The sequence below is a fragment of the Pseudomonas sp. MWU347 genome (assembly GCF_017947305.1).
In the GTDB taxonomy this organism is placed as follows: domain Bacteria; phylum Pseudomonadota; class Gammaproteobacteria; order Pseudomonadales; family Pseudomonadaceae; genus Aquipseudomonas; species Aquipseudomonas putida_A.
On the sequence record NZ_JAFGZB010000011.1, the window covers coordinates 1 to 57,671 of the forward strand.

The following is a 57,671-nucleotide window of genomic DNA, read 5'->3' on the forward strand; positions in this document are numbered from 1 at the left end:
CGAGTCGATTACGGATTCGGTGAATCACCTTCATAGCGGCGTAATTCGGCATCCCCAATCAGCCCCTCTCTTTTTCGGGGAGAGGGAGCCTACGGAGTTGTATCGAGTTGTACATCGACCTGAAAGACCGAGTCGATTACGGATTCGGTACATCACCTTCAGGTCGGCGTATTTATCCGGCATCCCCCAATCAGTCCCCTCTCCCTCCGGGAGAGGGTTAGGGTGAGGGGCTCTTTGGCTGAGTCAGTACACGTCGCGGCGATAGCGGCCCTGTTCGATCAGACGTTCGACTTCGGAGGTACCGAGGATGTCGTTGAGTGCCTGATCGACGCCGGCGGCCATGCCCTGCAGGCTGCCGCAGATGTAGATCACCGCACCGTCAGCCAGCCATTTCTTCAGTTCGTCAGCGGATTCGCGCAGGCGATCCTGCACGTAAATCTTTTGCGCCTGATCCCGCGAAAACGCCAGGTCCAGCCGCGCCAGATCACCATTGATCAACCACTCTTCCAGCTCCGCCCGGCAGAGGAAATCGTGCTGACGATTGCGCTCGCCGAACAGCAGCCAGTGACGCTGCTGACCGTCGGCGATGCGCGCTTTGAGCAGACTGCGCAGCCCGGCCAGCCCCGTGCCGTTGCCCAGCAGAATCATCGGCACCGGTTCGTTTGGCAAGTGGAAGCCACTGTTGCGCCGCACGCGCAGGCTGATGCTGCCGCCCACGGGCGCATGTTCGGTCAGCCAGCCGGAGCCGATGCCGAGGCTGCCGTCGCTGTGTTGTTCCTGACGCACGATCAGTTCCAGCACGCCGTCGGCGGCAATCGAGGCGATCGAGTATTCGCGCATGGCCAGCGGCACCATCGCATCCACCAGTGCTTGTGCATGCAGGCCGACCAGATGCGCGCGATGCTCGGGCAACTGGCGGCTGGCGAGGGCGATTTCCAGTGGCTCTTCGAGGCCGTTGATCTTCACCGTGGTTTCGCCACGAATGCCGAGGCCGTCGAGGAAGTGTTCGATGGCCCACGGGCAGTTGCGCGGCAGCACTTCCACCAGATCGCCGGCCAGCCAGCTGCTGGTGCTCGGCGCCTTCAGGCCCAGCAGGTACACCGGCGCGCCGCTGCTGTCGGGGTTCATCAGTTCGCGGCTGACCAGCGTCCAGTTGTCGTAGCTCGGCGCTTGCCAGTTGTCGACCGGCGCTTGTCCGGTCAGCTGTCCGAGCTGGGTTTGCCAATGACGCAGGGCGTAGGGGTCGCCGCTGTCGACTTCGACCAGGGCGAACAGGGTCTTGCCGCCGTGCTCGCCCAGCCACTGATGCAGGCGTCGGGCGAAGCCGCAGAAATTCTGGTACTGGCGGTCGCCGAGGCCCAGCACCGCATAGTTCAGGCCGTCGAAGCTTGCTGCGTTGCTCAGCACTTTGCGCTCGAAACCGCGGGCGCTGTCCGGTGCTTCGCCGTCGCCGAAGGTGCTGACCACGAACAGCGCGTTATTCGACTCACGCAGATCCTGCGCGCTGACGTTCGCCAGCGGCTGCACCTTCACCGGCAACCCTGCGGCCTGCAATTGTCCGGCGGTCTGCCACGCCAGTTGCTCGGCAAAACCGCTCTGGCTGGCGAAACCCACCAGCCATGCCGGTGCATCAGCGGCGGGTGCCTGAAGACCTTTGCGCGCGTCCTGAATCTGTTTTTTCTTGCGCCGGCGATCCAGATACAACAGCCACCCGGTGATGAAAAACAGCGGCATGCACACGGCGGCGAGGGTGATGATGATCCGCCCGGCCAGACCGAAATAGCTGCCGACGTGCAGCGCGTAAATGCTGGTCAACAGCTGCGCCTTGAAGCTCTTGTCAGCGTAGCGGTCGACACGTTTGACCACGCCGGTGGCCGGGTCGAGGGTGATCTGGTTCAGCGCGCGATCATGCGGCGAGCTGTCGAGCAGGTAGAACACGGTCGCTGGTTGCCCGGCCACAGGCGGCATGCGGATGTTGTAGGCCGACAGGCCCGGGCCGGCAGCGCTGTAGATGCTGCTCCACATCGCCGCGTAGTCGGCAGTCGGTGCAGGACCTTCCGGCGCCGGGCCGCGACCGCCGCGCACGCGCTCGTTTTGCGGCGCATCGGAAAGCAGTCTGGTCAGGCCCTTGTTGTACCACTCGTACGACCAGGACAACCCGGTCAACGCCAGCAGCAGATACACCAGCAGGCACCAGGTGCCGGCCACCGAGTGCAGATCCCAGTTGAAGCTGCGGCCCTTTTTCTTCCAGTCGAGGGTCAGCCACACGCGCCAGCTGTTCCACTGGCGTGGCCAGCGCAGGTACAGCCCGGAGAGGCAGAAGAACAGCAGGATCAGGGTGCAGGCGCCGGTGATGTTGCGCCCGGTGTCGCCCATGGCGAGAAAGCGGTGCAGTTGCAGCATCAGGCCGAAGAAGTCCTGACCCACGGCGTCGCCCATGAACTCGCCGGTGTACGGGTCGAAGTAGCGCATCTCGCCACGGCGTTCGCCTTTGGGCGGGGTGAAGTAGACGCGCGCGGCGTTGCCGCTGTCGGTCTCGACCCAGAGCATCCCGACTTTCTTGCCGGAGTTCGCTTCGATGTGTTCCACCAGTTCGACTGGAGGCAGGACGCCAGCGACCTGTTTTTCCACCTGCAACACCGACGGGTTCAGCGCCCGCAGGATTTCGTCCTGGAACGAATAGGCGGCACCGGTAATGCCCATCAGGGCCAGCACCAGCCCGGCAGTGATGCCGAAAAACCAGTGCAACTGGAACAGGGTTTTCTTCAACACGTCGCTCGCCTTGTCCGTTCGAAAATTGTCATCACGGCGCGCATTATGCCGTGGGTTGTCGAGAGCTTCTTTGATTACGCACAAAGGCCCCGTTCAATCTAATGAACGGGGCCGGATCTGCTGATTGCATTAACTGTGGGAGGGGGCTTGCTCCCGAATGCGTCGTGTCAGTCGATATCTATTTCACTGACACATCGCCTTCGCGAGCAAGCCCGCTCCCACATTTAAAGCATCCATCAGAAGTGGAAGTTGGTGCTCAACAGCGCCGTACGGCCCGCCGCCTGGTTGGCGAAGTGGGTCGAGAAGGCTTTGTCGTAGTAGGTTTCATTGGTCAGGTTCTGCACGTTGAGTTGCAGGTCGACGTTCTTGCTCAGCTTGTAGGCGGCCATCGCGTCGTAACGTACATAGGAATCGACCATCGTGGTGTTGGCCACGCTGCCGTAGACGTCGTCGACGTAGAACGCGCCGCCACCGAGGGTCAGCTTCGGTGTGACCTGATAAGTGGTCCACAGGCTGGCGCTGTTTTTCGGCGTGTTGGGCAACTCGTTACCGTTGTTGATTTTGTTGGCCGGCAGGTCACCGCCGTCCACCTGTTCGCTGTCCATGTAGGCGTAGCCGGCGAACACTTGCCACTTGTCAGTGATCTTGCCGCTGGCCGACAGCTCGATACCTTGCACGCGGGTCTTGCCGGCGTTCTCGTAGGAGGTGGTGTCGACTTGTACGCGAGCGTTTTCTTTCTCGGTGCGGAAGATGTCAGCGGTCAGCGACAGGCGATCGTTCAACAGATCCCACTTGGTGCCGAATTCGTAGTTCTTGGTGGTTTCCGGCTCCATGTCGCTCTTGAGCAGGTTGCCGTTGCGATCCGGGGTGCCGCCCAGCGGGTTGCCTTCCTGGCCTTCACCGAGGGTGTTGCCCGGTGGCGTCGCGGAGGTCGCGTAGGAGGCGTAGATGCTGCCGTTCGGTGCCGGTTTGTAGACCACGCCGAACTGACCGGTGACGAATTCGCTGGTGTCATCACCCTTGGAGGTGGTTGTGCCGGCGTTGTTGTAGGTCTTGTAGTCGGTGTCGAAGTGGTCGTAACGCAGGCCCATGTTCACCAGCCACTGCTCGGACAACTCCAGGGTGTCGAACGCATACAGCGCGTAAGTGTTGGCCTTGGTGTCGGTGCCGGCGTAGTTGCGCGAGATCGCGCCGTTCCACGGATCGTTCGGGTTCGGGTTCGACAGCGAGGTGCAGTTGTAGCCGCTCGATGCGCCAATCATCGACGGGGTGCAATTGGTGGTCGCGGCGCTGGTGCGCGGCGTGGTGTCAGTGTTGACGTTGTACGAGGACTTCTGGCCTTCCTCGCGGGTGTATTCGACACCGGTGGAGAAGCTGTTCTTGAAACCGGCGACGTAGAAATTGCCGAACAGATCAGTCTGGTTGGTGGTGGTCTCGGTGTTGCTGACCCGCGTGTTGGCACGGCGCCAGACGCTGCCATTGTTGACGTTGCCCTTGCTGTCGTCCGGCTGAGTCAGGATGTAATCCTGCATGCTGGTGCCGTGGCGCAGGGTGTTCTTGATGGTCAGCGAGTCGCTCAGGTCATGCTCGATGGCGAAGGTCGCGGTGTCGGTGCGGCCCTTGCGGAAGTCGCGATCCAGACCGTAGAAGTTGCTGTGATCACCACCGGCGTACGGCTTGTCCGGGTTGGACTTGGTGCGTGCCGCCGAACCACCGGCCGGGATGGTGTAAGGAATGCCCGAGTCCGGGGTGTCGTTGCTTTCCAGATGGTAGTAGTCGAGGTTGACGCGGGTGTCGGTACCCAGGCCAAACGCCAGGGACGGCGCGATACCCCAGCGATCGTAGTCGACCTTGTCGCGACCGGCGACATTGCTCTCGTGGCTCATCAGGTTCAGGCGGCCGGCAGCGGTGTCCCTGAACTGGTAGTTGCCGTCCAGGGTGTAACGCTGGGTCTGGTCGGAACCCCAGGTGAAACCACCATCAAACGAATTGCCCAGGTGCGCTTTCTTGCTCACCAGGTTGATGCTGCCGCCGGCTGCGCCACGACCGCCGATGGCGGAGTTCGGGCCTTTGCTGACTTCAATGTTTTCCACGGCGAAGATTTCGCGACTCTGCGAACCGGTGTCGCGCACGCCGTCGAGGTAGGTGTCGCCCTGGGCGTCGAAACCACGAATGAACGGACGATCGCCCTGCGGGTTGCCGCCTTCACCGGCACCGAAGGTGATGCCCGGCACGGTGCGCAGCGCGTCCTGCATGTTCAGGGCGCCGGTGTCTTTCAGGACTTGTTGCGGGATGACGGTGACCGAGCGCGGGGTATCGACCAGCGGCGCGGTGTACTTGGGCGAGGAGGCTTTTTCGACCTGGTAGGACGTCGAGTCCTGCGCTTCGCCGGTGATGGCGGTAGCGTCCAGAGCGATGGCATTGCCGGAAGCTTTGCTGTCGGTCTTTTCCGCGGCGAAGACCATGTGCCCAGCAGAGCCGGCGGTGATGGCGACACCAATGGCCGAAGCAAGCAAACGTGGTGAACTGACCGGCAATTGAACCTGTTGACGTGACATTTTTATTCCCCTCCCCAAGGATTTGAGGTCGCGGAATATAGGGTAAACAGGTATTCGTATCAATTGCGAAACATTGTTATTCGCGACGAATTTACATTCTTTACAATTTAACCTTACGGTTTTTGCCGATTCATCCGTCGTGCGGGTTTTACACGGCCAATAAGAATCAATACCATTGGCACCCCTTTACCATCAGGTACGATCGCCATGCTGCTGCACATCCCCGGCCTGTTCGCCAAAGCAGAAGTGCAGCGCATCCGCGAGGCGCTGGAGCAGGCGGATTGGGCCGATGGCAAGATCACCGCCGGCTATCAGTCGGCCAAGGCCAAGCACAATCTGCAACTGCCGGAAGGCCATCCACTGGCCAAAGAAATCGGCGCAGCGATGCTCGAACGGTTGTGGAAAAATCCGCTGTTCATGTCGGCCGCGCTGCCGCACAAAGTATTCCCGCCGTTACTCAACTGCTACACGGCGGGCGGTAGTTTCGACTTTCACATCGACAACGCCGTGCGTCAGCCCAAAGGCAGCATCGAGCGGGTGCGCACCGATCTGTCGGCCACACTGTTTTTCAGCGAACCCGAGGATTACGACGGCGGCGAGCTGGAGATCCAGGACACTTTCGGCACGCAACGGGTGAAACTGCCCGCCGGCGATATGGTGCTGTACCCCGGCACCAGCCTGCACAAGGTCAATGCCGTCACCCGCGGCGCGCGTTATGCGTCGTTCTTCTGGACGCAAAGTCTGGTGCGTGAAGACAGCCAGCGCGCTCTGCTGTTCGAGATGGACGGGGCGATCCAGCAGCTCACTCAAGACATGCCCGATCACCCGTCGCTGATCCGCCTCACCGGCACCTATCACAATCTGTTGCGGCGCTGGGTCGAGGTATGAGTTTTCAACTGCGACGCGAAGAAGTACTCGACGGCGCCCAGCTCAACGCCATGCTTGAAGAAAGCCCGGCGCGTGCGGCGCAGGCGATTCTGCTCGCGGCCGGCCAGGGCATTGTTGAAGCGCAGGCGCTGCTCGGGCAGATCCTCCTCGATGGCCGTGGCATCGCTCAGGATCAGCCGCTGGCGCTACGCTGGTTTGGCATTGCCGCCGGGCAAGGGCATCTGATGGCGCGCAACATGCTGGGTCGTTGTCATGAGCATGGTTGGGGCTGTGTCGCCAATGCTGCGGTTGCCGCGCAGCATTACCGGACCGCGGCGGATAACGGACTGGACTGGGCGATGTATAACCTGGCCAATCTGCTCGCCACCGGGCGTGGATTGGCTGAGGATCAATTTCAGGCACTGGCCCTGTATCGAAGCGCCGCAGAAGCCGGCCACGCCAAATCGATGAACCTGCTGGGGCGTTATCTGGAAGAAGGGCTGGTCTGTCGGGCCGACCCGGTCGCCGCGCGCGACTGGTACCGACGCTCGGCCGAGGGCGGAGATTTTCGTGGGCAGTTCAGTTATGCCGCAGTGCTGGCTGATGCTGGATTGATCGAGGACGCACTGGGCTGGTTGCGCAAGGCACTGGCTACAGGGAACGTGAATTTTCTGCGGGTGAGCATGGGTTCATTATCGAGCGCCCGTCATCCGTCGATTCGCCAGATGGCCGATGCTTATCGGCAGCGGCTTGGGGAATTGCTCGTCGCTTGAGTCATTAAAAAGTCTTTCGGTTTGCCACTGGTTAGTTGGCTTTTCTGCTTCTTGTATTTAATTTTAATAGTTAATAACTTGGCGAATTAGTTGTATCTGCCTACTGTCGGGCTCGATGTTTTTCAAGTGATTGGAAGTTTCTTGTCGGCATCGAAAATAAATTAGCCGTTATTAATATCCACGGAAGACAAGGAGTCTTTGATGGAACTCAAGTTAAATGACAAGGTGGTCGAGGCCGCCGCGAAAGCGCCTCTGGCATTTGTAAATGCTTCGCTGGGTGTGGGTGAGGGGTATAACCGCGGTACCGGTTTGCAAATGACCAAAGAGCAAATTATCAGTCTAAGGAAGTATGAAGTTCTCGGCCTCTCGCTGCCCGTCCGGTTGCAAGATGTTATTGCCTATCTGAACTATGGTGCGGGTGATGAAGGCGGCGTGGGCCTGAAAGCGGGAGATTTCCTGCGCACCTTCAGCATGACCTATGATCACGCCAAACGCTGGTCGCCATTGCGCGAAAAGATCATGTTGACCGGTAACGATCTGAGAATCTTTGCTGGCAGTATTATCCGCACGGGTAACGCCATTGTTGAAGTGTATGAGGATCTCAAGGCCTCGAGGTATCTCGAAGAGCACAACATCAATACGCCTGAGGAATACCTGAATCTGCAACGGCAGATTCCGGGTCTGCCTGATCTTGACCTGTCTTCGGAAGATATCCTGGATATCAAGGCGTATCTCAATGACCTGTTGGCTAAAGTTGCGCATTGTCATCAGGAAGCCGAGCGCGTTCGGGCCCTGCTGGACAGTTTTGGCGCCGATATGCGTGAAAAGGTGCTGCCGGAAATTGCCTTGCGACTGCAGTTCGTCTCCAGGAACACTTATCAGAACGATACCAAGGCGCTGCAGGAAGTCATTGATCAGCGCGCAAAAGAAATTGATGAACTGAACAAACAGTACGATCAACTGGTGCAGGAAGCGATCAAGTCGGCGGCCACCCTGAATATTGGCGGATTGATTCTTGGCATTTACCAAGGCGTCAAGGCCGAGAAAATCCGCTCTGAACGTAATCGCCTGAAGCAACTGCAGCAGGTCGATAACCAGAGTATGGCAAGCAAGAACCAGACGCTGAGTTCGTTGAACAAGGTTCGAGATGATTTGCAGAATTTGAGTTACGTGGCGATTGAAGCCGAGGTCGCGACTCAGAACCTGATGCTGGTATGGAATGCCCTCAGTGATTACGTCGAGGCGTCGTTCAAGGAAGTTGACGGTATTTTCGAAGCGACTTCGCTACGCCGTTTCAAGATTCAATTACTGAGTATCATCGATCCCTGGGAGCAGATAAAAGTCAGCTCTGATCAGTTGCTGAAAGTGTTTGAAGAGGCTGACAGGGAATATGAAAGAAGTGGGCTGGTTGTTCGGAGTGGGTCAATGATGTCTTTGCTATCGGTTAGTTCGGCTGTACCCGCATTCAACATGCCCCGCCTGCGTGAGCATAATGCGGGTGTGCAGGGTCTTAATACCACGGCTCAGATGCTCTTCGAGCAATTCGATTACATGCCTGGAACTGTCGGGGCCATGAACAATCTGGCGCTCGCCATCAACAAGGCCACCTACGATCTGCGGAGTCAGGCACAGGCCACCAGCATTTACCTGGAACGCGCCGATAAAAAACTGCGCAGCTATCAAGCTGAGCTGGAGTATCCGGACGACGCGGACGAAGTTCGCGAGGATATGGAGGTCGAGCTGAAGAATATCTTCAACAAGGTGGCGGTGCAGAACGAAGATCTGAAAGCTGTGCACAAGAGCATCAGCGCTTATTACGATCGCAGCGCCTCGGCCGAGTGGATCGTGACGCTCAAGGCCGAGCGTGTCACCACGATCGAGCTCAAGGCCAGATCCGACAAAAAACTCGCAGACCTGACGACCGAAATGAAGTCTGTTTCCGAGGGTATTGATCTGATCGCCAAGGCTGGCATCGAGAAAATTGGCGAACAAGCGCAGTTGTCTCTGGAAAGCCTCAAGGCATTGGGACTGGCGCCACCTCAGGTGCAGGTTGCCCTGCTGGCTATCGAGACGCTGAAGAAACTGATTTCCGGCATTGGCGAGGCCGTTTCCTTTCTCAATATGCTGGCAGCGTACAACCGGCTGAATGAACAGGCAGGTGATCTGCGCACACAGATCAACAAATACAGCAAAGACCTCGCGCGCATTGAAGGCCGGATTGAGCTGGTCGAAACCCTGGATCAACTGGACGACGGCCGTGCGGCTTACGCTGGAGAGTTCAGCGTTCTGATCGATGACTTTACCCGCTTCGCCAATGATTTCAGACAGAACACTGCGCTTCCCGTTGAAACCCGGGCGCAAGCAGCGATTGATCGAGTCGCCGAAGTCGTCCGGCATCTACAGAGCATTCATCAATAACAAGGAGCTGGAAAGGTGGGCGACTAGCCTGCCTTTCCTGAAACGGCATGAATGCTTTGGCTTATGAATTTTCAGCGATGCAACGGCGTGTACTGGACCGTTACGGGCGATTTCTCGGCACCTTGCCGACGACATTCAATGCGATACCGCTGGTCTTCGAGCGCCGGAGAAAGGCAGGGCATCAATTGGCCGTCCTGGCCAAAGACTCGCGTCTGGAGAACGCTCGGTTCAATCAGCGCTATCTGCAGGATTTCTGGGCGCGTACCGAAGCGTCGAGGCGTCTTGGCGCAGGGTATCTAGGGGATCTGCAAGTGTTTACCCGCGAAGCCCTGGATATCACAGGCAACACCTCCAGACACGAGCCTGTCAGCCAGGTGGACTTTCGGCTGTTCAGCCTTTCGCGGTCGACCAGCTGGCAGTTGTTCCCAGCAGAGGATGTGCCTGACCTGATCCACGAACTGGCACTGCGTTTCTATGCGCTGCAGGCCGAGATACGGCAGCTGAAATACACGGTCGTGGAAGTGTATGACGAGTCATTTGGCTTGAAGTCAGTGTTTCTCAGCGCTATGGATCACCGCTCCTGCCTGTGTCATGCGACGCCAACCGTTGCCGAAGGGTTGTTTGGCGATTCATTGACGACGCCTGTCTGGGATCTGGCTTATGCATCGACCGATCCGGCCATCAGGGCGGCTGAATACCAGGCTGATATCGCGGCGTTATTCAATGGAGTCGTGTCGGTGAATACGCAGATGGGGCTATTCATCGAAGCGCTTTATCAGCGCCTCGACAACGTGTGCAATCAACTCTTGCAGGCGAAGGCTGCGGTGAAACTGAGTGAGCTGAATTTCAAACTCGCCGCGATGACCGAGAGCGCCAATGAGTGCATGGCAATGCTCGATCATCTTGAGGCGTGGCTGCGCCCATAAAAAAAGGCCCATGATTGCTCATGGGCCTTTTTCTCAATCGCTACGTATTACACGTAGAACGATTTCAGCGGCGGGAAGCCATTGAATTCCACGGCACTGTAACTGGTGGTGTACGCACCGGTCGACAGCCAGTACAGACGATCACCGATGGCCAGGTTCAGCGGCAGACCGTACTTGTAGTTCTCGTACATGATGTCGGCGCTGTCGCAGGTCGGGCCGGCGATGACCACTTCTTCCATCTCGCCTTTCTTCTCGGTCCAGATCGGGAACTTGATCGCCTCGTCCATGGTTTCGATCAGGCCGGAGAATTTACCCACATCGGTATACACCCAACGCTCAACGGCGGTGCGGGATTTACGTGCAACCAGCACGACTTCGCTGACGAGAATGCCGGCGTTGGCAATCAACGAACGGCCCGGCTCCAGAATGATTTCCGGCAGGTCATCGCCGAAGTCTTCCTTCAGGAAGCGGATGATTTCTTCGGCGTAGGTTTCCAGGCTGTTGGTGCGGGTGATGTAGTTGGCCGGGAAGCCGCCACCCATGTTGATCAGCTTCAAGTGAATGCCGTCTTCTTCTTTCAGGCGCTCGAAGATCACTTTGACCTTGGCGATCGCCGCGTCCCAGACACTGATGTCGCGCTGTTGCGAACCGACGTGGAACGAGATGCCGTACGGCACCAGGCCCAGGTCGCGGGCGAGGATCAGCAGGTCCATGGCCATGTCGGTCTGGCAGCCGAACTTGCGCGACAGTGGCCAGTCAGCGGTGGTCGAGCCTTCGGTGAGGATGCGCACATAGACTTTCGCACCCGGCGCAGCCTTGGCAATGTTGCGCAGGTCGGCTTCGGAGTCGGTGGCGAACAGGCGCACACCCTTCTCGTAGAAGTAGCGGATGTCCTTGGACTTTTTGATGGTGTTGCCGTAGCTGATCTGGTCCGGGCTGACGCCACGGCTCAGCACTTTGTCCAGCTCATAGATGGAGGCGATGTCGAAGCTCGAGCCTTTCTCTTTGAGCAGGTCGATGATCTCGACAGCCGGGTTGGCCTTGACCGCGTAGTAGACCTTGGCGAATTCGAAACCGGCGCGCAGGTCATCGTAGGCCTGGCTGATCATCGCGGTGTCGATCACCACGAACGGGGTTTCCTGTTTGTCGGCGAACGCCTTCATTTTCTGAAAGGTTTCGCGCGCGAAATAGTCTTCGACCTGGATCGACATGCTGGGAGCTCCTATGGGCAAACTCGTAAAAACAATGGGTGCAAATGAACGCCCTCCGTATCCCCACTTTGGTTCGCCTACTTCCCAAGGCATGTCGCCGAAAGCAAAAAGGCCACGGGCGTTTTTGCCCTTGGCCTTGCTGTCTCGTCGTCAGTACTTGAGCCGGATGGATCGTTTCCAGCATGGACGTTCGGCGCGAACTTTAGGGCGTGAGGGGCCTGAGATCAACTAAAAATGTCGCGTTTTTGCACGCTTCTGACGTACGTCGCGGATATCACTCTTTGTAGCCGACCCAGATGACGGACAGATGTTCCCCGGGAATTTTCATGTGTTAAAAATACCTGCACGTTCGCGGCTTTTGTCGGCTAATTAGCCGGGAAGTGTGATCGGCGCAACATCGGCGACGTTGGCGGCGAGAGGTGGATGTGAGGGGGATTTTGGCCGTTTGGGAGCGGGTGTTTGCAGAGGTTCTGTGAACGCAGCTGTTGAGATTCTTTTCCGCCCTGCGAATCATCAGGAAATTGCACGAATCCTGTGGGAGCGGGCTTGCTCGCGAAGACATTTTCACAGCCGACATCACCGCCGACGGCCACTACGCATTCGCGAGCAAGCTCGCTCCCACAGGTTTGGAGTTTTTACGCGATTACAGCCTCAGCCGGCGAGACGATATTGGTCTTCATCCCGCGCGAACGACCCGAGCTCAGATAGGCTGCGATCGACTCCTGCGTCACCTCACCGAGGAACACCCGCTCGGCATCCATCACCGGCAACCACGAACGGTTGAACTCGTACATGCGCGACAGCAGGATGCGCAGGTGTTCGTCGTACGCCGCGGTGGCGTTGAACTCACGCAGATACTGCGCGCAGGTGCCGGTCTGGCGGTGCAGGTCGCGACGACGCACATAGCCCAGCGCCTTGTTCTCGGCACAGGTGACCACCACATAGCGGCGATCATGCTCGTCCATCAATTCCAGCGCATCGGCCACCGGGGTTTCCGGGCTGACCGATGGCGCATTGTCGGCGGCGTCTTCGGCCTTCACCAGCAGCAGGCGTTTGAGGGTGCTGTCCTGGCCGACGAAATTGCTGACAAAGTCGTCCGCCGGGTGCGCGAGCAGGGTGTCCGGGTGATCGATCTGCAGCAGTTTACCGGCGCGGAAGATCGCGATCTTGTCACCGAGCTTGATCGCTTCGTCGATGTCGTGGCTGACCATGATCACGGTCTTGTTCAGCGCCCGTTGCATCTCGAAGAACTCGTTCTGGATCATCTCGCGGTTGATCGGGTCGACCGCACCGAACGGCTCGTCCATCAACAACAGCGGGGCATCGGCCGCTAGTGCGCGGATCACGCCGATCCGCTGTTGCTGGCCGCCGGACAGTTCACGCGGGTAGCGATGCAGATACTGCTTGGGTTCCAGCTTGATCATGCTCATCAGTTCGCGAGCGCGGTCGTGGCATTTCTGTTTGTCCCAGCCGAGCAGTTTCGGCACCACGACGATGTTCTCTTCGATGGTCATGTTGGGGAACAGGCCGATCTGCTGGATCACGTAGCCGATGTTGCGGCGCAGGGTCACTTCGTCGAGGTCGGTGGTGTCTTCGCCGTTGATCAGGATCTTGCCCGAGGTCGGCTTGATCAGGCGGTTGATCATTTTCAGCGTGGTGCTTTTGCCGCAACCCGATGGCCCGAGGAACACACAGATTTCGCCTTCATTGACGGTCAGGCTCACCGAGTCCACGGCTTTGACATCTTTGCCGTTGCTCTGGAAGGTCTTGCTGAGGTTTTGAAGTTCGATCATTTGAGGAGTCCTTTTGGAGTCAGCGTACGTTGCAGCCACTGCAGGAGAAGGTCGGCGAAGATCGCCAGAAGACTGACCAGCAGCGCGCCGACGATCAGCATCGACATGTCGCTGCGGCTGATGGAGGCGAGGATCAGCACGCCAAGGCCACCGGCGCCGATGGTCGCGGCGATGGTCATCACGCCGATGTTCATCACCACCGCGGTGCGCACCCCGGCGAGGATCACCGGCACCGCAATCGGCAATTCGACCATGCGCAGGCGCTGGCCGAAGGTCATGCCGATGCCGCGTGCAGCTTCACGAATGCCCGGTTCGACGCCGGTCAGGGCGAGGTAGGTGTTGCGCATGATCGGCAGCAGCGAATAGAGGAACACTGCGGTGATCGCCGGCATCGGCCCCAGGCCCTGGCCGAATTTGGAGTAGAACGGCAGCAGCAGGCCGAACAGGGCAATCGACGGCACGGTCAGCAGCACCGTGGCGCTGGCCTGCAAGGGACCGGCGAGGCTCGGGAAGCGCGTCATCAGAATGCCCAGCGGCACACCGATGAGAATCGCCAGCGTTACCGCGATGCCGACCAGGGTGATGTGCTGCCAGGTCAGGTGCATCACCTGCTGCCAGTCGAGGTGGGAAAAGGCGTTGAGAAATTCCATGACTTTTCCTCCTTAATTGAGTGGGTGCTGGCGCAGGAAATCCGCGGCCACTTTCGATGGGCTTTCGTGATCGACATCGACCCGCGCGTTGAGTTGGCGCATGGTTTCGTCGTCGAACAGTTGCGCCAGCGGCTTGAGTTGCTCGGCCAGTTGCGGGTGTGCATCGAGGTAGGCCTGACGCACCACCGGCGCGGCGGTGTAGTCGGGGAAGTAATGCTTGTCGTCTTCCAGCAGCTTCAAGCCGAAGGCGTTGAGGCGGCCGTCGGTGGTGTAGACCAGACCGGCAAACACCTGGCCATTGCGCAGCGCGGTGTAGACCAGCCCGGCGTCCATCTGGCGGATGTTCTTGCGGGTCAGGTTCATGTCGTAGAGCTTGACCATGCCGTCCAGACCGTCGGAGCGGTTGGCGAACTCGGTGTCCAGCGCCACCAGGTGATTGGTCTTGGCTTCATCGCGCAGCACCTTGTTCAGGTCGCTGATGGTGTTGATCTGCGGGTACTCCTCGACGACTTTTTTCGGCAGGGCGAGGGCGTAGGTGTTGCTGAATTTCGACGGGGTCAGCCAGACCAGGCCTTTTTTCGCGTCGAGTTCTTTGACCCGGGCGTAGGACTGTTCGCTGTCGAGTTTTTCGGTGACATGGTTGTAGGCCACCAGCGACACGCCGGTGTATTCCCAGAGCATGTCCAGTTGTCCGCTTTCGTGGGCGCTGCGGGCGAGGTTGCTGCCCAGGCCGCCGGTGATCTGCGCGTCGTAGCCTTTGCTGCGCAGGTATTGCGCGGTGATTTCCGCGAGCAGGGTCTGCTCGGTGAACACCCGGGCGCCGAGGCGAATCACCGGTTTTTCGGCGGCTTGGGCCAATCCTGCAAACAGCAGGAGGCAGCTCAAGATCAAGCTAAATCGTTTCATAAATATTCCTTCGCAAGAGCCTTAAGACGGGCGCAAACCGCGTTCCAGCCAGAGACGGCTGGCGAGGGTGACCACGCCATCGAGCAGCAGGGCCAGCAACGCGGTGCACGCGGCGCCGAGCAGCAGTTGCGGCTGATTGTTCAGGGCGATGCCAGGGAAGATCAGGCTGCCGAGGCTGTTGGCGCCGATCAGGAAGGCCAGCGGCGCGGTGCCGACGTTGATTGCCAGTGCCACGCGCACGCCACCGATGATGATCGGCACGGCGTTGGGCAATTCGACTTTCCACAACACCTGGCGCGGGGTCATGCCGATGCCGACGGCGGCTTCTTTCAGCGAACCCTGGACGTTTTTCAGGCCTTCGTAGGTGTTGCGCACAATCGGCAACAGGGATGCGAGGAACAGAGCGAAGATCGCCGGACCACTGCCGATGCCGAGAACCCCCAGGGCAATCGCCAGTACGGCCAGCGGTGGTACGGTGTTGCCGATATTGAAGATCTGCATGAAGCGTTCAGCGCGGCCGACCATGGTCGGGCGACTGAGGAAGATACCGGCGGGGATGCCCACGACCAGGGCGGCCAGCATTGAAGCGAGGACGAGAATCAGATGAGCTTGCAGGTAAAACAACAAATCGTCGCGGTAGTGTTCGATCGTGTTGATGCCGATCCAGTGGATCAGCAGGGCCAGGAGCGCGATAACCACCGCACCTCCCATCAGCCCTTTGCCATAGCGGATAGCCACAGGCGGACTCCTTTTTTATAGTCGGCGAACGCTCTCCCGTGTGGCATGCCAAGCCTTGGCTGCCGGGAATAAACGTTCGCGAGAAGCAGCTCCTTCAGCACCGGCAACAAGCGGTCTGAAAGCGAGCCATGAGCGCAGCCTCGTCAGGCTAACTTGCTGATTTTTCAGCCCCTGACGAAATGTCGTAACAGGGGATGGACGTCTCCGTGCTTTAAAAGGTTCCCATCTGGGGCAGCATTTGGCCACCCTTAATGTGCTCAACGGTTCGGTTATTGCATCGAGTTGGGCTATAATCGCGGCCCTTTTTTGAATCACCGCCAGGCGATTTCCCATGACCAACCAGGCCGCCGAAGTCGCGAAACGCCGCACTTTCGCCATTATTTCCCACCCCGATGCCGGTAAAACCACGATCACCGAAAAGCTCCTGTTGATGGGCAAGGCGATTGCAGTGGCCGGTACGGTGAAATCCCGTAAATCCGACCGCCATGCGACATCCGACTGGATGGAGATGGAGAAGCAGCGGGGTATTTCCATTACCACGTCGGTCATGCAGTTCCCGTATCGCGAACACATGATCAACCTGCTCGACACCCCGGGCCACGAAGACTTCTCCGAAGACACCTACCGCACCCTGACGGCGGTCGACTCGGCATTGATGGTCCTCGACGGCGGTAAAGGCGTTGAGCCACGGACCATCGCCCTGATGGACGTCTGCCGTCTGCGTGACACGCCGATCGTCAGCTTCATCAACAAACTCGACCGTGACATCCGCGACCCGATCGAACTGCTCGACGAAATCGAAGCCGTTCTGAAGATCAAGGCAGCGCCGATCACCTGGCCGATCGGTTGCTACCGCGACTTCAAGGGCGTGTACCACCTGGCCGACGACTACATCATTGTCTACACCGCCGGTCACGGTCACGAACGCACCGAAACCAAGATCATCGAGAAGCTCGACTCCGACGAGGCGCGCGCGCACTTGGGCGACGAGTACGATCGCTTCCTCGAACAGCTGGAACTGGTGCAGGGCGCCTGCCACGAGTTCAACCAGCAGGAGTTCCTCGACGGTCAACTGACCCCGGTGTTCTTCGGTACGGCATTGGGCAACTTCGGTGTCGACCACGTGCTCGACGCTGTAGTTGACTGGGCCCCGCGTCCGCTGGCCCGTGTCGCCAACGAACGTACCGTGGAGCCGGTGGAAGAGAAGTTCTCGGGCTTCATCTTCAAGATCCAGGCGAACATGGACCCGAAACACCGCGACCGCATCGCCTTCATGCGTATCTGCTCCGGCAAGTACGAGAAAGGCATGAAGATGCGCCACGTGCGTACCGGCAAGGACGTGCGCATCGGCGACGCCCTGACGTTCTTCTCCTCCGAGCGTGAACAGCTGGAAGAGGCGTACGCCGGCGACATCATCGGTCTGCATAACCACGGCACGATCCAGATCGGCGACACCTTCAGCGAAGGTGAAGTCCTCGGTTTCACCGGTATCCCGCACTTCGCCCCGGAGCTGTTCCGTCGTGTGCGTCTGCGTGATCCGCTGAAGTCCAAGCAGTTGCGTCAGGGTCTGCAGCAGTTGGCCGAAGAAGGCGCGACCCAGGTGTTCTTCCCGGAGCGCAGCAACGACATCATTCTTGGCGCCGTCGGTGTGCTGCAGTTTGATGTGGTCGCCAGTCGTTTGAAGGAGGAATACAAGGTTGAGTGCTCGTATGAGCCGATCACTGTTTACTCCGCGCGCTGGATCGAGTGCAGCGACAAGAAGAAGCTTGAGGAATTTTCCAACAAGGCGGTGGAGAACCTCGCACTGGATGGCGGTGGGCACCTGACCTACCTGGCGCCGACGCGGGTTAACCTGGCGTTGATGGAAGAACGGTGGCCGGATGTGAAATTCCGTGCGACGCGTGAGCATCATTAAGCGCTGAGCTGGGTTGTCTGGAGCCCCTGAGGTGTAGGCCTTGGGGGCTTTTTTTGGGCTTTGTCTTGGCGGCCTTTGGGCCGACCAGGTTCTTGGTTTTTTTGTGTACATATCCGTTTTTTAGGTGATGGCGGATTAGGGTTCCGCCCTTACGGCGGGTCACTTTTGACAAACGCCTCAAAAGTAACCAAAAACGCTTGCTCCTGCGTTCGGCCCGCTCGCTGGGGCTCGGGGTCCCTTCGTTGCGGGACTGATCCGGGCGCAGCGCCTACGGTTTGCTTCGCTGCACCTCCTCTCGCTGTGTTTGGCTTCGCCAAACGGTCGCTGCGCTCCCACCCCCGGATCAATCCCTTCACTCAGCCTTCCGACGTCGCCCGTGGATCAAGATCAAAAGCTTTCGGCGAGCTGACACTCGGCCATTTGAGTGGTGAAAAGCATGCGCCTGGCTTTAGCTTTTTCTGTGGGAGCTGGCTTGCCAGCGATGGCGGCCTGACAGCCGACCAATTTCTACCTGAATACACCGGTTTCAACCTGTGGGAGCGGGCTTGCTCGCGAAGGCTGCCTGACAGCCGACCAGTCTCCAGCTGACCGCACCCATTCCCACTGTAGGAGCCAGCCTGCTGGCGATGGCGGCCTGACAGCCGACCAGTTTCTCTATCCAATTGAGCGACTGAAGGAAGCTCCTTGCAGGGACTGTAGGACGAATCCGTATTTTGAGATCTCAAGGTTCTTGAACGCGACAACCGGCGCGCTGGACGTTAGTGTTCCAGGTCACGCCAGTCGCTTTGAGAGGTCAATGGAATGACGCGCAACCTCATCCATCTGCTGCGCCCCAATGGCTATTTCAGTCTGATGGCCTGGGTGCTTGCGGCGTTGCTGTTCATCAATCGTCTGAGCAGCATGGTCAAGTTGTTCATGGCGCTGTATCTGCGTCAGGAGCTGGGGCTGGCGATTGAAACCGTCGGCTGGTTGCTGTCGGCCTATGGTGCCGGGTTGTTGGTCGGTTCGATGCTGGGTGGTTTGCTCAGTGACCATGTGCGTACGGCGCGGCTGACGGCGGGGTTGTTCTTTGTTTCGGTGTGGGTGTTGATCCTGCTGGGGCTGGTCTCGCAAGTGCCGTTGCTTGCGGCATTGCTGTTGCTCAGCGGGACGATCGATGGGGCCATTCGCACCCTGCACCAACGCCTGATCATGGAGTACTGCGAAGTCTCTCAACGCTCGCGCGCGCAGGCCTTGAGCCGGGTGGCGCGTAACCTTGGCATGGCCGCCGCGGGTGTGGCGGGCGGGGTGTTGGCGCAGACGGATTTCCGTTGGGTGTTTTTTGTCAGTGCGGCGATGACGTTGCTGGCGTTGCTGTGGTTTGTGCGCACTACCTGGCACCGTGAGGTGCTCGAGCCCGATGAGGTGACCGAGGCTGGCACTGGCACACCGTTGCGCGACGCGGCGTTCCTCTGGCTGCTCGGTGCGGCCGTGTTGCTGGGGATGGCCTTCGACACGGTCTACAGCACGCTGGGCAACTATCTGCGTGACTACTACCACCTGAGCACCCAGGCCATCGGCTGGCAGTTCGGGCTTAACGCGATGCTGGTGGTGGCGCTGCAGATACCACTGACGCATTGGGGCGAGCGCTGGGGCTTGCGTCGGCAATTGCTGGCGGGTTGTGTGTTGCTGGCGGTCGGGTTGGGAATGCTGCCGTTTGGTTCGGGGCTGTTTTACGTGTGTTTGTCGACGGTGATCTGGACGTTGGGTGAAGCTTTTTTCATGCCGCCGATGAATGTGCTGGTCATGCGGCATGCGCAGGGCGGCAAAAGCGGCCAGTATTTCGGCCTGTTTTTCATGAGCTGGAGCGCCAGTGCATTGCTGTCGCCGGTGTTGAGTGGTCAGTTGTATGGTCGCTTCGGCGGCCACAGTGTATGGCTTGCAAGCGCGACACTGGCGTTGTTGACCTTGCCGCTGATCTGCTTGGCGACGCGCTCATCGACCCAGGACAAGGCGCTGGCCACCAGCAAACGCACGGCCTCGCTTAGCTGATTCGGTTATAGCGGTTATTCACAAGTGATCTGCCGTACCGGGGCATTTCCCGGGGTTGGTCAGCGTCCTATCTGGTGAACCGGACTGATCGGAACTAGATTTCATTCAGCGCCGGATCGGCACCCCAGGCTTCAACCACGAAAGGATGGAAATGGCTATGAGCATTTTTCAACGCATTGTGCTGTTGCTTAAGGTTTTGGTGATGTTGACGCTTGGCACTACGGCGGCGTGGGCAAGTTCTGCCACACCATCACAGGGGTTTAACGCAGCCCACGGACAAGCCGGTGTGGTCATGCTGGCCAAGTCGGAATCCGAACCGGGCGATCAGGATCAGGGCGGCAGCAAGGATGATGACGACTCGACCACTGATGAGCCGGACACCGACGATGACGAAGGCGACAGCCAGTCGTAAATCGCCGGCAAAAGAAAACCCCTTCTTCCCTGACTGATGCGCAATCGGGGGAGAAGGGGTTTGGTTAACGCTTTAGCGACAACTCAAGTTCCCTGTGGGACGAGGCTTGCTCTCGAAAGCGGTGAGTCAGTCACCATTATCAGTGACTGTCACACCGCATTCGCGAGCAAGCCCGCTCCCACAATTTCGTCCGCCGTTAATCAGGCGGCGCCGTCGAGGAATTGCTCGGCGTAGTGGCAGGCCACCTGGCGATTATCCAATTCACGCAACAACGGCTCTTCAGTGCTGCAACGCTCGGTCGCGTACGGGCAGCGCTTGTGGAACGCGCAACCCGGTGGCGGGTTCAGCGGGTTGGGCAATTCGCCGACGATCTTGATTTTCGGCTTGTTCGGGTCCGGGTGAATGGTCGGGGTCGCCGACAGCAACGCCTGGGTGTACGGGTGCAGCGGACGTTCGTAGATAGCGTCTTTCGGGCCCATTTCCACCGGGCGACCGAGGTACATCACCATTACGTCATCGGCCACATGTTGCACCACCGCCAGGTTGTGCGAGATGAACACGTACGCCGTGTTGAACTCTTGCTGCAGATCCATGAACAGGTTCAGCACCTGGGCCTGAATCGACACGTCCAGTGCCGAGGTAGGCTCATCCGCCACCAGCACTTTCGGTTGCAGCATCATCGCCCGGGCGAGAGCGATCCGCTGGCGCTGACCGCCGGAGAACATGTGCGGATAGCGCTGGTAGTGCTCGGGACGCAAGCCGACCTGCTTCATCATCGCCTGGACTTTTTCGCGGCGTTCAGCGGCGGACAGGTTGGTGTTGATCAGCAGCGGCTCGCCGAGTTGGTCACCGACTTTCTGCCGTGGGTTCAACGACGCGTACGGGCTCTGGAATACCATCTGCACGTCTTTGCGCAGTTGTTTGCGCTGGGCCTTGTCGGCGCCAGCCACTTCCTGGCCGGCGATTTTCAACGAACCGGACGACGGCTCTTCAATCAGGGTCAGGGCGCGGGCGAGGGTGGATTTGCCGCAGCCCGATTCGCCGACTACGGCGAGGGTCTTGCCGGCTTCCAGTTCGAACGACACGCCGTTGAGCGCGCGTACGGTGGCGTGCCCCTTGAACAGGCCACGGGAGACTTCGTAGTGACGGGTCAGGTCGCGGGCGGTAAGTACGACGGCCATTACGCCACCTCCTGGTTCAGCGGGAAGAAGCAGCGGGCGAGGCTGTGGCTTTTCGGATCAAGGCTCGGACGTTGCGCGCGGCAGCTGTCTTGCACGTACGGGCAGCGCGGCGACAGCAGGCAACCCTGCGGGCGGTCGTAACGGCCTGGGACGATGCCCGGCAGTGTCGCCAGACGCTCGGCGCCCTGGCTGTGTTCCGGAATCGCCTTGAGCAGCGCTTCGCTGTACGGGTGCGCCGGGATGTCGAACAGTTGCGGCACCTGACCGACTTCAACAGCCTGGCCGGCGTACATCACACAGACGCGCTGAGCGGTTTCGGCCACGACCGCGAGGTCGTGAGTGATCAGCACCAGGCCCATGTTCTGTTCTTTCTGCAACGCCAGCAGCAGATCCATGATCTGTGCCTGAATGGTTACGTCGAGTGCCGTGGTCGGTTCGTCGGCGATCAGCAGTTTCGGCTCGCCGGCAATCGCCATGGCAATCGCGACACGCTGGCTCATACCGCCAGACAGTTGGTGCGGGTAGGCGTCCATACGGCTGGCGGCGCCCGGGATCTCCACTTTTTCCAGCAGTTCGATGGCGCGTTTGCGCGCCTGCTTGCCGGACATTTTCAGGTGCAGGCGCAGCACTTCTTCGATCTGGAAACCGACGGTGTAGCTCGGGTTGAGCGCGGTCATCGGGTCCTGGAACACCATCGACAGGTCTTTGCCGACGATTTGCCGACGCTGGCGATTGCTCAGCTTGAGCATGTCTTTGCCGTCAAAGCTGAGCGAGTCGGCGGTGACGATGCCGGGATGCTCGATCAGGCCCATCAGCGCCATCATGGTCACGGATTTACCCGAACCCGATTCGCCAACGATGGCCAGGACTTCGCCTTTGTCGACTTTCAGGTCGAGGCCATCGACAACGGGTGTCGCGGTTTTGTCGCCGAAGCGAACGTTGAGATTCTTGATTTCTAACAGTGACATGGGAATCTCCTCAGGCGGCGTTCTTGAGTTTCGGGTCCAGCGCATCGCGCAGACCGTCGCCCATCAAGTTGATTGCCAGCACGCTGAGCAAAATGGTCAAACCAGGCAGACTCACGACCCACCAGGCGCGTTCGATGTAATCGCGGGCCGAGGCCAGCATGGTGCCCCATTCAGGGGTTGGCGGTTGTACGCCAAGGCCGAGGAAGCCCAGGGCGGCGGCATCGAGAATCGCCGAGGAGAAGCTCAGGGTGGCCTGCACGATCAGCGGCGCCATGCAGTTGGGCAGCACGGTGATGAACATCAGACGTGGCAGACCGGCACCGGCCAGACGCGCGGCGGTCACGTAGTCGCGGTTCAGTTCGCCCATTACCGCAGCACGGGTCAGACGCACGTAGGACGGCAGCGATACCACAGCAATGGCGATCACGGTGTTGATCAGGCCAGGGCCGAGGATGGCGACGATCGCCACAGCCAGCAGCAGGGACGGCAGGGCCAGCATGATGTCCATCAGACGCATGATGGTCGGGCCGATCATTTTCGGGAAGAAACCGGCGAACAGACCCAGCAGGATCCCCGGGATCAGCGACATCACCACCGACGACAGACCGATCAGCAGCGACAGGCGCGAACCCTGGATCAGCCGTGACAGCAGGTCGCGGCCCAGTTCATCGGTGCCGAGCAGGAACTGCATCTGCCCGCCTTCGAGCCACGCCGGTGGCGTCAGCAGGAAGTCCCGGTATTGCTCGCTCGGGTTATGCGGGGCGACCCACGGCGCGAAGATCGCGCAGAAAATCACCAGCAGCATGAACAGCAGGCCGGCAACCGCGCCCTTGTTCTTGGAAAAGGCTTGCCAGAATTCTTTGTACGGTGACGGGTACAGCAGGCTTTGATCCGCGTTTGGAGCGGAAGTGGCTACTGAGGATGTTGGAGTGCTCATGGTATGGACCTCAGCGCTGATGACGGATGCGTGGGTTGGCAAAGCCGTAGAGGATGTCCACTACGAAGTTGACCAGAATCACCAGGCAGGCGATTAACAGGATGCCGTTTTGCACAACCGGGTAGTCCCGGGCGCCGATGGCTTCGATCAGCCATTTACCGATGCCGGGCCAGGAGAAAATGGTTTCGGTCAGGACTGCACCGGCCAGCAGGGTGCCGACTTGCAGGCCGACCACGGTCAGCACCGGAATCAGCGCGTTGCGCAGGCCGTGCACGAACACCACGCGCGAGGGCGACAGGCCTTTGGCCTTGGCGGTGCGGATGTAGTCTTCACGCAGCACTTCGAGCATCGACGAACGGGTCATCCGCGCGATCACCGCCAGCGGAATGGTGCCGAGCACGATGGCCGGCAGGATCAGGTGATGCAGGGCGTCGAGGAATGCGCCCATGTCATCGGCCAGCAGCGTGTCGATCAGCATGAAACCGGTGCGCGGCTCGATGTCGTAGAGCAGGTCAATCCGCCCGGAAACCGGGGTCCAGCCCAGGCTCACCGAGAAGAACATGATCAGGATCAGGCCCCACCAGAAGATCGGCATCGAATACCCCGCCAGGGAGATGCCCATCACCCCGTGGTCGAACAGGGATCCTCGCTTGAGCGCCGCGATCACCCCGGCCAGCAGGCCCAGGATGCCGGCAAACAGCAGGGCGGCCATGGACAGTTCCAGGGTCGCCGGGAAGAGGGAGGTGAACTCGGTCCATACGCTCTCACGCGTACGCAGGGATTCGCCGAGATCGCCGTGGGCCAGTTTGCCGATGTAGTCCAGGTACTGGGCATACAGCGGTTTGTTCAGACCTAGGCGTTCCATTGCCTGAGCGTGCATTTCGGGGTCGACCCGACGTTCGCCCATCATCACTTCCACGGGGTCGCCCGGAATCATGCGAATCAACGCGAAAGTCAGCAAGGTGATGCCGAAAAACGTGGGGATCAACAACCCCAGTCGGCGGGCAATAAAACTAAACATCTTGTGTGGTACCTCATCAGCCGGTTAGGCGTGCCCGGCGACCCTGGGATCAGGGAGGCCGGGAGTTTCTTATCTACTTCACCTGGGTAGTGGCGAAGTTATTGGTTGTGAGAGGGCTGATGTGATAACCCTCTACGTTGTTGCGCATTGCGGTAAACATCCGAGTGTGGGCCATGCTGATCCACGGTTGGTCCTGATTAAACAGCACCTGGGCCTGTTCGTAGAGTTTGGCGCGTTCGGCCGGATCTACTTTAGCCCGTGCTTCGTCGAGCAGGGTCTGGAATTTCTCGTTGCACCAGCGCGCGTAGTTTTCGCCGTTCTTGGCTGCTTCGCAACTGAGCATAGGCGTCAGGAAGTTATCCGGGTCGCCGTTGTCGCCCGCCCATCCGGCCGACACCATGTCGTGCTCGCCGGCCTTGGCGCGTTTGAGCATTTCGCCCCATTCCATGACGCGGATGTCGATCTTGATTCCGACCTTGGCCAGGTCAGCCTGCATCATCTGCGCGCCCAGCATCGGGTTCGGGTTGGTCGGGCCGCCACCGTTACGGGTAAACAGGGTAAACACGGTGCCTTCCGGAACCCCGGCTTCCTTGAGCAGGGCGCGTGCCTTGTCCAGATCGCGTGGCGGGTTCTTCAGGTCGTGGTTGTAGCCCAGCAGCGTCGGCGGGTACGGGTTGACCGCCACGCTGGCGTTGCCTTTGCCGAACAGCGCGTTGACGTAGGCTTCCTTGTCGAACGCGATGTCGATGGCCTTACGCACGCGCACGTCGCTCATGTATTTGTGCTGGGTGTTCATGGCGATGTACGAGACGGTCATCGCGTCCATCTCGTCGACTTTCAGGTTGCTGTCTTTCTTGATGCTCGGGATGTCATCCGGTTTCGGATACAGCGCGATCTGGCACTCGTTGGCCTTGAGCTTCTGCAGGCGCACGTTGTTGTCGGTGGCAATCGCCAGGATCAGCGCGTCAGCCGGGGCCTTGCCACGGAAGTAGTCCGGGTTGGCCTTGAAGCGCACCTGCGCATCCTTGGCGTAGCGCTGGAAGATAAACGGACCGGTGCCGATCGGCTTGCTGTTCAGGTCGGCAGTTTTGCCAGACTTGAGCAACTGGTCGGCGTATTCGGCCGGGTAGATCGAGGAGAACGCCATGGCGATGTCGGCCAGGAACGGCGCTTCGCGGCGGGTCAGGGTGAACTTGACCGTGTTGTCGTCGACTTTCTCTACGCTTTTGAGCAGTTCCTTGAAGCCCATGCTTTCAAAGTACGGGAAGCCCACGCTCGACAGTTTGTGCCACGGGTGATTCGGGTCCAGCTGACGCTGGAAGCTCCAGACCACGTCGTCGGCGTTCATGTCGCGGGTCGGCTTGAAGTATTCGGTGGTGTGAAACTTGACGCCTTTGCGCAGGTGGAACGTGTAGGTCAGGCCGTCTTCACTGATGTCCCAGGATTCGGCCAGTGCCGGAATCACTTCGGTGGTGCCGGGCTTGAAGTCGGCCAGGCGGTTGAAGATCGTTTCGGCCACCGCATCGGCAGTGACTGCAGTTGTGTACTGGACCATGTCGAAGCCTTCCGGGCTGGCTTCGGTGCAGACCACCAAGGGTTTGGCCGAGACGCCGATGGCGGCGCTCAACAACGCGGCAGCGACGGCCGCACGTAGGGGAAGCATTTTCATCGATAACCCTCTGCAATCGGTTGAAGACAAAAAACCGAACGGCCGACTCGTCATGAGTCAGCCGTCGGTTGGCGTTTTTTACAGGATGTTGAACGGGATGGTGGTCACGAGACGGAACTCGTTGATGTTGCCGTCAGCCTGGTGCTCGCTCGCGCGGTGAGTGGTGTAAGTCGCGCGAATTGCGGTGGCCTTGAGCGGGCCGCTCTGCACGGCGTAGGAAGCACCGACACCGTATTCGTAGTGGCTTTCGCCATCCATCAGGCTCAGGTCGCCGCGCTTGGCGCCCGGATCGGTGTAGGCGGTGCCGGTGTAGTGAGTACCGTCGATACCCCAGCCGCGAGCTTGGTAGATGTTGAACTTCAGGCCTGGCACGCCGTATTCGGCCATGTTGATGCCGTAGGCGATCTGGAAGGATTTCTCGTTCGGGCCGTTGAAGTCCGACAGCAGGGAGTTGGCCAGGTAGATGCCGTTGGTTTCGTGCAGGTAGTCGAAGTACTCGTCACCGTTCACTTGCTGGTACGAGAAGGTCAGGCTGTGGGCCTGGTGAGTCAGGCCGAACGACAGCGAGTAGGTGTCGTTGTCGATGTTGCCCATCAACTTTTTGCCTTCGTCGACGGTCTTGTAGTAGTTCAGACCGGTGGTCAGGCTTAGTACCTGGCTATCACCCAATTCGTGGGTGCCGCCGAAGTAGTACTGGTTCCAGAAGTCTTCGACGTTGGCTACGTAGAGGCTGGTTTTCAGGCTCTTCAGAGGCTGGTAGTTCACGCCAGCGGTGTAAACCTTGTCGGTTTCAACGCCAGTGGCCGAGTACTCGGTGCGGAACTTCGACAGGCTCTGCTCGGTACGCGGTGAAACACGGTCAAAACCGGCCAGATCGAACGACAGGTTGTTGAATTCTTCGCTGTGCAGGCTGATACCTTCGAAGCTCGAAGGCAGCGGACGGTTGCCGATGACGTCGACGATCGGGGTGCTGAAGTTCTGACGACCCGCGGTCAGCGTGGTGTTGGAAACACGGAACTTGACGTTGGCCAGACCCAGTTTGCTCCACTGGTCAACAGCATCGCCGTCGGAGTGCGCCAGGGTGCGGTTGGAGCCGCCGGCGATGTCCTTGCGGTCACGGTCCAGAACGATGGCGTTGTAGGCGGCGACTTCAGTGCTCACGCCAACGGTGCCTTGGGTGAAGCCCGAGGTGTAGTTGACGATGGTGCCTTGAACCCAGTTGATACGACGCGGGGTTGGCGTTTTCACCACTGGCGAAGTGTTCTTGTCGCTGTTCTTCACATAGCTGAAACGGTCATCCCGACGCTTCAGTTCGTTGGCGTACCAGTTGCGTGTAGTCCCGCCCAGACTTTGTCCATCGATAAAGCCTTTGGCCTCGCTTTGGGCGCTGCTGCCGGCCAGGGTGGTCGGTACGAATTCCTGACTTGCAGGTTCTGCGTACGCCGTAGCGGTGATGCTGCTGATGGCCAGGGCCAGTATCGCGGTGCTGCTCAGTTTCATGGGTGAAGCTCCTTTACTTTCTTTTTATGCCGGCTTTTTTGGGTGGGCCGGTTATTGGTTTAGAACTCATTTCACACATCGCAAACGTTTGCAAAATGCCGGATCGGCGAATTTCGGCAAAGCGCTTGCGTGAGGGGATAGACAGTCCCCTCAGCATTGCGGCTAATCGGTTGGGTTAATCGATACTGACGCCCGAGAACACATTGCGACCGAAGGGGCTGACCTTGAAGCCTTCAACCCGGGCGCTTAACGGCTGGTTGACCGTCGAGTGGGCGACAGGCGTGATCGGCACTTGCTGCTTGAGCAACTGCTGCGCCTGTTTGTAGAGCGTGGTGCGCTGGTCGCGATCGGTGACGACCTTGGCCTCTTTGATCAGCTTGTCGTACGCCGGATCGCACCACATGGAATAGTTGTTGCCGCCAATGGCGTCGCAGCTGTACAGGGTGCCCAGCCAGTTGTCCGGGTCCCCGTTGTCGCCGGTCCAGCCGATCAGGCTGATATCGTGCTCGCCATTCTTGGTGCGCTTGATGTACTCGCCCCATTCGTAGCTGACGATCTTCACTTTCAGACCGATTTTCGCCCAGTCTGCCTGGAGCATTTCGGCCATCAGTTTGGCGTTCGGGTTGTATGGACGCTGTACCGGCATCGCCCACAGGGTGATCTCGGTGCCTTCTTTCACGCCGGCAGCCTTGAGCAGCTCGCGGGCTTTTTCCGGGTTGTAGGCGGCGTCTTTGATGCTGTCGTCGTAGGACCACTGGGTCGGTGGCATGGCGTTGACCGCCAGTTGCCCGGCGCCTTGATAAACAGCGTTGAGAATCCCCTGTTTATTCACCGCCATGTCCAGCGCCTGACGTACTTCGAGCTGGTCGAAGGGCTTGTGGCGCACGTTGTAGGCGATGTAGCCGAGGTTGAAGCCCGGCTTGGAGATCAGCTGCAGTTTCGGGTCGGCCTTCAGCGCTTCAACATCGGCAGGGCGCGGGTGCAGAGTGATCTGGCATTCGCCGGCCTTGAGCTTCTGCACGCGCACCGAAGCGTCGGTGTTGATCGCGAAGATCAGGTTCTTCAGCTTGACCCGGCTCGGGTCCCAGTAGTGCTCGTTACCGGTGTAACGGATATTCGAGTCTTTCTGATAGCTCTTGAACACGAACGGCCCGGTGCCGACCGGCTTCTGGTTGATGTCGCTCGGCTTGCCTTCGGCCAGCAGCTTGTCGGCGTATTCGGCGGACAGGATGGCAGCGAAGCTCATGGCGATGTTCTGGATGAACGCGGCGTCGACGCTGTTGAGCGTGAATTCCACGGTCAGCGGCCCGGTCTTTTCGACCTTGGCAATGTTCTTGTTCAGGCTCATCCCGTTGAAATACGGGAATTCGGTCGGATAAGCCTTACGGAATGGCTGTTGCGGATCGAGCATGCGGTTAAACGTGAACAGCACGTCGTCGGCGTTGAAATCGCGCGTCGGTTTGAAGTACGGCGTTGTATGAAATTTCACACCTTCACGCAGGTGAAAGGTGTACTTGAGACCATCCTCGGAAATATCCCACTTGGTTGCCAGTCCCGGTACGACGTTGGTCGCGCCTTTTTCAAACTCGACCAGGCGGTTGTACAGCGGCTCGGCGGCATCGTTATCGGTGGCCGTCGTGTATTGCGCGGTATCAAAACCCGCCGGGCTGCCTTCGGAGCAGAACACCAGGCTGTTGCTGGCGGCGTAACTGGCGGACGTGGCGGCCAACAGGCCGGCGCCCAGCAGTGCGGAAAAAACCAAGGTATGGCGCATGACGCTCCCTCTTTTTTGTAGTGTTGTTCAATGCACCGCGGTCCCGTCCAGGGACGCTGAGGTGGCATTGAGCTCAATCCAGTACGTACAGCAAGCCGGTGGCCCACGCAGAAACTGGTCAGAACCCGACGGTAGGGGCCGTGGGTCTGGCAGTAAATGCGCTGAGTCCTAAAGACTCGTAGGAAAAGGCAACACGTCATGTACCACCCTGTTAGAGCAAGGTGGAAATGGCTGTAGGCAAATTCCTGGCTAGTCGGCAGAAAAAAACAGCGGCGCCGCTTTAAACGTCGCCGCTGTTTCTTTTAATTGCTGACGCTGACGCCGTAGAAGGAGTTCAAGCCGAATGGGCTGATCTTGAAGTCCTGCACGTTGGCGCGCATGGGTTGATACACCGTCGAGTGAGCGATAGGTGTCATTGGGACTGCATCTTTGAGGACGTGTTGCGCCTGTTTGTACAGTTCGGTGCGCTTGGCCTGGTCGGTAGTGCGTTTGGCTTCCTTGACGAGGCCGTCGAACTTCTTGTCGCACCACTTGGAGAAGTTGTTGCCGCTGAGCGAGTCGCAGCCGAACAGCACGTTCAGCCAGTTGTCCGGATCACCATTGTCACCGCTCCAGCCAATGATCATGGCCTGGTTCTCGCCACCTTTGGAACGCTTGATGTACTCGCCCCACTCGTAGCTGGTGATCTTCACGTTCAGGCCGATCTTCTTCCAGTCGGACTGGAGCATTTCAGCCATCAGCTTGGCGTTCGGGTTGTACGGACGCTGCACCGGCATCGCCCACAGAACGATCTCGGTACCTTCCTTGACGCCAGCTTCCTTGAGCAGTTGCTTGGCTTTTTCAGGATCGTACTTGGCGTCCTTGATGGTGGTGTCGTAGGACCACTGGGTCGGTGGCATGGCGTTGACGGCCAGCTGGCCGGCGCCCTGGTAAACCGAATCGATGATCTGCGGCTTGTTCACCGCCATGTCCAGCGCCTGACGTACGCGCAGGTCAGCCAGCGGGTTAGCCTCGTTGCTGCCCTTGACCTTGTCCATCACGTTGTAGGCGATGTAGCCCAGGTTGAAACCGGCCTGGTCAGGCATCTTCAGGGTCTTGTCGGCCTTCAGCGCCGCGAGATCCGCCGGACGCGGGAACAGGGTGACCTGGCACTCGTTCTTTTTCAGCTTCTGGATACGCACCGACGGGTCGGTGGTGATGGCGAAGATCAGGTTGTCGATCTTCACGTCCTCAGGTTTCCAGTAATCCTTGTTGCCGGTGTAGCGGATGTTCGAGTCTTTCTGGTAGCTCTTGAACACGAACGGGCCAGTGCCGATCGGCTTCTGGTTGATGTCGGCAGCCTTGCCTTCCTTGAGCAGCTGGGCTGCGTACTCGGCGGACTGGATCGAGGCGAAGCTCATGGCCATGTTCTGGATGAACGCGGCGTCGACTTCTTTCAGAGTGAATTTAACGGTGTGGTCGTCGACTTTATCGATCTTGGTGATGTTGGTGTCCATCCCCATGTCGGTGAAGTACGGGAATTCGGTCGGGTACGCCTTACGGAACGGGTCATCCTTGTTAATCATGCGATTGAAGGTGAACAGCACGTCGTCGGCGTTGAACTCACGAGTCGGCTTGAAATACGGGGTGGTGTGGAACTTGACGCCTTCACGCAAGTGGAAGGTGTAAGTCAGGCCGTCCGGGGAAATGTCCCAGCTGGTGGCCAGGCCCGGGATAACGGCGGTGCCGCCACGCTCGAACTGGCTCAGGCGGTTGAACATGGTTTCGGCTGAGGCGTCGAAGTCGGTTCCGGTGGTGTACTGGCCTGGATCAAAACCGGCCGGGCTCCCTTCGGAGCAGAACACCAGGTTAGTCGCAGCGGATGCGAAAGGTGCGGAGGCTAACAAGCCTGCGCCGACTAAAAACGGAATGACCGCGTGTTTAAGCATGTTGGCCTCATGATTTGTTGTCATTTTTTAATATTGAGGTACGACCTCGTGAGTCGTGCCTGCGGATACTTATGCAGGGGCCATACCCAATGCAAGATCCAGAGTGTGAGCGAGCGTTAAACGGTGGCACGTACGTACCTTAATGTCGCATCTGTATAACTTTTGACGCATTTGACCGTTTGCGGGTGGATTTTACGGTGCAAACGAAGCCCCAAAACGGTGCGCTGGTCACGTTGTGCGCGCCGCATTGGGGCTCGGTGTTACTTATTTATACCCACGCCGTAGAAGGGCGTAAGGCCAAACGGACTGATCTTGAAGTCGGTCACTTCCTTGCGCAGCGGCTGGAACACCGTGGAGTTGGCGATCGGGGTGATCGGCACCTGCTGTTTAAGGATCAGTTGCGCCTGTTGATACAGTTTTACCCGTTGCGCCTTGTCGGTGGTCACCTTGGCCTGCTGCACCAGTTTGTCGTAGGCCGGGTCGCACCACTTGGCGTAGTTGCTGCCCTTGACTGCCGCGCAGCTGTAGAGCACGCCGAGCCAGTTGTCCGGGTCGCCGTTGTCACCTGTCCAACCATAGATCATCGCGTCGTGTTCGCCATTTTTCGCACGCTTGATGTACTCGCCCCATTCGTAGCTGACGATGTTGGCCTTGATGCCGATTTTCTCCCAATCCTGCTGGATCATCTGCGCCGACATGCGTGCATTCGGGTTTGAGGCGCGCTGCACCGTCATCGCCCACAGGTTGATGGTGGTACCCGGCGCAACCCCGGCTTCCTTGAGTAGCGCCTTGGCTTTCGCCGGGTCGTATGGCGCGTCCTTGATGTTCGGGTCATACGACCATTGCGCCGGCGGCAAGGCGTTCTGCGCCAGTTGGCCGGCACTCTGGTAAACGGCTTTGATGATTGCCGGTTTGTCGATGGCCATGTCCAGTGCCTGACGGACCTTGAGCTGGTCCAATGGCGGGTGAGTGGTGTTGTAGGCGAGGAAGCCGAGGTTGAATCCGGGCTGCTTGAGCACGCGCAGGTTCGGGTCTTTCTCCATGACTTCGATGTCGGCCGGGCGCGGGTAGCCGCTGACCTGGCATTCGCCGGCCTTGAGTTTCTGCAGGCGTACGGCGGCGTCGGGGGTGATCGAGAAGATCAGGTTGTCGATCTTCACGTCTTCGGGTTTCCAGTAGGCCGGGTTGGCGGCGTAGCGGATCTGCGAATCTTTCTGGTAGCGCTTGAATGCGAACGGGCCGGTGCCCACCGGTTTCTGGTTGAGGTCGGCGGCTTTGCCTTCCTTTAGCAGTTGCGCGGCGTATTCGGCCGATTGCACCGAGGCGAAGCTCATGGCGAGGTTTTGCACGAACGCGGCGTCAACGTTGTTCAGGTTGAAGCGCACGGTCTGATCGTCGATTTTTTCTACCGATTTGATCGTGGTGTTCAGGCCCATGTCGGTGAAGTACGGGGACTCGGCGGGGTAGGCCTTGCGGAAGGCGTTGTCGGGGTCGAGCAGGCGCTGGAAGGTGAACAGTACGTCGTCGGCGTTGAAGTCGCGGGTCGGGGTGAAATATTCCGTTGTGTGGAATTTCACGCCTTGCCGTAAGTGGAAGGTGTATTGCAGGCCGTCGCTGGAGACGTCCCATTTTGTCGCCAGGCCGGGTTCGATGTCGGTGCCGCCGCGCTGGAATTGGGTGAGGCGGTTGAAGACGGTTTCGGCTGAGGCGTCGAAGTCGGTGCCGCTGGTGTATTGGCTGGGGTCGAAGCCTGCCGGGCTGGCTTCGGAGCAGTAGACCAGGGTGGTGGCGGCGTTGGCGATCGGGGCTATGGCGGTGAGTGCGAGGGTGATTAGTAGTGGTTTTAGGGTGAATCTTTCCATGGAGTCCCCGGGATTTGGAGGTGGTTGTTTTTTCAGGTTAGCGGGGATTTGGGTGTGTTCGGAAATATCGTTTTTCTTGTTGGGGTGTCTATCTCGGTATATCTGGGGCTTTTGGGTGTATATCCGTTGCTGCGGTAACGGCGGCTTGGGGTTCCGCCCTTACGGCGGGTCACTTTTTCCAGACGCCGAAAAAGTAACCAAAAAGGCTTGCTCCTGCGTTCGGCCCGCTCGCTGGGGCTCGGGGTGCCTTCGCTGCGGGATCGATCCGGGCGCAGCGCCTCCGGTTTGCTTCGCTGCACCTCCTCTCGCTGTGTTTGGCTGCGCCAAACGGTCGCTGCGCTCCCACCCCCGGATCAATCCCTCCACTCAGTCTTCCGACGTCGCCTTACAGATCAAAAGCCGCAGCCGAGCTAACGCTCATCCTGTTGAGTGGTGAAAGCGGGGGGGCGGCTTTGGTTTTGTGGTGGATTTGCCCCTCATCGGAACGCCGCCCGCCCAGCCCTCTCCCGAGGGAGAGGGGGCCGATTTTTGGGCTTTTCAAAATTGGAGTTCGGCTCGGTATTTCATGTCGGCGTAGCTCCCCCAAATACCTCGGTCAGTCCCCTCTCCCTCCGGGAGAGGGCTAGGGTGAGGGTTGGCTTTTGGCTGTTTAAATCTGTGTCAAATAACCAGAACCTTCCCACAAGGTTTTCAGGTTGTCCCTCGGACGCCAGCTCTCTAGCCTTGGGCTGTCGCTGAAAACTCAGCGATCGGGTGTGAGAACCCGCAGGAACTGTTAATCCACAATCAGTACCACCATAATTGCCGCCGGCATTTCTGCTGCTGCAATGTTCTATGGCGGCTGTGTGCGGGCGGGCTTCGGTCCGGCCGGGCTTGTTCCTACCGGTTTCTCACCCCGCACATTGCTGCCACCACTCCGCCGCGTGAGAAACGGCGAGTGAATGGCTTTTGATTAGGAACGCTATCAATGTCCAAGCCTGTCCCCGATCCACCCCCAGAAACAACCCCACTCACCGAAGCCCTCAACGCCGAAGACCTCGCAAAAAACCGCGAAGCGATCAAACGCGCCCTCGACTTCTACCTCAGCCCCGAAGCTACAAAACCGCGCCCCCCGAGTTCGATGTTCCTCGTCCATCCGGGCATCGACACGGAAAGCCTGCTGGCGCATGCCTGTGAATCCCTGGCCTCGGCCAACACCATGGCCAGCGATTTCGCCGATCAGCTCAGTCGTCCGCAGCGCAATACGGCGCTGGCGATTCAGCAGATCATCATGCTCGCTGAGCTGGCGGTGAATCGGGCGCTGGACCGGGTTGATCCGCAGGCTTGAGACCGCGTTATCGTTCATCGCGAGCAGGCTCACTCCTACAGGGGAACGCATTCCAAATTGTAGGAGTGAGCCTGCTCGCGATGGCGGCGGAACATTCACCACAAAATCCAGGCACAAAAAAACCGGCGATCATTCACTGATCGCCGGTTTTTCATTCAGCCCATATCAATTCACTGCATCAGCACTTCAATCGAGCCATCGGCGGTCAGGCTGACCTGGCTGGTGCCGGCTTCAACTTCTGGCGTGACCGGTGCCGAATCCGCCATGCCGGCGGCTTTCATCATCATCGGGGCGCGCATGTACGGTTGCGGGAAGCCATTGCTGTTGAGGTTCAGGTTGACGATTTTGTAGCCCTTGCCGCCCAGTGCATCGGTGGCCAGTTGCGCGCGGGCCTTGAAGGCGATGACGGCTTCTTTCAGCAACTTGTCCTCGCTGGCCTTGCGGGTCGGCTCGGCGATGGCGAAGTCCATGCCGCCCATTTTCAGGTCGGTCAGCAGTTCGCCGGTGAGTTTGGACAGGGCGGCGAAGTCGGCGCTTTCCAGGCGCAGTTCGGCGCGTTCACGCCAACCGGTGATTTTCTGGCCCTTGGTGTCGTAGATCGGGTAGCTGTTGCGGCTGCCCTGGCGCAGGGTGATGTCTTTGACTTGCTTGGCCTGGGCCAGTGCCTTGTTCATGGTGGTGCTGACGTCGGCGGCGAGTTTGGCCGGGTCGGTGTTTTGCGCTTCGGTGTAGAGCGTCACGATCATCAGGTCGCGGGCCACTTCCTGGCTGACTTCGGCGCGCAGGGAGATCTGGTTGTAGTGCAGCTCATCGGCGGCCAGCGCCGGAAGGCTGGCGATGCTGCCGACGGTCAGGGCGAGAAGGGCGGCGCTGCGGCGAAAGGTGTGCATGAAGGCTCCTTGAATAATGCGCAGGTGTTGGTTCGTCCCTGCGTGAAACCATCAGACTCTAGCTTCTGCGGCCTGGTTCGCCCAGTTACAACTTCTATACAGATGCGCCGGATTAGCCAGGGAGTGTTTTTGTGGCGAGGGGATTTAGCGAAACGTCGCACCGCCCCGATCGGCTGCGAAGCAGTCGCAATTCAGCGGATGCGGTCTGCCTGTGAAAAGCGGATTGCAGGTTTTGGGGCGGCTTCGCCACCCATCGGGGATAAATCCCCTCACCACATTGATCTCGAACAGTCGCGGGAGTAGCCCAATTTACCGCCAACGCCATGTGGTCATTTGCCGCACTTTCGCCTCTCAAAGGCGCGGCTTGGTTATACTCCGTGCGATCCGCCTGGAGCGCTCATCAGGAGAGCTCATGCTCGCCCCCGTAAAACTGACTTCCGCCACTCGCCAGAACCTCTGGCGGCTGACTTTCATTCGCACCCTGGTGCTCGCCGCGCAGGCCGGTTCCGTCGGCCTGGCCTACTGGCTGCAACTGCTGCCGTTGCCGTGGGTGCAACTGGCGATGACCCTCGGCTGCTCGATTCTGCTGTGCGTGTTCACCGCCGTGCGCCTGCGTACTTCATGGCCGGTGACTGAACTCGAATACGCCCTGCAACTGGCCTGCGATCTGGTGATCCACAGTGCGTTGCTGTATTTCTCCGGCGGTTCGACCAACCCGTTCGTTTCCTACTATCTGGTGCCGCTGACCATCGCGGCGGTGACGCTGCCGTGGCGTTATTCGGTGATTCTGTCGGGTATCGCGCTGGCGCTGTACACCGTGATGCTCACGCGTTTCTACCCGTTGGAAACTCTGCCGGTGGCCCGCGAGAACCTGCAGATCTACGGCATGTGGCTGAGCTTCGCGCTGGCGGCTGCGGTCATCACGTTTTTCGCTGCGCGCATGGCTGAAGAGCTGCGTCGTCAGGAAGAATTGCGTGCGATTCGCCGCGAAGAAGGCTTGCGCGATCAGCAATTGCTCGCCGTCGCCACTCAGGCGGCCGGCGCCGCGCATGAACTCGGCACGCCGCTGGCGACCATGAGTGTGTTGCTCAAGGAAATGCAGCAGGATCATCCCGACGCGATGCTGCAGGACGACCTCAAGGTGCTGCAGGACCAGGTCAAACTCTGCAAAGAAACCCTGCAGCAACTGGTGCGCGCCGCCGAAGCCAACCGTCGTATGGCCGTGGAGATGCAGGACGTCACCCAATGGCTCGACGAAGCGCTGAACCGCTGGCACCTGATGCGTCCGGAAGCCAGTTACCGTTTCCAGCGTCTCGGCCAGGGCACGGTGCCGCGCATGGCGCCGCCGCCGGACCTGACCCAGGCGCTGCTCAACCTGCTGAACAATGCCGCCGACGCCTGCCCGGAAAATCTTCAGGTGACGCTGGACTGGGACGCGGAAACCGTGACCATCAGCATTCGTGACCACGGCGCCGGTGTGCCGCTGGCCATCGCCGAGCAGATCGGCAAACCGTTTTTTACCACCAAGGGCAAAGGTTTCGGCCTGGGCCTGTTTTTGAGCAAGGCCAGCGTGACACGCGCCGGAGGCTCAGTGAAACTCTATAGTCATGAGGAAGGCGGCACGCTCACCGAGCTGCGCCTGCCCCACGGCGCCCGAGGAGACCAACATGAGTGACGAAATCCAAGTCGAAGGCGAAGAACTGCCGCATTTGCTGCTGGTCGACGACGACGCAACGTTCACCCGAGTAATGGCCCGTGCCATGGCTCGTCGTGGCTTTCGCGTCAGCACCGCAGGTTCCGCCGAAGAAGGCCTGACCATCGCCCAGGCCGACCTGCCGGACTACGCCGCGCTGGACTTGAAAATGGACGGCGACTCCGGCCTGGTGCTGCTGCCCAAGCTGCTGGAGCTGGACCCGGAAATGCGCGTGGTGATCCTCACCGGTTATTCGAGCATTGCCACCGCGGTCGAAGCGATCAAGCGCGGCGCCTGCAACTACCTGTGCAAACCGGCCGACGCCGACGACGTACTGGCCGCGCTGCTCTCCGAGCACGCCGACCTCGACAGTCTGGTGCCGGAAAACCCGATGTCGGTTGACCGTCTGCAATGGGAGCACATCCAGCGTGTGCTGACCGAACACGAAGGCAACATTTCCGCCACTGCCCGCGCCCTGGGCATGCACCGCCGCACCCTGCAGCGCAAGCTGCAGAAGCGCCCGGTTCGTCGTTGAGAGGTTTTCTGGCCGAATGAGCTGGATTGAATGAAACAGGCGCTACCCTGCATTCGGGTAGCGCCTTGGGTTCAATCTACAACCGTGAAGAATGTTTTTGGCGATGAGTATTGTTTTTCACCCAGTGTCGCTTTGCATTGCGCGTAGAGATCCAGCCCCAACCAGCTTTCCAAGGTAGCTTTTGATACCGGGAGAATAAGCTCGTTGTTTTTACCGCCTTTCTGTTCGGATTTCTTTCCGGAGGCATAACCGATCCAGGCAGCATCGATATGAACCTCGGAGTTTTTGGACCCGAATGTGAATGTAGTTCCCGAATCCCCGAGCTTGCTGATAGACAGTTTGCCATTCCTGATCGAATCGCTGGTTGGAGCATTAAGCGGGTTTTCTTCTTTGTTCATGACCAATTCCTTTCGTTGTCAGAGGGGTAATCTGCTCTCCTGATTCACAGCGAATTCCTTGCAGGAGGCCAGCCCAGTTGATCAGCCTGAATAGCCCCCCTCTACTGTCAACTCTGACAGTCCCGATGAACGGTACGTGCGCTCGCTGCGATACTGAAACCCCCATCAATCTGAACAATCCCTGAATGAGCCAGTCCCACTCTGGCGATAAAACGAACCGATCAACTATGATCGGTGCGTGTCTGTTCTTTTCTTTATCGAGCCTTTTCCATGAATCAGAACGCTGAATATTCCGCGGTCAACGATGCTGTGCGCGGGCAGTTTTTTCGCAAGGTGTGGGCGATCATCACGCCCTACTGGCGCAGTGAAGAGAAGGGCAAGGCCTGGACGCTGCTGATTGCGGTGATCGCGCTCTCGCTGCTGAGCGTGGGCATCTCGGTGTGGTTCAACACCTGGTACAAGGACTTCTACAACGCCCTGCAAAAGAAGGATGAAGCGGCGTTCTGGCGCTTGATTCTGTATTTTTGCGGCATTGCGGCCGTGGCGATTGTCGGTGCCGTGTACCGGCTGTATCTGACCCAGATGCTGACGATTCGCTGGCGGGCCTGGCTCACCGAAAAGCATTTCTCCCGTTGGCTTGCCGACAAGAATTACTACCAGCTGGAGCAGGGCGGTTACACCGATAACCCGGACCAGCGGATTTCAGAAGACCTCAACAAGTTCACCGCCACGACCTTAAGCCTGGGTATTGGCTTGCTGAGCAATGTCGTCAGTCTGGTGTCTTTTTCGATCATCCTCTGGGGTGTATCGGGCAGCATCGAAGTGTTCGGGGTTACGATTCCCGGTTACATGTTCTGGTGTGTGCTGATTTACGCAGGGGTGGGTAGTTGGCTGACGCATTTGATCGGTCGGCGCTTGATCGGCCTGAACAACAGACAACAGCGTTTCGAGGCTGACCTGCGTTTCTCCATGGTTCGAATTCGTGAGAATGCCGAGAGCATCGCGTTGTACAACGGCGAGCCGAACGAGAACCGCCGGCTGAGCAGCCGTTTCGGTCTGGTCTGGCACAACTTCTGGGACATCATGAAAGTGTCCAAACGACTGACCTTCTTTACCGCCGGCTACAGCCAAGCAGCCGTGATCTTTCCGTTTATCGTTGCGGCGCCGCGTTACTTCGCCGGCAAGATCGAGCTGGGTGAACTGATGCAAATCAGCTCGGCATTCGGCAACGTCCAGGAGAGTTTCAGCTGGTTCATCAGCGCCTATCAAGAGCTGGCCTCGTGGCGCGCCACCTGTGATCGTCTGCTGAGTTTCCGTCAGGCCATGACCGATAACGAACAGCGTACGCCGGCCATCGACGTGCAGAATCAGGGCAGTGAATTGCAAGTGCACAACCTCGGTCTGGACTTGGCTGATGGTCGTCATCTGCTGACCAGCGCCGACATGACAGTCGAGCCGGGTGAGCGGGTGATGCTCAGCGGCCGATCCGGCAGCGGCAAGTCGACGTTGCTGCGGGCGATGGGGCATCTGTGGCCGGCGGGCCACGGCAACATCCGGCTGCCGGCGGCGCGTTACCTGTTCCTGCCGCAGAAACCGTACCTGCCGATCGGCACCTTGCGCGAGGCCTTGAGTTATCCACAGCCGGGCGATACCTATGCGCCGGAGCGCTACGCCGAGGTGCTGGAAACTTGCCGACTGCCGCATCTGGTTGCGCGTCTGGACGAAGCCAATCACTGGCAGCGCATGCTGTCGCCGGGTGAGCAGCAACGCCTGGCTTTCGCCCGTGCCATGCTTTACGCACCGCAATGGCTGTACATGGACGAAGCGACGTCGGCGATGGATGAAGAGGATGAGGCAACGTTGTATCAGGCGCTGATCGATCAGTTGCCGGGCCTGAGCATCGTCAGCGTCGGCCACCGCAGCAGCCTGAAGCGTTTCCACCCTAGACATGTGCGGATCGACAGCGGGCATCTGGTGGAGCAGGCCGTGACCGCTTGATCACCACAACCCCCTGTGGGAGCGGGCTTGCTCGCGAAGGCGTCTCTTCAGTCGACAAATCGGTTGCCTGACACACCGCCTTCGCGAGCAAGCCCGCTCCCACATGGGGTAATGTGAGGCGGGATGTGATCGTACAACCCGCCTGCGCTATGATGCCCACCAAGCCGAATTTTCGAGACCAGACGTTGACCATGGAAAACCCGATCGACACTCCACGCCTCCCACGCAAGCGCCGCAGCCTGGCTCAGGAGCTGGTGACGGTGCTGACCGAGCAGATCCGCGACGGTCTGCTCAAGCGCGGCGACAAATTGCCCACCGAGTCGGCGATCATGCAGGAGCACGGCGTCAGCCGCACCGTGGTGCGCGAGGCGATCTCCCGTTTGCAGGCCGCCGGCCAGGTGGAAACCCGCCACGGCATCGGCACCTTTGTGCTCGACACGCCGAGCCCCAGCGGTTTCCGCATCGACCCGGCCACGGTCGTCACCCTGCGTGACGTGCTGGCGATTCTCGAATTGCGCATCAGCCTGGAAGTGGAGTCCGCCGGCCTCGCCGCGCAACGCCGCAGCTCCGAACAACTGGCGACCATGCGCGCCGCCCTCGATGCGCTGAACGACAGCGTGGCCCACGCCAGCGATGCGGTGGCCTCGGACTTCGCCTTCCACCTGGAAATCGCCCTGTCCACCGGCAACCGCTACTTCACAGACATCATGACCCACCTGGGTACCAGCATCATTCCGCGTACGCGGCTGAATTCGGCGCGCCTGGCCCATGATGATCAGCAGCACTACATGAATCGTCTGAGCCGTGAGCACGAAGAGATTTATGACGCAATTGCCCGCCAGGATTCCGATGCGGCGCGGGCGGCCATGCGTCTGCACTTGACCAACAGCCGCGAAAGACTGCGCCAGGCTCATGAAGAGGCGCAGGCGCAGCGCGGATGAGTTTGCAGGTTTGATTCATGTGTTGATTGATCTACCGCTTTCGCGAGCAAGCCCGCTCCCACCCTGGATTTTCGGCAAGCCCGGACTTTGAGTTCAGCCGAGATCCATTGTGGGAGCGGGCTTGCTCGCGAAGGGGCCCGTGAATTCAGCGCGGCAATATCGAGCGATCCACCCTCACTGCCAGTTGCGCTTGCCCCGGCTTGGCAGCAAACGCCACCTCGCCTGATTGATCCACAATACCCCGCGCAATCGGCTTGCCATCTGCCAGCAACTCCAGCGGTGCACCTTGCAGCGACTGTCCCGACGCCAGTTCCAGTTTCAATCTGATCGTCATGCCCATTCTCCTTGATTGACGTTGCCGCTCGGGTGGTAGTCCTTGAGCAGCAGGTAGGTGCTCCAGCCCCACCAGTCATCGATGGTGGCGGTGTCGTTGAGGTTGTTCACGTCTTTGCGCCGCAGCACCTTGCCGCCCTCGACGCGGAACAGCGGCGCGAAGTTATTCGAAAGATTCAGCACCGCCGTCAGATCCGGCAGCCGTTGCAGCGCGGCAAACGTCGAAGGGGCGGGCACGTTGCCGCTGAGGTAAGCGGCGAAGACTTCATCCGCCGAGGCCTGCACCGCCAGGTTGACCTGGGTGCGGTTGTCCGCATCGCTGGCCTCGAAGTAGCGTTTGTCGCCGTAGGCGCGCCATTGATCGCCATGGGCGTTGCGCACTTTGAGGCCGAATTTGCTGTCCTCGTCGTGCATGAAACGGGTCACCAGCGAGCCGAGATCGCTCGGCGTGACCACCGCCGCCATCTCTTTGCGCGGCACCCGCAGATGGCCGGCAGAGAACAGGTCAGTGAGGAAGTGGTCGGCAAATGCGTTCATTGCATAGGCCCGTTTCAGTTGCTGCTCATCGTGAGTGGCGCGGGCCGCGACGGCGGTTTGCAGGGCGGCGGTGTGGCCGGCGATGTAGGCCAGTCTGGCCCATTCGCCGAAGTGGTCGGCGTTGTTCGCCGCCAGTTTCAGATAACGTCCGAGCGGGAACAGCGCGGAGACAAAACTGCCGCCACCGGTGATCTTGTTCCACTCTTCGGACAACGTATCTCCGAGCGCATCGTAGGCTTCGTGCGGTGCTTTGCCGTCCTTGATCGCTTGTTTAACCGCGTCGATCTCTTTTTGCATGACCGCGAGAATCTGCGTGGCCTCGGCGCGGGAGGCCGGCAGCACGGCGAGGGAGTCGAAGGCGGCATTGAAACGGTTCAGGCGATCGGCTGGAGTCGCGCCTTCGTTGATCGGTCGATCGACCACGCCGTAGAAATCTCCAGCCAGCGCCACCACCTGGCCGTAGGTCAGCGCTAGACCGTTGGGCAAGTGCAAGGGCAGGTTTTGCGCGCGAACCGGCTCGACGTTTTCGCTGAAGCGCAGCAGGGTGTTGTCGCCGATGGCCGTGTGTTCAGCGCCTTCAAAGCGCAGTGGTGGTCGAATGTTCAACGCTTTGCCGGGGAGGGCGGTGACCGGTTCGACATCGCCGTGGGCGTCGGCGATGTGCAGCAGCAGATGCGGATTGTCGGTGCTGAAGTGGATGCCGTTTACAGTGAAAAGATCTTCGAATCGGGCGATGACCGGTGTGGGTCTTTCCTGTGGTTTTGCATGCAGTCCGGACATTTCTGGCTCCTTGATATGTCGTCGGTGGATTTATTTTTAGCTGTATGGATATACAGTTAAATCGAGCCTAGCCCAGATTTTTCCTACGTCAAGAACGAATCTTGTCCGACAAAAAGTGTGAGGCGACGATGAAATGCAGTTGACGGTTATCTTTTAAGTTGTACGATGACCTACAACTTCAGCGCTGGCTGAACCATAAAACTCACAAAAAATGTTGCTACCCAGGGTGTTCGAAAAATGAATCCACAAGAACTGAAGTCCATCCTCTCCGCCGGTCTGCTGTCGTTCCCGGTCACCGATTTCAATGCCCAGGGCGATTTCAACCGCGCTGGCTACATCAAACGTCTGGAATGGCTGGCCCCGTACGGCGCGTCGGCACTGTTCGCCGCCGGCGGCACCGGTGAGTTCTTCTCCCTGGCAGCCAGCGAATACTCGGAAATCATCAAGACCGCGGTCGATACCTGCGCCACCAGCGTGCCGATTCTGGCCGGTGTCGGCGGCTCGACCCGTCAAGCCATCGAGTACGCCCAGGAAGCCGAGCGTCTGGGCGCCAAAGGTCTGTTGCTGCTGCCGCATTACCTGACCGAAGCCAGCCAGGACGGCGTTGCCGCCCACGTTGAAGCGGTGTGCAAATCGGTGAACATCGGCGTGGTGGTCTACAACCGCAACGTCTGCCGCCTGACCGCGCCACTGCTGGAACGTCTGGCCGAGCGTTGCCCGAACCTGATCGGCTACAAGGACGGTCTGGGCGATATCGAGTTGATGGTGTCGATCCGTCGCCGCCTCGGTGATCGCTTCAGCTACCTCGGCGGCCTGCCGACCGCTGAAGTCTATGCCGCCGCCTACAAGGCGCTGGGCGTGCCTGTTTACTCGTCGGCGGTGTTCAACTTCATCCCGAAAACCGCGATGGATTTCTACCACGCGATTGCTCGCGAAGATCACGCCACCGTCGGCAAGATCATCGACGACTTCTTCCTGCCGTACCTCGACATCCGCAACCGCAAAGCCGGTTATGCCGTGAGCATCGTCAAGGCAGGCGCCAAGATCGCCGGCTATGACGCAGGCCCGGTGCGCGCACCGCTGACCGACCTGACCGGCGAAGAGTACGAAATGCTCGCTGCGCTGATCGACAAGCAAGGCGCGCAATAAACACCGACCCACAAGGCCGCTGAGCAATCAGCGGCTTTTGCGTAGAGAGGAGAATTTTCTGTGGCTGATTCCAAGCGTTACGACAACTACATCAACGGTGAATGGGTCGCCGGTGCCGACTACTCGGCCAACATCAACCCGTCCGAGTTGAGCGACACCATCGGCGATTACGCCAAGGCTGACCTGACTCAGGTTAACGCCGCTATCGATGCGGCCCGCACCGCGTTCCCGGCGTGGTCGACTTCGGGCATTCAGGCCCGTCACGATGCGCTGGATAAAGTCGGCACGGAAATCCTCGCCCGTCGCGAAGAACTCGGCACCCTGCTGGCCCGGGAAGAGGGCAAGACCCTGCCCGAAGCCATCGGCGAAGTGACCCGCGCCGGCAATATTTTCAAGTTTTTCGCCGGTGAATGCCTGCGTCTGTCCGGCGATTACGTGCCGTCGGTGCGCCCGGGCGTCAACGTTGAAGTGACCCGCGAAGCCCTCGGCGTGGTCGGTCTGATCACCCCGTGGAACTTCCCGATTGCCATCCCGGCATGGAAGATTGCTCCGGCATTGGCCTACGGCAACTGCGTGGTGCTGAAACCTGCGGATCTGGTGCCGGGTTGTGCCTGGGCGCTGGCGGAAATTATCTCCCGTGCAGGCTTCCCGGCCGGCGTGTTCAACCTGGTGATGGGCAGCGGTCGAGTGGTCGGCGAAGCGCTGGTCAACAGCCCGAAAGTCGATGGCATCAGCTTTACCGGTTCGGTGGGCGTGGGTCGGCAGATCGCTGTTAATTGCGTGTCGCGCCAGGCCAAGGTGCAGCTGGAAATGGGCGGCAAGAACCCGCAGATCATTCTCGACGACGCCGACCTCAAACAAGCGGTCGAGCTCTCGGTGCAGAGCGCGTTCTATTCCACCGGCCAGCGTTGCACGGCGTCGAGCCGCCTGATCGTCACCGCCGGGATTCACGACAAATTCGTCGAGGCCATGGCCGAGCGCATGCAGTCGATCAAGGTCGGCCACGCGCTGAAATCCGGCACCGACATCGGTCCGGTGGTTTCCCAGGCGCAGCTTGAACAGGACATGAAGTACATCGACATCGGCCAGTCCGAAGGTGCACGTCTGGTCAGCGGCGGTGGTCTGGTGACCTGCGACACCGAAGGCTACTTCCTCGCGCCAACGCTGTTTGCCGACAGCGAGGCGTCGATGCGCATCAGCCGTGAAGAGATCTTCGGCCCGGTGGCCAACGTCGTTCGCGTGGCCGATTACGAGGCGGCGCTGGCGATGGCCAACGACACCGAGTTCGGTCTGTCGGCTGGTATCGCCACCACGTCGCTGAAGTACGCCAACCACTTCAAGCGTCATTCGCAGGCCGGGATGGTAATGGTCAACCTGCCGACCGCCGGTGTCGATTACCACGTTCCGTTCGGTGGCCGTAAGGGTTCATCCTATGGCTCACGTGAGCAAGGCCGCTATGCGCAAGAGTTCTACACCGTGGTGAAAACCGCCTACATCGGCTCCTGATACAGCAATACCCCTGTAGGAGCTGCCGAAGGCTGCGATCTTTGCTTTTGAAGATCAAAAGATCGCAGCCTTCGGCAACTCCTACAGGGAATACATGCAGCACAACAGATTCACCCGCGCATAAAAATAATCAGTGGGAGTACATCTACATGCAATCGTCCAAGCCGACTCACGTCCGCTATTTGATCCTGCTCATGCTGTTTCTGGTGACCACGATCAACTACGCCGACCGCGCGACCATCGCCATCGCCGGTTCCAGCCTGCAAAAAGACCTCGGCATCGACGCGGTCACCCTCGGCTACATCTTCTCTGCTTTCGGCTGGGCCTACGTTGCCGGGCAGATTCCCGGTGGCTGGCTGCTCGATCGCTTCGGCTCGAAAAAAGTCTATGCCCTGAGCATTTTCACCTGGTCGCTGTTCACCGTGCTGCAAGGCTTTGTCGGGGAATTCGGCATGTCCACGGCGATCGTTGCGCTGTTCATGCTGCGCTTTCTGGTGGGCTTGGCCGAGGCGCCATCCTTTCCCGGCAACGCGCGGATTGTCGCGGCCTGGTTCCCGACTGCAGAACGCGGTACCGCCTCGGCGATCTTCAACTCGGCGCAATACTTCGCCACCGTGCTGTTCGCACCGCTGATGGGCTGGATCGTGTATCGCTTCGGCTGGGAGCACGTGTTCATCGTCATGGGCATCCTCGGTATCATCTTCTCGCTGGTCTGGCTCAAGGTTATCCACAGCCCGCGTCAACATCCGCTGGCCAACGAAGCCGAAGTGCAGTTCATCGCCGACAACGGCGGCATGGTCGACATGGACGTCAAGCAAGGCAAAAAATCCGACGGTCCGAAGTGGGATTACATCCGTCAGTTGCTGACCAACCGCATGATGCTCGGTGTATATCTGGGTCAGTACTGCATCAACGGCATCACCTATTTCTTCCTGACCTGGTTCCCGGTGTACCTGGTGCAGGAGCGCGGCATGACTATTCTCAAAGCCGGTTTCATTGCCTCGCTGCCGGCAATCTGCGGTTTCATCGGTGGCGTGCTTGGCGGGGTGATTTCCGATTACTTGCTGCGCAAAGGGCATTCGCTGACCTTCGCCCGCAAGGCACCGATCATCGCCGGATTGCTGGTGTCGAGCAGCATCGTCGCTTGCAACTATGTCGATGTTGAATGGATGGTGGTCGGCTTCATGGCCCTGGCATTCTTCGGCAAAGGCGTGGGCGCGTTGGGCTGGGCAGTGGTGTCCGACACTTCGCCAAAACAGATCGCCGGTCTGAGCGGTGGCCTGTTCAACACCTTTGGCAACATCGCCTCGATTACCACGCCGATCGTGATTGGCTACATCATCAGCTCCACCGGTTCGTTCAAGTGGGCGCTGGTGTTCGTCGGTGCCAACGCACTGGTCGCGGTGTTCAGCTACCTGGTGATCGTCGGCCCGATCAAACGGGTGGTGCTCAAAGAGCCGCCAACCAACGGTGGTTCTGAAATCACCGGCAAATTGTCTCAAGCGCATTCCTGAGGAGCGGCGTCATGCAGTTGATTGAACATTCCGACTCGCCGCGCTACATCCGCCTGCACGAGCGGGACAACGTAGTGATTGTGGTCAACGACCAGGGCGTACCGGCCGGCACCGAGTTCCCGGACGGTCTGGTGACCGTGGATTTTGTGCCGCAGAGCCACAAGGTCACCCTCGAGGACATTCCCGAGGGCGGCCAGGTGATTCGCTACGGCCAGACCATCGGCTACGCGTTGCAGCCGATCCCGCGTGGCAGCTGGGTCAAGGAAGATCAACTGCGCATGCCGACCGCGCCGCCGCTGGACAGCCTGCCGCTGTCCACCGAGGTGCCTGCCGCGCAGGCCCCGCTGGAAGGCTTCACGTTCGAGGGTTATCGCAACGCCGACGGCACCGTCGGCACGCGCAATATTCTCGGGATCACCACCACGGTGCAGTGCGTGACCGGCGTGCTCGATCACGCGGTGAAACGCATCAAGGACGAGTTGCTGCCGAAATATCCGCATGTCGATGACGTGGTGGCGCTGACCCACAGTTACGGCTGCGGCGTGGCGATCACCGCCACTGACGCCTATATACCGATCCGCACCGTGCGCAACCTGGCGCGCAACCCGAACCTGGGTGGTGAAGCGCTGGTGATCAGTCTGGGCTGCGAGAAATTGCAGGCCGGGCAGGTGATGCACGAGGACGATGCCTCGGTCGATCTCAGCGAGGCATGGCTGTATCGCCTGCAGGATTCCAGTCACGGTTTCACCGAGATGATCGAGCAGATCATGGCGCTGGCCGAAGTCCGTTTGAAGAAGCTCGACCAGCGCCGCCGCGAAACCGTGCCGGCCTCCGAGCTGATCCTCGGCATGCAGTGCGGCGGCAGCGATGCGTTCTCCGGCATCACCGCCAACCCGGCGCTGGGTTATGCCTCGGACTTGCTGCTGCGCGCAGGGGCGACGGTGATGTTTTCCGAAGTCACCGAAGTGCGCGATGCGATTTATCTGCTGACTTCCCGTGCCGAAACCAAAACCGTGGCGCAGGAACTGGTGCGTGAGATGGACTGGTACGACCGCTATCTGGCCAAGGGCGAAGCGGATCGCAGTGCCAACACTACACCGGGCAACAAGAAGGGTGGGTTGTCGAACATTGTCGAGAAGTCGCTAGGTTCGATCGTCAAATCCGGTAGCAGCGCGATCAATGGCGTGCTCGGCCCGGGCGAGCGTTTCAAGCAGAAGGGTTTGATTTTCTGCGCCACGCCGGCGAGTGATTTTGTCTGCGGCACCTTGCAGTTGGCAGCGGGGATGAACCTGCATGTGTTCACCACTGGGCGGGGTACGCCGTATGGTTTGGCGATGGCGCCGGTGGTCAAGGTCTCGACGCGTACGGAATTGGCGCAGCGCTGGCCGGACCTGATTGACATCGATGCCGGTCGGATTGCCACCGGGCGCGCGACCATCGAGGAATTGGGCTGGGAGTTGTTCCACTACTACCTGGATGTGGCGAGCGGCAAGCAGCAGACGTGGGCGGAGAAGCACAAGCTGCATAACGACATCACCCTGTTCAATCCGGCGCCGATTACCTGATGGTTTGTGAGGCAAAAGCTACCCTCACCCCAACCCTCTCCCGGAGGGAGAGGGGGCCGATCCGGGAATATTCTAGTAATACACCGACCTGAAAGGGATCTACCGAATCCATAATCGACTCGGTCTCTCGGGTCGATGTATGACGCACCACACCTCAGTCAGCCCCCTCTCCCGGAGGGGGAGAGGGGCCGATCCGGGAATTTTAATAATACGCCGACCTGAAAATGCTTTGCCGAATCCATAGTCGACTCGGTATTGCAGGTCGATGTATGACGCACCACACCTCAGTCAGTCCCCTCTCCCTCCGGGAGAGGGTTAGGGTGAGGGGCTTTTCAAGCTTTTGGCTTATCATTAAGCCCTGACGACGCTCACCCAAAGGCTCCCCCGGCATGCTGGCAATCTTCCTCGAAACCTTGAACATCACCGCGCCGGTGTTCGCCATGCTGTTCCTCGGGGTGTTGCTCAAGCGCATCGACTGGATCAACGACAACTTCATCCACACCGCCTCGGCGCTGGTGTTCAACGTCAGCATGCCGGCGCTGCTGTTTCTCGGGATTCTGCATGCGGATCTGCACGCCGCACTGCAACCGGCGCTGCTGATCTATTTTGCGATCGCGACGCTGGTGAGTTTTGCCCTGGCCTGGGGCTGGGCGATCATCAAGTGCCCGCGTGAAGATCGCGGTATCTACACCCAGGGTGCGTTTCGCGGCAACAACGGGGTGATCGGTCTGGCGCTGGCGGCGAGCATGTACGGCGACTACGGGATTTCCCTCGGGGCGATTCTCGCGGCGCTGGTGATCCTGTTTTACAACACGCTGTCGACCATCGTGCTCGCGGTGTACAGCCCGGTGATCAAGTCCGATCCGTGGAGCATCTGCAAAAGCGTGTTCAGCAACCCGCTGATCATCAGCGTGATTGCCGCCGCGCCGTTCGCGTATTTCCAGATCAGCCTGCCGGGCTGGCTGGAAACCTCCGGCCAGTATCTGGCGCAAACCACTTTGCCGCTGGCGCTGATCTGCATTGGTGGCACGCTGTCACTGGCGGCGCTGCGCAAGAGCGGCAGCATGGCGCTGAGTTCGAGTCTGGTGAAGATGATCGGCCTGCCGGTGCTGGCGACGCTGGGGGCGTGGTTGTGGGGCTTTCGTGGCGCAGAGCTGGGGATTCTGTTTCTGTACTTCGGCAGCCCGACGGCGGCGGCCAGTTTCGTCATGGCCCGGGCGGCGCAGGGCAATCATGAGCTGGCAGCGGCGATCATTGTGCTGACCACGCTGATGGCGGCGGTGACCACCAATATCGGGATCTTTCTGTTGCAGTGGGGTGGGTGGATCTAGCCTGAGACTCGGGTTGCTCCTGCGGGCCTCTTCGCGAGCAAGCCCGCTCCCACAGGTTTTTGTGTTGTTAATCAGATTTCAACAACACCAAAGAACCCTGTGGGAGCGGGCTTGCTCGCGAAGGCGTCAGTCCTTTCACTCAGGTTTCTGGTAACTGTCGATCACTTCCTGCGCCGCGCGAAACGCATCAATCGCCGCCGGCACCCCGGCGTACACCGCGCAATGCAGCAGCGCCTCGCGAATCTCCTCGACCGTGCAGCCATTGTTCAGCGCACCGCGCACGTGGCCCTTCAATTCCTGCGGGCACTTCAATGCGGTCAGCGCTGCAAGGGTAATCAGGCTGCGGGTTTTCAGCGGCAGACCTTCGCGATTCCACACGCCGCCCCAGGCGTGTTCATTGACGAAATCCTGCAACGGCTGAGTGAATTCGGTGGCGTTGCCCAAGGCGCGATCAACGAACGCATCACCCATTACCTGACGGCGGATTTCAACCCCGGTTTTCTGCGAATCGGTCATGGCACATCCCTCTTGTGGTGTTGGCGGCGCCAGGCGCGTACGGACGTGAACAACAGAAACGCCAGCAGCGTCGGCAGCACGTAGAACAGCATCAGTTTTTCCAGTTTGCCGGCCAGCGGCATGCCGGTGGTGAACGACACCACGTGCAGTCCGTAAGCCGCGTACAAACCGAGCAACAGCAGACCCTCGGCGCGGGTCACACGGTAGCCGGAATAGAACACCGGCAGGCACAGCGCGGCGACGCCGAGCATCACCGGCAAGTCGAAATCCAGCGCGTTGGGCGAGACCGACAACGGCGTCGGCGCAATCAACGCAGTGACCCCGAGCACCCCGAGCAGGTTGAACAGGTTGGCGCCAATCACGTTGCCCACGGCGATATCGCGTTGCCCGCGCAATGCCGCGATCAGCGAGGTGGCGAGTTCCGGCAGCGAGGTGCCGACCGCAACCACCGTCAGACCGATCACCCGTTCGGAGAAGCCCAGATCGGTCGCCACCGCCACCGCTGCGCCGAGCAGCAAATGCCCGGCGAACACCAACAGCGCCAGGCCGACAACGATCATCAGCAGACTGCTGAACCACGGCACCTGCGGAGGTTGTGGCGATTCCGAATGCGGGCGCGCCGAGTGCCGCGACTGGCGCAGCAACAGGCCCAGATACAACGCCAATGCCGCGAGCAACAGCACGCCGTCGAAGCGGCCGATCTGTTCATTCCAAGCGAGGACGAACACCAGCAGGCTGGCGCCGATCATCAGTGGAATATCCAGGCGCACCAGTTGCCGCGACACCCGCAGCGGAATGATCAGCGCCGACAGGCCGAGGGTCACGAGGATGTTGAAGATGCTGCTGCCGATCACGCTGCCGACGGCAATGTCGGGGTTGTGCGCCAGGGTCGCTTGCAGGCTGACCGCCATCTGCGGGGCGCTGCTGCCGAGGGCGACGATGGTCAGGCCGATGATCAGCGGCCGCACATGCAGGCGCGCGGCCAGACGCACCGCGGCGCGCACCATCAGTTCGGCGCCGAGGATCAGCAGGATCAGGCCGCTAAGCAGCTCGATCACCTTGATCAGTGGTAGGTCGGCTAGAGCAAAAATGGTCAGCGCTCCATCAGTCGTCGAGGGCCTGTATGCGCACCCGTGCGGTGCCGCTACCGAGCATGCCGAGGTGTTCGGCGGCTTCACGCGAGACATCGATCAAGCGGCCACGGGTGTGCGGGCCACGATCGTTGATGCGCACAACGCAGGATTTGTCGTTTTTCAGGTTGGTGACCTTCACCCGGGTGCCGAATGGCAATTGGCGGTGGGCGGCGGTCAGGGAATGCTGGTTGAACGGCTCGCCACTGGCGGTGCGCTTACCGTGGTGCCTGGCACCGTAGTAGGAGGCGACGCCGGTCTGGTCGTAACCGTGCGGGTCGATGATGTCGTTGCTGGCGCAACCGGCGAGCAAGGAGAGCAGGGCGCAGGCGCCGAGCAGACGTTTCATTCAAAGGCTCCACAAAACAAATGTGGAAACAACCCAATGTGAAGATCAGCTTCTGTGGCGAGGGGATTTATCCCCGATGGCGCGCGCAGCGCCCCCAAATTCCAGATACAGAAGAATTGGGGCCGCTTCGCAGCCCATCGGGGATAAATCCCCTCACCACAAAACCCCTTCAGCCATGGATTGTTCCCACAGGGGATGGAGCCAGGCTTCAGGTCTGGCCCCATTTGCATCAGCCTTCGAGCTTGCTTTTCAGCAGTTCGTTCACTTGCTGCGGGTTGGCTTTGCCTTTCGAAGCCTTCATGGCCTGACCGACAAAGAAGCCGAACATCTTGCCGCGCTTGGCTTCGTCTGCCGCACGGTATTGTTCGACCTGCTCGGCGTTGGCCGCGAGCATTTCGTCCAGCACCGCGGAGATCGCGCCGCTGTCGGTCACTTGCTTCAGACCGCGCTTGTCGATGATCTCGTCCGCCGTGCCTTCGCCGTTGGCCATCGCTTCGAACACCACTTTGGCGATCTTGCCGGAGATGGTGTTGTCCTTGATGCGCTGCAGCATGCCGCCCAACAGTTCAGCGGAAACCGGCGACTCGTCGATGTCCAGGCCTTGCTTGTTGAGCAGGCTGCCCAACTCGACCATCACCCAGTTCGCCGCCAGTTTGGCGTCGCCGCCGATGGCTGCGACCTTCTCGAAGTAGTCCGCTTGCTCACGGCTGGTAGCCAGCACGTTGGCGTCGTAGGCCGACAGACCGAACTGGCTCTGGAAGCGCTCGCGTTTTTGCGGTGGCAGTTCCGGCAGGGTAGCGCGCACCTCGCCGAGGAACGACTCTTCGATGACCACTGGCAGCAGGTCCGGGTCGGGGAAGTAACGATAGTCGTTGGCTTCCTCTTTGGAGCGCATCGGACGGGTCTCGTCCTTGTTCGGATCGTACAGACGGGTCTGCTGGATCACTTTGCCGCCGTCTTCGATCAGCTCGATCTGCCGCTGGATCTCGGAGTTGATGGCCTTCTCGATGAAGCGGAACGAGTTGACGTTCTTGATCTCGCAGCGGGTGCCGAACTCGACCTGGCCTTTCGGGCGGACCGAGACGTTGCAGTCGCAACGCAGCGAACCTTCGGCCATGTTGCCGTCGCAGATGCCCAGATAACGTACCAACGCGTGGATCGCCTTGACGTAAGCCACGGCTTCCTTGGCGCTGCGCATGTCCGGCTCGGAAACGATTTCCAGCAGCGGCGTGCCGGCACGGTTCAGGTCGATGCCGGTGGCACCGTTGAATTCTTCGTGCAGACTCTTGCCGGCGTCTTCTTCCAGGTGCGCGCGGGTGATGCCGACACGTTTGACGGTGCCGTCTTCCAGCGCGATGTCCAGGTGGCCCTTGCCGACGATCGGCAATTCCATCTGACTGATCTGGTAGCCCTTCGGCAGGTCCGGGTAGAAGTAGTTTTTGCGGGCGAACACGTTGTGCTGACCGATCTCGGCGTCAATCGCCAGACCGAACATCACCGCCATGCGCACCGCTTCCTGGTTCAGCACCGGCAATACGCCGGGCATGCCCAGGTCGATCAGGCTGGCCTGGGTGTTCGGCTCGGAGCCGAACTGGGTGGAACTACCGGAAAAGATTTTCGACCGGGTAGTGAGCTGAGTGTGAATCTCCAGCCCGATCACGACTTCCCATTGCATGTGTGTCTCCTCAGAAGCCGGTTGGGGTGCGGGTGTGCCAGTCAGTGTTCAACTGATACTGATGGGCAACGTTCAACAGGCGACCTTCCTGGAAATACGGCGCAAGCAACTGCACGCCCACCGGCAGACCGTCGACAAAACCGGCCGGCATCGACAGGCCCGGCAGGCCCGCGAGGTTGGCGGTGATGGTGTAGACGTCTTCCAGATAGGCAGCGACCGGATCGCTGTTCTTCGCGCCGAGTTTCCAGGCCGGGTTCGGCGTGGTTGGGCCGAGGATGATGTCGACTTCATTAAAGGCCGCCATGAAGTCGTTCTTCACCAGACGACGGATCTTCTGCGCTTTCAGGTAGTAGGCGTCGTAGTAACCGGCGGACAGCGCGTAGGCGCCGACCATGATCCGGCGCTGCACTTCCGGCCCGAATCCTTCGCCACGCGAGCGTTTGTACAGGTCGATCAGGTTTTCCGGGTTCTCGCAGCGATGGCCGAAGCGCACGCCGTCGAAACGCGACAGGTTCGAGGAGGCCTCGGCTGGCGCGATCACGTAGTACGCAGGAATCGCGTGCTGCATGTTCGGCAGGCTGATTTCCTTGATCACGGCACCGAGCTTCTGCAGCTCTTTGATGCTGTTCTGGATCAGCTCGGCGATGCGCGGGTCGAGACCGGCGCTGAAGTATTCCTTCGGCACGCCGATGCGCAGGCCCTGCAGCGAAGTGTTGAGGCTGGCGGAGTAATCCGGAACCGGCTCATCGATGCTGGTGGAGTCGTTCTGGTCGAACCCGGCCATACCTTGCAACAAAATCGCGCAGTCTTCGGCCGTACGCGCCAACGGGCCGCCCTGATCGAGGCTGGAGGCGTAAGCGATCATGCCCCAGCGCGAAACACGACCGTACGTCGGTTTCAGGCCGGTGAGGTTGGTGAATGCAGCGGGCTGACGGATCGAACCACCGGTATCGGTGGCCGTGGCCGCCGGCAACAGACGAGCGGCAACCGCCGCCGCCGAACCACCGGACGAACCGCCCGGCACGTGTTCCAGGTTCCACGGGTTTTTCACCGCGCCGTACCAGCTCGACTCGTTGGCCGAACCCATGGCGAATTCGTCCATGTTGGTCTTGCCCAGGGTCACGGCGCCGGCAGCGGCCAGTTTCGCGACCACGGTGGCGTCGTACGGGGCCTTGAAGTTGTCGAGCATCTTCGAACCGCAGCTGGTGCGGATGCCTTGAGTGCAGAACAGGTCCTTGTGGGCGATCGGCGCACCGAGCAGGGCGCCGCTCTCACCGTTGGCCCGGCGCGCGTCGGCGGCTTTCGCCTGCTCGAGTGCCAGCTCTTCGGTGAGGCTGATGAAACTGTTGAGCTGCGGATCGAGCTGGGTAATACGCGCCAGCAGGACTTTGGTCAGCTCTTCGGAGGAAAACTTTTTATCGGCGAGACCGCGGGCGATCTCGGCCAGAGTCATTTGATGCATTGCAGGCTCTTTCCCTTTAGTCGATGACTTTCGGAACCAGATACAGGCCGTTTTCGACCGCTGGTGCGATGGACTGATAGGCCTCGCGGTGATTGGTCTCGGTCACGACGTCGGCGCGCAGGCGCTGACTGGCTTCCAGCGGGTGGGCCAAAGGCTCGATACCGTCGGTGTCGACGGCCTGCATTTCGTCGACCAGCCCGAGAATGCTGTTGAGGGCGGAAGTAATGTGCGGAAGATCGGCATCATTCAGGCCAAGACAGGCCAGATGTGCGATTTTTTCCACGTCGGAGCGTTCTAGCGCCATCGGGATTCTCCAGTGGAAAACAGAACGGACGGCGTCCGTGTGTTAGATTGTCGGAACACTACCGCACTTCTACGGTCATAAGGCCGCGATTGTGGGGCTTGGTGCACAGAAAAGCGGCCAATTTAACATATTGGCGCCTTGCCCAAAATCCCTGTCGTTGTTAGAGTTTGCCGCACTTTTTTACCCACGCGTTGCCTAGGGTCCCTTTCCCATGTTCAAGAAACTGCGTGGCATGTTTTCCAGCGATCTTTCCATTGACCTGGGCACTGCCAACACCCTTATTTACGTGCGCGAGCGCGGTATCGTCCTGAATGAGCCATCGGTTGTGGCCATTCGGACACACGGTAACCAGAAAAGTGTCGTTGCTGTCGGCACCGAAGCCAAGCGCATGCTCGGCCGTACGCCGGGCAACATTGCTGCCATTCGTCCGATGAAGGACGGCGTGATCGCCGACTTCAGCGTCTGCGAAAAGATGCTGCAATACTTTATCAACAAGGTTCACGAAAACAGCTTTCTGCAGCCCAGCCCTCGTGTGCTGATCTGCGTTCCATGCAAATCCACCCAGGTTGAGCGTCGTGCCATCCGTGAATCGGCCCTCGGTGCCGGTGCCCGTGAAGTGTTCCTGATCGAAGAGCCGATGGCTGCTGCGATCGGTGCCGGCCTGCCGGTTGAAGAAGCACGCGGTTCGATGGTCGTCGATATCGGTGGTGGCACCACTGAAATCGCGCTGATCTCCCTGAACGGTGTGGTCTACGCCGAATCCGTCCGCGTGGGCGGCGACCGCTTCGACGAAGCGATCATCACCTACGTGCGCCGCAACTACGGCAGCCTGATCGGTGAATCGACTGCCGAGCGCATCAAGCAGGAAATCGGTACGGCCTACCCGGGCGGCGAAGTTCGCGAAGTCGACGTTCGCGGTCGCAACCTGGCCGAAGGCGTTCCACGTGCATTCACCCTGAACTCCAACGAAGTGCTGGAAGCTCTGCAAGAGTCCCTGGCCACTATCGTTCAGGCGGTGAAAAGCGCGCTGGAGCAATCGCCGCCGGAACTGGCTTCCGACATCGCCGAGCGTGGCCTGGTGCTGACCGGTGGTGGCGCGCTGCTGCGTGACCTCGACAAGTTGCTGGCCCAGGAAACCGGTCTGCCGGTGATTGTTGCCGAAGATCCGCTGACCTGTGTTGCTCGCGGCGGTGGCCGTGCATTGGAAATGATGGACAAGCACACCATGGACCTGCTCTCCAGCGAATAAGCGCCGGTTTGCAATACGTGGGTGAGCGCACAGGCAGCACTTTGCAGTGCTGCCTGTTGGCGTTTATCTTCTGTCAGTCTTCATCCAGGCCGGTTTGATGCCGTATGAATAAACAGAACATTTGCCTGGGAGGAGCGGCTTATTAAACCGCTTTTCGCCAAAGGCCCTTCGTTGGGTGTGCGCCTGTTGGTGCTGGCCGTGCTGTCGGTCGCGCTGATGGTGGTCGATGCCCGCTTCGACCTGCTCAAACCCGCGCGCAAACAAGCGTCGCTGGTGTTGATGGACGCCTACTGGATCACCGACCTGCCCGGACGGCTGTGGGAAGGGATCGCCAGTCAGTTCGGCAGCCGCACCGAGCTGGTCGCCGAAAACGAAAAACTCAAGACCGAGAACCTGCTGTTGCAGGGGCGCATGCAGAAGCTTGCCGCCCTTACCGAGCAGAACGTGCGGCTGCGCGAGTTGCTCAATTCCTCCGCACTGGTCAACGAAAAGGTCGAAGTGGCCGAGTTGATCGGCATGGACCCCAATCCCTTCACCCATCGCATCATCATCAATAAAGGTGAGCGCGATGGCGTGGTGCTCGGTCAGCCGGTGCTCGATGCACGCGGTCTGATGGGCCAGGTGGTCGAGTTGATGCCGTACACTTCCCGTGTGCTGCTGCTGACCGACACCACTCACAGCATTCCTGTGCAGGTGAACCGTAACGGTCTGCGGGCGATTGCCAGCGGCACCGGCAACCCGGAACGTCTGGAACTGCGGCATGTTGCCGATACCGCTGACATCAAGGAAGGCGATCTGCTGGTCAGCTCCGGCCTGGGTCAGCGCTTCCCGGCCGGTTATCCGGTGGCGACGGTCAAGGAAGTCATCCACGATTCCGGCCAGCCGTTCGCAATTGTCCGCGCGGTGCCAACCGCTGCGTTGAACCGCAGCCGTTATCTGCTGCTGGTGTTCAGTGACAACCGCACCGCCGAAGAGCGCGCCAACGATGCGGCGCAGGCCCAGGAAAATCTCGATGCGCAGGGCGGTGGCCCGATGCTTCCGGCCACGGTGCCGAAAGTTGTCAACACCCCGGCTGCCGCTGCAGCGCCAGCCGCCCCGGCAGCACCGGCCGCTGCGGCCAGCACCACGCCGGCCAAACCTGCAGCGAGCAAACCTGCTGCGACCAAGCCTGCGGCGGCGGCTAAACCGCCAGCATCCCAGCCGGCTGCGCGACCGGCGGCGAAACCACCTGCCGCCACGCCAGCCAACACCGGGAGACAAGAATAATGGTCGGGGCTACTGCTTCGCGTAACGGCTGGATTGTCTGGCTGACGTTTGTCGTCGGCATCCTGCTGAGTGTTTCACCGCTGCCGATGTTCATGGAAATCCTGCGTCCCCTCTGGCTGGCGTTGCTGCTGACTTTCTGGGCGTTGTACATGCCGCATACGGTCGGCATGGTCACCGCGTTCTGCCTGGGGCTGGCCGAAGATGTGCTGCAGGGCGATCTGCTTGGCCAGAATGCCTTGATCCTGACGCTGATCACCTTCCTCGTGCTGTCGTTGCAGCAGCGTCTGCGGATGTTCCCGATGTGGCAGCAGTGCCTGGTGATCCTGGTGATCTTCGGCCTCGCTCAACTGGTTCAATTGTGGCTCAGCGCCTTGACCGGCAACCGTCAGCCAACCCTGGCGCTGGTACTGCCG

46 protein-coding genes (1 of these 46 running past the window's edge) are annotated in these 57,671 nt (G+C 59.8%); 20 read left to right on the top strand and 26 right to left on the bottom strand.

Annotated features, from left to right (window positions below; genetic code table 11):
- Positions 1-243 precede the first annotated feature (243 nt).
- Positions 244-2,772 carry a sulfite reductase flavoprotein subunit alpha gene (locus KCG87_RS22085; RefSeq protein WP_210558889.1) on the bottom strand — a complete coding sequence of 843 codons (2,529 nt, stop codon included), beginning with the start codon at positions 2,770-2,772 and terminating at the stop codon, positions 244-246.
- 236 nt (positions 2,773-3,008) lie between these two features.
- Positions 3,009-5,330 carry a TonB-dependent siderophore receptor gene (locus KCG87_RS22090; protein ID WP_210558890.1) on the bottom strand — a complete coding sequence of 774 codons (2,322 nt, stop codon included), beginning with the start codon at positions 5,328-5,330 and terminating at the stop codon, positions 3,009-3,011.
- A gap of 207 nt (positions 5,331-5,537) precedes the next feature.
- Here KCG87_RS22090 and KCG87_RS22095 point away from each other — a divergent pair, with 207 nt between their 5' ends.
- The 4 genes from KCG87_RS22095 (at position 5,538) to KCG87_RS22110 (ending at position 10,314) form a co-directional block, all read left to right on the top strand.
- Positions 5,538-6,218 (top strand): Fe2+-dependent dioxygenase, encoded by a 681-nt coding sequence (locus KCG87_RS22095; RefSeq protein ID WP_027610799.1) that lies wholly within the window; start codon positions 5,538-5,540, stop codon positions 6,216-6,218.
- Complete coding sequence (locus KCG87_RS22100; protein WP_210558891.1) at positions 6,215-6,970, top strand: tetratricopeptide repeat protein; 756 nt, start codon at positions 6,215-6,217, stop codon at positions 6,968-6,970. Before KCG87_RS22095 ends, KCG87_RS22100 begins: the two co-directional genes overlap by 4 nt.
- Positions 6,971-7,171: 201 nt before the next feature.
- Positions 7,172-9,388 carry an alpha-xenorhabdolysin family binary toxin subunit A gene (locus KCG87_RS22105; RefSeq protein WP_134785423.1) on the top strand — a complete coding sequence of 739 codons (2,217 nt, stop codon included), beginning with the start codon at positions 7,172-7,174 and terminating at the stop codon, positions 9,386-9,388.
- A 47-nt stretch (positions 9,389-9,435) separates the two neighbouring features.
- Positions 9,436-10,314: a hypothetical protein gene (locus KCG87_RS22110; protein WP_210558892.1), complete on the top strand. Its 879-nt coding sequence runs from the start codon at positions 9,436-9,438 to the stop codon at positions 10,312-10,314.
- Positions 10,315-10,361: 47 nt separating this feature from the next.
- On the opposite strand, the gene KCG87_RS22115 is transcribed toward KCG87_RS22110, so the two are convergent.
- From KCG87_RS22115 to KCG87_RS22135, 5 genes are all read right to left on the bottom strand, one after another.
- Positions 10,362-11,525, bottom strand: a complete 1,164-nt coding sequence (locus KCG87_RS22115) for a type III PLP-dependent enzyme (protein ID WP_027610803.1) — start codon at positions 11,523-11,525, stop codon at positions 10,362-10,364.
- A 635-nt stretch (positions 11,526-12,160) separates the two neighbouring features.
- Positions 12,161-13,318, bottom strand: a complete 1,158-nt coding sequence (locus tag KCG87_RS22120; protein WP_027610804.1) for an ABC transporter ATP-binding protein — start codon at positions 13,316-13,318, stop codon at positions 12,161-12,163.
- Positions 13,315-13,968 carry an ABC transporter permease gene (locus KCG87_RS22125; RefSeq protein ID WP_007965673.1) on the bottom strand — a complete coding sequence of 218 codons (654 nt, stop codon included), beginning with the start codon at positions 13,966-13,968 and terminating at the stop codon, positions 13,315-13,317. The genes KCG87_RS22120 and KCG87_RS22125 overlap by 4 nt, the downstream gene beginning before the upstream one ends.
- Before the next feature lie 12 nt (positions 13,969-13,980).
- The gene (locus KCG87_RS22130; protein WP_210558893.1) at positions 13,981-14,874 is read right to left on the bottom strand and encodes a glycine betaine ABC transporter substrate-binding protein; all 894 of its coding nucleotides are present in this window, start codon (positions 14,872-14,874) and stop codon (positions 13,981-13,983) included.
- A gap of 21 nt (positions 14,875-14,895) precedes the next feature.
- The gene (locus tag KCG87_RS22135) at positions 14,896-15,585 is read right to left on the bottom strand and encodes an ABC transporter permease (protein ID WP_171061924.1); all 690 of its coding nucleotides are present in this window, start codon (positions 15,583-15,585) and stop codon (positions 14,896-14,898) included.
- A gap of 358 nt (positions 15,586-15,943) precedes the next feature.
- On the opposite strand from KCG87_RS22135, the gene KCG87_RS22140 reads away from it, so the two are divergent.
- The 3 genes from KCG87_RS22140 to KCG87_RS22150 all read left to right on the top strand — a co-directional run bounded on the left by KCG87_RS22140 (position 15,944) and on the right by KCG87_RS22150 (position 19,970).
- Complete coding sequence (locus KCG87_RS22140; RefSeq protein ID WP_027610807.1) at positions 15,944-17,527, top strand: peptide chain release factor 3; 1,584 nt, start codon at positions 15,944-15,946, stop codon at positions 17,525-17,527.
- A gap of 801 nt (positions 17,528-18,328) precedes the next feature.
- Positions 18,329-19,558: an MFS transporter gene (locus KCG87_RS22145; protein WP_210558894.1), complete on the top strand. Its 1,230-nt coding sequence runs from the start codon at positions 18,329-18,331 to the stop codon at positions 19,556-19,558.
- Positions 19,559-19,715: 157 nt separating this feature from the next.
- The gene (locus KCG87_RS22150; RefSeq protein ID WP_047291237.1) at positions 19,716-19,970 is read left to right on the top strand and encodes a hypothetical protein; all 255 of its coding nucleotides are present in this window, start codon (positions 19,716-19,718) and stop codon (positions 19,968-19,970) included.
- Positions 19,971-20,170: 200 nt separating this feature from the next.
- Here the strand turns inward: KCG87_RS22150 and KCG87_RS22155 are convergent, their stop codons facing one another.
- The 9 genes from KCG87_RS22155 to KCG87_RS22195 form a co-directional block, all read right to left on the bottom strand.
- Positions 20,171-21,151, bottom strand: a complete 981-nt coding sequence (locus KCG87_RS22155; RefSeq protein ID WP_027610810.1) for a peptide ABC transporter ATP-binding protein — start codon at positions 21,149-21,151, stop codon at positions 20,171-20,173.
- On the bottom strand, positions 21,151-22,119 hold the full coding sequence (locus KCG87_RS22160; protein ID WP_098967182.1) for an ABC transporter ATP-binding protein: 969 nt from the start codon (positions 22,117-22,119) through the stop codon (positions 21,151-21,153). The genes KCG87_RS22155 and KCG87_RS22160 overlap by 1 nt, the downstream gene beginning before the upstream one ends.
- Before the next feature lie 10 nt (positions 22,120-22,129).
- Entirely contained in the window at positions 22,130-23,056 is a 927-nt protein-coding gene (locus tag KCG87_RS22165) for an ABC transporter permease subunit (protein WP_007966702.1), read from the bottom strand.
- Between the two features lie 10 nt (positions 23,057-23,066).
- Complete coding sequence (locus KCG87_RS22170) at positions 23,067-24,077, bottom strand: ABC transporter permease subunit (RefSeq protein WP_007953665.1); 1,011 nt, start codon at positions 24,075-24,077, stop codon at positions 23,067-23,069.
- 73 nt (positions 24,078-24,150) lie between these two features.
- A complete protein-coding gene (locus KCG87_RS22175) occupies positions 24,151-25,746 on the bottom strand; it encodes an ABC transporter substrate-binding protein (protein WP_098967183.1) in 1,596 nt (531 codons plus the stop codon).
- Positions 25,747-25,824: 78 nt separating this feature from the next.
- Complete coding sequence (locus KCG87_RS22180) at positions 25,825-27,246, bottom strand: OprD family porin (protein WP_098967185.1); 1,422 nt, start codon at positions 27,244-27,246, stop codon at positions 25,825-25,827.
- A gap of 175 nt (positions 27,247-27,421) precedes the next feature.
- Complete coding sequence (locus KCG87_RS22185; RefSeq protein WP_098967187.1) at positions 27,422-29,020, bottom strand: ABC transporter substrate-binding protein; 1,599 nt, start codon at positions 29,018-29,020, stop codon at positions 27,422-27,424.
- A 302-nt stretch (positions 29,021-29,322) separates the two neighbouring features.
- Positions 29,323-30,948, bottom strand: coding sequence for an ABC transporter substrate-binding protein (locus tag KCG87_RS22190; RefSeq protein WP_027610816.1), 1,626 nt, complete (start codon positions 30,946-30,948; stop codon positions 29,323-29,325).
- A gap of 260 nt (positions 30,949-31,208) precedes the next feature.
- Positions 31,209-32,810 (bottom strand): ABC transporter substrate-binding protein, encoded by a 1,602-nt coding sequence (locus tag KCG87_RS22195; protein WP_210558895.1) that lies wholly within the window; start codon positions 32,808-32,810, stop codon positions 31,209-31,211.
- Positions 32,811-33,777: 967 nt separating this feature from the next.
- Here KCG87_RS22195 and KCG87_RS22200 point away from each other — a divergent pair.
- Positions 33,778-34,137, top strand: a complete 360-nt coding sequence (locus tag KCG87_RS22200) for a DUF6124 family protein (RefSeq protein ID WP_210558896.1) — start codon at positions 33,778-33,780, stop codon at positions 34,135-34,137.
- A gap of 170 nt (positions 34,138-34,307) precedes the next feature.
- Here KCG87_RS22200 and KCG87_RS22205 read toward each other — a convergent pair whose 3' ends face one another.
- Positions 34,308-35,027, bottom strand: coding sequence for an SIMPL domain-containing protein (locus KCG87_RS22205; protein ID WP_134785432.1), 720 nt, complete (start codon positions 35,025-35,027; stop codon positions 34,308-34,310).
- A 412-nt stretch (positions 35,028-35,439) separates the two neighbouring features.
- Between KCG87_RS22205 and KCG87_RS22210 the strand changes: the two genes are divergently transcribed.
- The gene (locus tag KCG87_RS22210) at positions 35,440-36,702 is read left to right on the top strand and encodes an ATP-binding protein (protein WP_210558897.1); all 1,263 of its coding nucleotides are present in this window, start codon (positions 35,440-35,442) and stop codon (positions 36,700-36,702) included.
- Positions 36,695-37,255 carry a response regulator transcription factor gene (locus tag KCG87_RS22215; protein ID WP_003221630.1) on the top strand — a complete coding sequence of 187 codons (561 nt, stop codon included), beginning with the start codon at positions 36,695-36,697 and terminating at the stop codon, positions 37,253-37,255. Before KCG87_RS22210 ends, KCG87_RS22215 begins: the two co-directional genes overlap by 8 nt.
- A 71-nt stretch (positions 37,256-37,326) precedes the next feature.
- Here KCG87_RS22215 and KCG87_RS22220 read toward each other — a convergent pair whose 3' ends face one another.
- The gene (locus KCG87_RS22220) at positions 37,327-37,653 is read right to left on the bottom strand and encodes a hypothetical protein (RefSeq protein WP_134785433.1); all 327 of its coding nucleotides are present in this window, start codon (positions 37,651-37,653) and stop codon (positions 37,327-37,329) included.
- Between the two features lie 270 nt (positions 37,654-37,923).
- On the opposite strand from KCG87_RS22220, the gene KCG87_RS22225 reads away from it, so the two are divergent.
- Positions 37,924-39,651 (top strand): ABC transporter ATP-binding protein/permease, encoded by a 1,728-nt coding sequence (locus tag KCG87_RS22225; protein ID WP_134785434.1) that lies wholly within the window; start codon positions 37,924-37,926, stop codon positions 39,649-39,651.
- Positions 39,652-39,842: 191 nt separating this feature from the next.
- A complete protein-coding gene (locus KCG87_RS22230; protein ID WP_177416188.1) occupies positions 39,843-40,592 on the top strand; it encodes a FadR/GntR family transcriptional regulator in 750 nt (249 codons plus the stop codon).
- Positions 40,593-40,737: 145 nt separating this feature from the next.
- On the opposite strand, the gene KCG87_RS22235 is transcribed toward KCG87_RS22230, so the two are convergent.
- Both KCG87_RS22235 and KCG87_RS22240 read right to left on the bottom strand, forming a co-directional pair.
- Positions 40,738-40,926 carry a hypothetical protein gene (locus KCG87_RS22235; protein ID WP_134785435.1) on the bottom strand — a complete coding sequence of 63 codons (189 nt, stop codon included), beginning with the start codon at positions 40,924-40,926 and terminating at the stop codon, positions 40,738-40,740.
- Positions 40,923-42,242 (bottom strand): phospholipase, encoded by a 1,320-nt coding sequence (locus KCG87_RS22240; RefSeq protein WP_210558898.1) that lies wholly within the window; start codon positions 42,240-42,242, stop codon positions 40,923-40,925. Before KCG87_RS22240 ends, KCG87_RS22235 begins: the two co-directional genes overlap by 4 nt.
- A gap of 237 nt (positions 42,243-42,479) precedes the next feature.
- Here KCG87_RS22240 and kdgD point away from each other — a divergent pair, with 237 nt between their 5' ends.
- From kdgD to KCG87_RS22265, 5 genes are all read left to right on the top strand, one after another.
- Positions 42,480-43,391 carry a 5-dehydro-4-deoxyglucarate dehydratase gene (gene kdgD / locus KCG87_RS22245; protein ID WP_007981458.1) on the top strand — a complete coding sequence of 304 codons (912 nt, stop codon included), beginning with the start codon at positions 42,480-42,482 and terminating at the stop codon, positions 43,389-43,391.
- 60 nt (positions 43,392-43,451) lie between these two features.
- Positions 43,452-44,897, top strand: a complete 1,446-nt coding sequence (locus tag KCG87_RS22250) for an aldehyde dehydrogenase family protein (protein WP_134785437.1) — start codon at positions 43,452-43,454, stop codon at positions 44,895-44,897.
- Between the two features lie 149 nt (positions 44,898-45,046).
- Entirely contained in the window at positions 45,047-46,411 is a 1,365-nt protein-coding gene (locus KCG87_RS22255) for an MFS transporter (RefSeq protein WP_027610828.1), read from the top strand.
- An 11-nt stretch (positions 46,412-46,422) separates the two neighbouring features.
- Positions 46,423-47,976 carry a galactarate dehydratase gene (garD, locus tag KCG87_RS22260; protein ID WP_098967200.1) on the top strand — a complete coding sequence of 518 codons (1,554 nt, stop codon included), beginning with the start codon at positions 46,423-46,425 and terminating at the stop codon, positions 47,974-47,976.
- A 389-nt stretch (positions 47,977-48,365) separates the two neighbouring features.
- The gene (locus tag KCG87_RS22265; RefSeq protein WP_134785438.1) at positions 48,366-49,307 is read left to right on the top strand and encodes an AEC family transporter; all 942 of its coding nucleotides are present in this window, start codon (positions 48,366-48,368) and stop codon (positions 49,305-49,307) included.
- A gap of 135 nt (positions 49,308-49,442) precedes the next feature.
- On the opposite strand, the gene KCG87_RS22270 is transcribed toward KCG87_RS22265, so the two are convergent.
- From KCG87_RS22270 to gatC, 6 genes are all read right to left on the bottom strand, one after another.
- Entirely contained in the window at positions 49,443-49,823 is a 381-nt protein-coding gene (locus KCG87_RS22270; protein WP_003221648.1) for a carboxymuconolactone decarboxylase family protein, read from the bottom strand.
- Positions 49,820-50,881 carry a calcium/sodium antiporter gene (locus KCG87_RS22275; RefSeq protein WP_135294958.1) on the bottom strand — a complete coding sequence of 354 codons (1,062 nt, stop codon included), beginning with the start codon at positions 50,879-50,881 and terminating at the stop codon, positions 49,820-49,822. Before KCG87_RS22275 ends, KCG87_RS22270 begins: the two co-directional genes overlap by 4 nt.
- Before the next feature lie 46 nt (positions 50,882-50,927).
- Positions 50,928-51,302 carry a septal ring lytic transglycosylase RlpA family protein gene (locus KCG87_RS22280; protein ID WP_210558899.1) on the bottom strand — a complete coding sequence of 125 codons (375 nt, stop codon included), beginning with the start codon at positions 51,300-51,302 and terminating at the stop codon, positions 50,928-50,930.
- A gap of 229 nt (positions 51,303-51,531) precedes the next feature.
- A complete protein-coding gene (gene gatB / locus KCG87_RS22285) occupies positions 51,532-52,977 on the bottom strand; it encodes an Asp-tRNA(Asn)/Glu-tRNA(Gln) amidotransferase subunit GatB (protein ID WP_007961565.1) in 1,446 nt (481 codons plus the stop codon).
- Positions 52,978-52,987: 10 nt separating this feature from the next.
- On the bottom strand, positions 52,988-54,439 hold the full coding sequence (gene gatA, locus KCG87_RS22290; protein WP_097090387.1) for an Asp-tRNA(Asn)/Glu-tRNA(Gln) amidotransferase subunit GatA: 1,452 nt from the start codon (positions 54,437-54,439) through the stop codon (positions 52,988-52,990).
- 16 nt (positions 54,440-54,455) lie between these two features.
- Positions 54,456-54,743, bottom strand: coding sequence for an Asp-tRNA(Asn)/Glu-tRNA(Gln) amidotransferase subunit GatC (gatC, locus tag KCG87_RS22295; protein ID WP_003221657.1), 288 nt, complete (start codon positions 54,741-54,743; stop codon positions 54,456-54,458).
- Between the two features lie 211 nt (positions 54,744-54,954).
- Here gatC and mreB point away from each other — a divergent pair, with 211 nt between their 5' ends.
- The 3 genes from mreB to mreD form a co-directional block, all read left to right on the top strand.
- The gene (mreB, locus tag KCG87_RS22300) at positions 54,955-55,992 is read left to right on the top strand and encodes a rod shape-determining protein MreB (protein ID WP_002555108.1); all 1,038 of its coding nucleotides are present in this window, start codon (positions 54,955-54,957) and stop codon (positions 55,990-55,992) included.
- Positions 55,993-56,133: 141 nt separating this feature from the next.
- Positions 56,134-57,258, top strand: a complete 1,125-nt coding sequence (mreC, locus tag KCG87_RS22305; RefSeq protein ID WP_210558955.1) for a rod shape-determining protein MreC — start codon at positions 56,134-56,136, stop codon at positions 57,256-57,258.
- Positions 57,258-57,671: the 5' portion of a rod shape-determining protein MreD gene (gene mreD / locus KCG87_RS22310; RefSeq protein ID WP_007961576.1), read on the top strand. It continues 78 nt past the right edge of the window; 414 of the gene's 492 nt are visible here — the first part of the coding sequence; it begins with the start codon at positions 57,258-57,260; its stop codon lies off the right edge, out of view. The genes mreC and mreD overlap by 1 nt, the downstream gene beginning before the upstream one ends.

Coding starts and splice junctions, on each gene's coding strand:
- KCG87_RS22115 (WP_027610803.1), bottom strand. CDS start 11,525: ATGTCGATCCAGGTCGAAGACTATTTCGCGCGCGAAACCTTTCAGAAA.
- KCG87_RS22100 (WP_210558891.1), top strand. CDS start 6,215: ATGAGTTTTCAACTGCGACGCGAAGAAGTACTCGACGGCGCCCAGCTC.
- gatB (WP_007961565.1), bottom strand. CDS start 52,977: ATGCAATGGGAAGTCGTGATCGGGCTGGAGATTCACACTCAGCTCACT.
- KCG87_RS22140 (WP_027610807.1), top strand. CDS start 15,944: ATGACCAACCAGGCCGCCGAAGTCGCGAAACGCCGCACTTTCGCCATT.
- KCG87_RS22200 (WP_210558896.1), top strand. CDS start 33,778: ATGTCCAAGCCTGTCCCCGATCCACCCCCAGAAACAACCCCACTCACC.
- KCG87_RS22135 (WP_171061924.1), bottom strand. CDS start 15,585: ATGGGAGGTGCGGTGGTTATCGCGCTCCTGGCCCTGCTGATCCACTGG.
- KCG87_RS22155 (WP_027610810.1), bottom strand. CDS start 21,151: ATGGCCGTCGTACTTACCGCCCGCGACCTGACCCGTCACTACGAAGTC.
- KCG87_RS22265 (WP_134785438.1), top strand. CDS start 48,366: ATGCTGGCAATCTTCCTCGAAACCTTGAACATCACCGCGCCGGTGTTC.
- KCG87_RS22160 (WP_098967182.1), bottom strand. CDS start 22,119: ATGTCACTGTTAGAAATCAAGAATCTCAACGTTCGCTTCGGCGACAAA.
- KCG87_RS22220 (WP_134785433.1), bottom strand. CDS start 37,653: ATGAACAAAGAAGAAAACCCGCTTAATGCTCCAACCAGCGATTCGATC.
- KCG87_RS22235 (WP_134785435.1), bottom strand. CDS start 40,926: ATGACGATCAGATTGAAACTGGAACTGGCGTCGGGACAGTCGCTGCAA.
- KCG87_RS22185 (WP_098967187.1), bottom strand. CDS start 29,020: ATGCGCCATACCTTGGTTTTTTCCGCACTGCTGGGCGCCGGCCTGTTG.
- garD (WP_098967200.1), top strand. CDS start 46,423: ATGCAGTTGATTGAACATTCCGACTCGCCGCGCTACATCCGCCTGCAC.
- KCG87_RS22205 (WP_134785432.1), bottom strand. CDS start 35,027: ATGCACACCTTTCGCCGCAGCGCCGCCCTTCTCGCCCTGACCGTCGGC.
- KCG87_RS22150 (WP_047291237.1), top strand. CDS start 19,716: ATGAGCATTTTTCAACGCATTGTGCTGTTGCTTAAGGTTTTGGTGATG.
- KCG87_RS22145 (WP_210558894.1), top strand. CDS start 18,329: ATGACGCGCAACCTCATCCATCTGCTGCGCCCCAATGGCTATTTCAGT.
- KCG87_RS22180 (WP_098967185.1), bottom strand. CDS start 27,246: ATGAAACTGAGCAGCACCGCGATACTGGCCCTGGCCATCAGCAGCATC.
- KCG87_RS22105 (WP_134785423.1), top strand. CDS start 7,172: ATGGAACTCAAGTTAAATGACAAGGTGGTCGAGGCCGCCGCGAAAGCG.
- KCG87_RS22270 (WP_003221648.1), bottom strand. CDS start 49,823: ATGACCGATTCGCAGAAAACCGGGGTTGAAATCCGCCGTCAGGTAATG.
- kdgD (WP_007981458.1), top strand. CDS start 42,480: ATGAATCCACAAGAACTGAAGTCCATCCTCTCCGCCGGTCTGCTGTCG.
- KCG87_RS22255 (WP_027610828.1), top strand. CDS start 45,047: ATGCAATCGTCCAAGCCGACTCACGTCCGCTATTTGATCCTGCTCATG.
- KCG87_RS22210 (WP_210558897.1), top strand. CDS start 35,440: ATGCTCGCCCCCGTAAAACTGACTTCCGCCACTCGCCAGAACCTCTGG.
- KCG87_RS22280 (WP_210558899.1), bottom strand. CDS start 51,302: ATGAAACGTCTGCTCGGCGCCTGCGCCCTGCTCTCCTTGCTCGCCGGT.
- gatA (WP_097090387.1), bottom strand. CDS start 54,439: ATGCATCAAATGACTCTGGCCGAGATCGCCCGCGGTCTCGCCGATAAA.
- KCG87_RS22170 (WP_007953665.1), bottom strand. CDS start 24,077: ATGTTTAGTTTTATTGCCCGCCGACTGGGGTTGTTGATCCCCACGTTT.
- KCG87_RS22190 (WP_027610816.1), bottom strand. CDS start 30,948: ATGCTTAAACACGCGGTCATTCCGTTTTTAGTCGGCGCAGGCTTGTTA.
- KCG87_RS22175 (WP_098967183.1), bottom strand. CDS start 25,746: ATGAAAATGCTTCCCCTACGTGCGGCCGTCGCTGCCGCGTTGTTGAGC.
- KCG87_RS22095 (WP_027610799.1), top strand. CDS start 5,538: ATGCTGCTGCACATCCCCGGCCTGTTCGCCAAAGCAGAAGTGCAGCGC.
- KCG87_RS22195 (WP_210558895.1), bottom strand. CDS start 32,810: ATGGAAAGATTCACCCTAAAACCACTACTAATCACCCTCGCACTCACC.
- gatC (WP_003221657.1), bottom strand. CDS start 54,743: ATGGCGCTAGAACGCTCCGACGTGGAAAAAATCGCACATCTGGCCTGT.
- KCG87_RS22130 (WP_210558893.1), bottom strand. CDS start 14,874: ATGAAACGATTTAGCTTGATCTTGAGCTGCCTCCTGCTGTTTGCAGGA.
- KCG87_RS22165 (WP_007966702.1), bottom strand. CDS start 23,056: ATGAGCACTCCAACATCCTCAGTAGCCACTTCCGCTCCAAACGCGGAT.
- mreB (WP_002555108.1), top strand. CDS start 54,955: ATGTTCAAGAAACTGCGTGGCATGTTTTCCAGCGATCTTTCCATTGAC.
- KCG87_RS22110 (WP_210558892.1), top strand. CDS start 9,436: ATGAATGCTTTGGCTTATGAATTTTCAGCGATGCAACGGCGTGTACTG.
- KCG87_RS22120 (WP_027610804.1), bottom strand. CDS start 13,318: ATGATCGAACTTCAAAACCTCAGCAAGACCTTCCAGAGCAACGGCAAA.
- KCG87_RS22125 (WP_007965673.1), bottom strand. CDS start 13,968: ATGGAATTTCTCAACGCCTTTTCCCACCTCGACTGGCAGCAGGTGATG.
- KCG87_RS22230 (WP_177416188.1), top strand. CDS start 39,843: ATGGAAAACCCGATCGACACTCCACGCCTCCCACGCAAGCGCCGCAGC.
- KCG87_RS22090 (WP_210558890.1), bottom strand. CDS start 5,330: ATGTCACGTCAACAGGTTCAATTGCCGGTCAGTTCACCACGTTTGCTT.
- KCG87_RS22225 (WP_134785434.1), top strand. CDS start 37,924: ATGAATCAGAACGCTGAATATTCCGCGGTCAACGATGCTGTGCGCGGG.
- KCG87_RS22215 (WP_003221630.1), top strand. CDS start 36,695: ATGAGTGACGAAATCCAAGTCGAAGGCGAAGAACTGCCGCATTTGCTG.
- KCG87_RS22240 (WP_210558898.1), bottom strand. CDS start 42,242: ATGTCCGGACTGCATGCAAAACCACAGGAAAGACCCACACCGGTCATC.